The following is a 57671-nucleotide window of genomic DNA, read 5'->3' as shown; positions in this document are numbered from 1 at the left end:
CAGCTCGGCCTCGGTCGTCATGGCCCGGAAGAGGAACTCGATCGTCACCTCGTGGGCGGGCCGCGAGAGGATCTCGACCGGGTCGCCTCCGCGGATCTCTCCGGGCTCGATCACCCGCAGGTACGCGCCGGGGCGTACCGCTCGCGTGAACCGCTTCACCCAGCGCTCCTCCCCCAGCCAGCCGGCGGACGTACGGCACGGGATGCGTGGCGAGGTCACCTCCAGGACCAGCTCCTGCCCGATGCGCCAGCGCTCCCCGATCCGTGCACCGCTGACGTCGAGACCGCTGGTGGTGAGGTTCTCGCCGAAGACGCCGCCGGGCAGCTCGTGCCCCAGCTCTCCCTCCCAGTGGTCGAGGTCCTCGCGGGCGTAGGCGTAGACCGGTCGTCGCCTCCGTGCGCCCGCAGGTCGAACACCCCGTCCCCCGCGACACCGCTGCCCGCCGTCCCCATGGGCCCCGGCGCGCAGACGGCGACCGGCCCGTCCGTCGGCCGCTTGTCGATCCCGGTGAGCTCGGCGTCGGTGTAGTCGGCGGGAAACGGGTGAGCGAGGTTCACGGAGATGATGGTGGCCATGCCCGCGCCCTACGAGCGGCCCGCGGGGCGCGCGAGCCAATTGTGCCCGGCCGGATCGTCGCAGGCCTGATCGTCCGGGGACTGCTCGTCGGGGGCCGTGCCGGCGACGGGCTGGGGGCGCCGGCCGCCGAGCGAGGTGATGGCGACGCCGCTGATCAGCAGGACGGCCGCAACCCACCCCAGTGCGGTGATGCGTTCGCCGGTCAGCACCGCGGCCGACGTCATGCCGAAGACCGGGACCAGAAGCGAGAACGGGGCAACGGTCGAGGCGTGGTGACGGCGCAGCAGAAATCCCCAGGCCCCGAAGCCGAAGAGCGTGGAGAGCCAGGCGACGTAGAGCGTCGCACCGATGCCGGCGGGGTCGATGGTGCGCAGCGCGTGGAGATCGGCCGCAGGGCCTTCGAACGCGAGGGACAGCGCGAGCAGCGGCAGCGGCGGCACCAGGCTCACCCATGCCATCCAGCTCAGTGCGTCCGGCGGCGCGGCCTTACGGGTCATGACGTTCGACAGCCCCCAGAACGCGGCAGACGCCACCACCAGCGCGAATGCGCCCAGCGGCCCGGAGCGGCCCTGGTCTGCAGCGGCGACGGCGATCCCGGCGAGCGCGATGGCCATGCCGGTCAGCCGCACGGGCCCGGGGCGCTCACCGAGCAGCACCATGGCGAGTAGCGCTGTGAACACCGCCTGGACCTGGAGGACGAGGGAGGAGAGCCCGGCGGGCATCCCCGTGTGCATGCCGATGAACAGCAGTCCGAAGTAGGCCACGCCCAGCACGAAGCCGCACGAAATGATCCACCGGGCGCCGACCCCGGGCCGCCGCACGAACAAGACCGCGGGCACGGCGGCGACGGCGAACCGCAGCGCGGAGAAGAGCAGCGGTGGGAAGTGGGCGAGCCCGACGTCGATGACGACGAAGTTGACGCCCCATACGGCGGCGATGAGAACGGCGAGAAGGACATGAGCGGTGGGCAGCGGACGCATGCCTCGATCGTCGCCCGCGGCTACGATGTAGCACCAGCGAAGCTTCCTTCATGATCGCATACAGCAATGCTGAAGAGTTGCGAGAGAGGGCAGCGGGAGAGAGCCCGGCAGGAGGCGCACATGCTCGACCTGGCCCGTCTTCGGGCGCTGCACGCGGTGCACATCCACGGATCGGTCGGCGGCGCGGCCGCCGCACTCGGCTACACCCCGTCCGCCGTCTCCCAGCAGATCGCCAAACTGGAACGCGAAACGGGCACGGCGCTGTTGGAACGTCAGGGGCGCGGCGTGGCCCTCACCGACGCGGCGAAACTGCTCGCCGACACTGCTCAGCAGCTGCTGTCGATCGTCGAGGAGGCCGAAGTCGCCCTGGAGGAACGGCGCGGCCGCCCCGCCGGACGGCTCACGGTGGCCGCCTTCCCCACTGCGGCCCGCGGCCTGCTCCCCGCCGTGCTCGCCGGACTCACCGCGGCACACAAGGCGTTGGACCTGCGCCTGGTCGAGGAGGACCCGCACCGCTCAGTGGATCTGGTGGCCCGCGGGGTGGTGGATCTCGCGGTCGCGCACGACTGGGACATCGCACCGCTGCCCGCACCCGAAGGGTTGCGGCGCGCGGCGATCGGCGCCGACCGGTGCGACATCCTGCTGCCCGCGCGCCATCCCCTTGCGGCACGCGACGCACTTGTCCGCGAGGAGCTCACCACGCAGCGGTGGATCTGCCAGCCGCCTGGTTCCGTCTGCCATGACTGGCTGATGCGTACGCTGCGTGCCTGCGGGTGCGAACCCGATGTGGTCTGCCACGTGGCTGAGTACCAGACGCAGGTGGCCCTGGTTGCGGCCGGTCTCGGGATCGCGCTGGTGCCCCGGCTCGGCCGGGGACCGCTACCGCAAGAGGTGGTCGTCCGGCCGCTCGAACCCGCCCCGGTCCGTGGCCTGTTCGCAGTATGGCGCAGCGGCACCTCCCGCCGTCCCGCCATTATCGAAGCGGTCCGCGCCCTGCGCGATCATTGGCCCGCGGTCGCCGAGGGAAGGACTGAATAGGTGAACGCGAACTTTCGTACCCTTCTGGACTGCTGCGGCGCGCTAGCCGCCACGCCGCCGCGCCTCGCCCGTCCCCGCCGCCCCGACAAGCGGCTGCTCGCGCACCTCGCGGGCGCCGCATCCGATGCCCCCGCGCCCGCGCCGCGCGCGACGGTGACGCTGACCCCGCTGGTGCAGGCACGGCAGACCGCGCCGACGTTGGCGATCGCCGAGGGCGCGATGCGGCCGCCGCTGCTTACGCTGGGGATGACAACGTTCCTCGTGGAGCATCCCAGCGCCCGGTTCCTCGTCGATCCGGCGATGTGCGCCGACGTGCACCGCCGCGTGCTGCCCGAACTCCCGCCGCTCTTCCGTACGGTGGTGGCCCCGGACCGTCCGGTGATCGGGCTCGCCGAGGCCCTCCGGCAGGCCGGGATCGCTCCCTCGGACATCGACTTCGCACTGCCGACGCACATGCACTGGGACCACGTCTCGGGCCTCGCCGACCTCCCGGCCGATCTGCCTGTGCGCGTCCTGGAGGCCGAGCGCTCCTTCGCTCTCGCCGCCGACCCGGCCACCGGTCGTCCGCCGCTGGGCTGCGCCCACGGTCCGCTGACCGGCCGGACGTTCGTCCCGTACGAGCTCGACGGGCCTGCGCTGATGACGTTCACGCGCAGCCACGACCTCTTCGGGGATGGGTCGGTGGTGATCGTCGATCTGGCCGGGCACACCCCGGGCAGCGTCGGTGTCCTGCTCGCGGTGGCGGACAGCCCTCGTATTCTGCTCGCCGGTGACGCCGCCTGGCACCGGCTGCAGATCGACCTGCTGCGCGAGAAGGCGCCCTTCCCGGGCCGGCTCGTCGACGCCGACCGCGACGCGGCCTTCGCCACGCTCCACCGCCTGCACGCCCTCCCGTCCGCCGTCGAGGTGATCCCCAGCCACGACCGCGCGGCGGCGCTCGCCCTCGCCGGCAAATGCTGACACGCACGGCTCAGGCGTCCGACGAGGCCGCCGGGCTCAACCGCCTGCTCCGGCTGCTGCTCGCCGCGACGGGCAACTGAGCGTATACAACTCCGTGTGCCCTTAATTGAGTTGCCCGGCGGAGGCGCTCACGCGACGCTGGAACCACCGCTCAAAAAGTCTTCTCACCAATTCGACGGAAGGGAGGAGTTGTGCCTCGCACGCCGAAAACGCAGTACCACATAATCCAGCCTCCGCCTCCGTCGTGGTGGAAGAAGAGCCGGCACAAGGTGCTGCTCGTCGCCGGAGTGGTGGCCGGACTGTGGATCGGCACCCACCCCCTGGCCGGCCACGCCGACCCCGCACACGCCACCACGCCACCGGCCTCCTGCTCGGCAGGAGCCCGCACGGGCGGCGGGCGTCAGTAGACGCCCGCCGCCCCGTCGCGTCGGCGTCAGTGCTTGGCCACGTAGGCAATCGCCGCCATGACGACGGGACCGCCCACCGTGATGAGCCAGGCCATCGGGCGGGCGTAGTTCAGCGTCCGGCCGCCGATGCCCCGCTTGGGCACCACGAGGTCCGGATCATCAGGGTTGAAATAGAAAATCCCGCCTTTCCAGTGGCGGTCATCATCCCGATTCATGGTCCGCCTCCCGGGGCGCGGCTCCTACAACTCCGCCGATCTGCAGGGCGCGACCCCGGCCGTCAGCGTCTCCGGGTGGAATGTGCCGAAGATCGACGTGCCGGCCGGCTGACCGCACCCGCGGCAATCACGGCAATCACGGCAACGAACGTGTCTCAGCGTACGCGGCTGTTGAAAACCCGATCACGGGCGACGTCGGCGGCAGTGGCGACGGCGCCGAGCAGCACGGCGTCATCGCCGAGGGCCGACGGCACGACGCGCGGCCGCAGCGGGGTGAGGTCGCGCAGCGTGCTCCGCAGCGGGCCCAGCAGCAGATCGGTGTTGCGACCGATGCCGCCGCCGAGCACGACGAGTTCGGGGTCGACGACTGCGGCCAGCGCGGCGACGGCATGGGCGAGGCGGCCCGCCTCGTGCTCGACCACCCGGCAGGCCACCGCATCCGCTGCCCGCGCGGCGGCGAAGACGTCCTTGGCGGACCTGGCGCCCGTCATGCCCATGGCGTGGGCCAGCCGGACCACCGCATCGGCGGAGACCGCGCCCTCCAGAGTGCCGCGCCGGGCGGCGGCCTCGGCCTGTGTACCGCGGTCGGCCGAGGCCTCGTTCTCGACCGGCAGCGGTGACATCGGTAGGTAGCCGATCTCGCCTGCCGCGCCGTGCCCGCCCCGGAAGAGCTTGCCGTCGGCGACCAGGCCCGCCCCGAGGCCCGTGCCGATCCACAGATAAGCGAACAGCCGCGAGCCCTGGCCGGCGCCGACGGCGTACTCCCCCAGCGCGGCCAGATTCGCGTCGTTCACCACGTCGAGCCCTGTGCCCAGCTCGTCACGCAGCCGCTCGAAGAGCCCGCTGCGCCCCCAACCGGGCAGGTTCGCCGCGTACCGCACGCGATGGGTACCGGGATCGGTGACTCCGGGGCTGCCCACGACGGTGTGGACAACCTGGGCCCAGTCGAGCCCGGTCTCCTCGACGACCGTGCGGGCGAGTCGTGCGGCCCCGCGAACCATCGCACTGGCGGTGCGCGCGGTGTTCGGTGCGTCCCTGCGGCCCACGATGGTGCCGTCGAGATCGGCGGCGGCCGCCCGGATCCACTCCCGTCCGACATCGACCCCGACGACGAAGCCGGCGGCGGGGTTGGCCTCGTAGAGCACGGCCGCCCGGCCGCGGCCCTGGGAGCGGGAGACCTCGCCGGTCTGCCGGACCAGGCCGGCGCGTTCGAGATTGGCCAGGGCAGCGGAGACGGTCGGCTTGGACAGGCCGGTGGTGCGGGCGAGCTCGGCACGCGAGGAGGTGCCGGCGGCACGCAGCGCCTCCAGCAGCGTCCGCTCGTTGAAACTTCGCAGTACGCCATGGTTCCACGGCTGCGTGCCCGGGCCCGGCTCGTCCGCGCCCATCGCTCCGTTCACGCCGCTCGTCCGGTCGATCCGGTCGATCCGGTCACCACGATGCCACCGTTCAGGTCGTCTCCCTGCTTGTGATCTGCGGTTGATCTGCGGTTGTTCGCCATGAATGCGACCAGCGTATCCGTTGGTTGTCCGGCCCCTTGACGGATTTAGTTAAGGAATCTAACTTGACGGAGGCTTAACGCACCCAAAAGAGGAGGTGGGCGGATGGTCGCCGCCGACCACGCAGCCCCAGCAGTCGAGGGCGGATTCGTCCGCCGCATCGGCCTGTTCCAGGCGAGTGCGATCAACATGAGTCAGATGGTCGGGATCGGCCCGTTCATCACCATCCCGGCCATGGTGATCGCCTTCGGCGGACCGCAAGCGATCATCGGATGGATCGCCGGGGCCGTCCTCGCCCTCGCCGACGGGCTGGTCTGGGCCGAGCTCGGAGCCTCCCTGCCGGGCGCCGGAGGCTCGTACATCTACCTGCGCGAGGCGTTCCAGTACCGGACAGGACGGCTGATGCCGTTCCTGTTCACCTGGACGGCGATGCTGTTCATCCCGCTGATCATGTCGACCGGGGTGGCCGGCTTCGTCCAGTACCTCACCTACCTGTGGCCGTCCATGACCAAGGGGCAGGGCGATCTGGTAGGTCTGGCGATGTGCGTCGCGGTGGTGGTCCTGCTCTGGCGGCGCATCGAGTCGATCGGCAAGCTCTCCGCCGTCCTGTGGGCCATCATGATCGTCAGCGTGGCGGCGGTCATCTTCGCCGCCTTCAGCCACTTCTCCGCCCACCAGGCCTTCACCTACCCGGCCAACGCCTTCGCGCTCGGAACCACGAAGTTCTGGCTCGGATTCGCCGGCGGCCTGACGATCGGGATCTACGACTACCTCGGCTACAACACCAGCGCCTATGTGGGCGCCGAGGTCAAGAACCCGGGCCGGGTCCTGCCGCGCTCCATCATCTACGCGATCTTCGGGGTTATGGCCATCTATCTGCTGATGCAGGTCGGTGTGTTGGGCGTGGTCAACTGGAAGGACATGACCGACCCCAACAACCCCGCCTCGCAGTCGGTGGCGGCCGTGGTCCTGCAGAAGGTCTGGGGCAAGGGGGTTGCCGACGTCGTCACCGTACTGATCCTCATCACCGCCTTCGCCTCGGTCTTCGCGGGGCTGCTCGGCGGCTCCCGCGTGCCGTTCGACGCGGCACGGGACAAGGTCTTCTTCCGGCAGTTCGGCCGCCTGCACCCCCGGCACCGCTTCCCGACCCTGAGCCTGCTGACGATGGGCGCCATCACGGCGCTCGCCTTCTACCTCAGCCGTCATGTCGGCACTTCGGCCAAGACGCCACCGCTCACCGTTCTGATCACGTTCCTTACCACAGTGATGGTGATCGTGCAGGCCTTCGCACAGGTCGCGTCCGTCAGCGTGCTGCGCAGGCGGCAGCCGCACCTCGAACGCCCCTACCGAATGTGGCTCTACCCGCTGCCGAGCATCATCGCGCTCGCGGGCTGGCTGACCGTCTATGTCTTCGCCGACCGCAACAACCCCGGCCTGCACCCCATCGAGTGGTCGCTTGCCTGGGTTGCGCTGGGCTGCGTGGCGTTCGTCGTCTGGGCCCGGACGGAGCGGACATGGCCGTTCGGCCCGAAAAAGATCCGTGAGGACTTCCTCGCGGTGGCGGTGGCCACCGGGGCTGCCGACGGCCCGGACGACGCCACGGGGACGAAGGAGAACGGGTGACCCCGCAGCTGACACAGCCGCAGGACCCCGCTGCGGAGCGCGACTTCGTCCTCGGGATCGACTTCGGCGGTACGAAGATCGCGGTCGCGACGGCCACCCTCGGCGGCCGGATCCTGCGCTCCGAACGGCTGGAGACATTGGCACCGGAAGGGGCCGAGCAGGCCGTTCGGCGAGCGCTGGCGGCCGCCGAGCGATTGCGTGCGGCGACCGAGGCGGCACAGGGCGGGCGCTGCCTCGGGGCCGGAGCCGTCAGTCCCGGCATCGTGCAGGACGAGTGCATCGCCTTCGCGCCCAACGTGCCCGGCTGGGAGAAGCTCGCCCTGCCCCGGCTGCTCCGCGACGGGCTCGGCCTGGACGCCGTCGCCTGCGTCAACGACGTCAAGGCCGGCGGAATCGCAGAGGCCCGCTGGGGCGCCCTGCGCAATGCCGATCCGGGGATATTCCTCAGCCTCGGCACAGGGATCGGCGCAGCGCTGATCGTCGGCGGGCAGGTGCTGCTCGGCGCGAACGGCGCGGCCGGGGAGATCGGCTATCTGCTACGCGATGCACTGGATACGGCCGGCGTCCGGTCCGGACGGGCCCCGCTCGAGGAGTACGCCTCCGGGATCGGCCTGGCCCGCAGGGGTGCGGAAGTGCTGGGCGGTCGTCCCACCGCCGCCGCTCTCTTCGCCTCCGCCGACCCCCGCGTGCGCACACTCGTCGACGACGCACTCGACCACCTGGCCGTCCACGTGGCAAACCTCGCGGTCACCCTCGACCCCGAACGCATCGCGGTCGGCGGGGGCATGATGACCTCCGCCGACCGCGTGCTCGCGGCCCTGAAGCGGCGCCTGAACGAGTCGGTCCCGTTCCCGCCGTCGCTCGTCCCGGCGCACTTCGTCCAGGACTCCGCGCTGTACGGGTCACTCGCGCTCATCCTGGACCGGCTCTGACGCGAGCAGGCGGCGCGGCGCCCGCGGATTCCGTGGCACAGATGCGGCACGGTGGGAGCCGTGCCGCGCGGGTCACGATGGCGAGTGGGCTCCCGTCCGTGCGGAGGGCCGTGCCCGAGCGGCCCACCGCCGGGCGCCCTGCAGCGGACCATCGGCCACGGATTCCGTATCCGGATGCCGCCCGATCTAGCTGACGAACCGTCAGCTGATCCAGCACCGGCCCAGCAGCGGTACGGATAACCAGGGGGTTATGACGGATGACAAGATGTCAGGATATCCAGCGCGGATCCAGCATCGGTAACGATGCCGGGGTCGGCCCCGGCCCCCGACGGAGTCGACCCCGTTTGACGTGCGCGTTTACTAAGTCACCGCGCCAATGCTGGACGGCCGCGCGGTCTCGACGCAGACCACACCGCGCTGCCGGCCTGGCCGAGCTGTGCGCTGGGCGCTGGGCGCAGACGATGTGGCCACATCATGGCTGGATCAGTTACATCAGCGAACCAGGAGTCGCAGGATTCGCGCGTACATCGGCGGGGCATGCCATCATGCAATGTCGTGTTCATGCAAGGCCCGTAAGGTAAGCAGCCGGTCATTTCATCCCACGAGGACTGGAAGGCGAGGTCGCGCATGGGCATCACCCGTCGGTTGGCTGTTGCTGCGGTCACCATGACCTTGGCGGTCGCTGCAGCGGCCTGTACGGGCAGCAGCGGGACGATTGGCGGCAACTCCAACGCCACGGCACCCAAGGGCCCCGTGCAACGCGGCGGAACAGTGACCGTCGCCGAGGTGGCCGCGTCACCGGACTTCATCTTTCCGCTCAGTCCGGCCACAAATCAGGATGGCTTCAACGTCAACCTCACCCAGGGGTTGTGGCCGTTTCTGGTGTACTCCGGCAACGGAGCCCAGTCCGCCGTGAACCCGCAGGAGAGCCTGTTCACCTCGATCACCTACGGAGACGGCGACAAGCAGGTCACGATCGACTTGAAGCACGGGAACTGGTCGGACGGCCAGCCGATCACCAGTCGTGACTTCACCTTCGTCTACAACCTGCTCAAGGCGAACGCCTCGAACTGGTCCGGCTACATCGCCGGACTGTTCCCTGACGATGTGGCCAAGGTGTCCACGCCCGACGACCACACCGTCGTGCTCGACCTCACCCGGTCCTACAACCCGGACTTCTACACCGACGACGTGCTCAGCACCATCCCTCTGCTGCCCCAGCATGCCTGGGACAAGACCTCCACCAATGCGGCGGTCGGAACCTACGACGAAACCACCTCGGGCGCGAAGGCCGTGTACGCCTTCCTGCAGAAGCAGGGCGGTGACATGAGCACGTTCGCGACCAACCCGTTGTGGAAGGTCGTCGACGGGCCGTGGACCCTGTCGGCTTTCCAGAGCAACGGCTATTACAGCTACGTTCCCAACAAGCACTACTCCGGCCCCGACAAGCCGATCGTCTCGAAGGTCGTCGAGACGCCCTTCACCACCGACGCGGCCGAACTCAATGCCCTGCGGTCCGGCGATTCCTTGGACGTGGGCACCCTGCCGCTCAATGACATCAAGCAAGCGGGCGCCCTCGAGGCAAGCGGATACTCCATCGCCAGCGTGCCCATTCCGGGCGTAGCCATGATCATCCCGAATCTCTACAACACCCAGGTAGGGCCGGTGCTCCGCCAGCTCTACATCCGCCAGGCTCTGGAATATCTGATAAACCGTCCCCAGATCGTCTCCAAGGTCTTTTCCGGCTACGCCGACCCCGGCAACGGACCCGTACCGCTCCAGGCGGGCGGACAGTGGGTCTCGCCACTGGAGAAGTCCGGGGGACCGTATCCGTACTCGCCGTCAAAGGCGACTGTGCTGTTGCAGGCACACGGCTGGAAGGTGGTGCCGGGCGGCACGTCGACCTGCCGGCGCCCAGGCACCGGGCCGTCCGAGTGCGGGGACGGGATCACCGCCGGCGAGCCGCTGACTTTCCAGCTCGCCTACTCGTCCGGCACCACCGCCACCGACGAGCAGAACGCCGCAATCCAGTCGTCGGAGGCCCAGGCGGGCATCACGATCAACCTGAAGTCGGAGCCGTTCAACACGCTGATCGGGACGGTGGGCTCGTGCAGCGCCAGCACGCACCCGGCATCCTCATGCGGCTGGCAGCTGGTGGACTTCGGCTACGACCCGTACCCCCTCTACCCGGCCGGTGACGGATTCTTCAACACCGGCGGCTACAACAACTCCGGTGGCTATTCAGACCCCCAGACGGACAAGCTCATCAACGCCACCGAATACGGAACCGGGACCTCGGCGTTCTTCGCCTACGAGGACTACGCGGCACGGCAACTGCCATGGCTTTGGCTCCCGAACCAGGCCAGCATCCTCGTGTACAGGAAGAACCTCCAAGGCATCACCCCGCTCAACCCGTTCTCGGGCGGACTCAACCCGGAAGTCTGGTACTACACGCGGTGAGCCAATCGTGACTCATTACCTTGTTCGCCGGGTCGGTCAAGCCATCGTGGTCGTGATCGGCATCATGGTCCTGACGTTCATCATGATCCACCTCGAACCCGGCAATGCGGCTCAGGCCACCCTCGGAGTGAAGGCCACGGCCAGCAGGATCGCCATCTTCAACAGCACCAACGGTCTGAACCAGCCGCTGGCCGAGCAGTTCGTCACCTACGTGGATCAAGTGATGCGCGGCAACTTCGGCACCTCGTACTCCCTGCACCAGCCGGTGTCGACGCTGATCGCGCAGCGGCTACCGCGCGACGCCCTCCTGCTCGGCCTGTCGACGACCCTCTCGCTGGTCGTCGCCCTGCCTCTCGGGATCTACCAGGCGGTGCGACGCAACGGCGTCGGGGACAACGTGTTCACAGTGGCGGCCTTCATCCTGTACGCGATGCCGGACTTCTTCTTCGCGCTCCTGCTGATCGCCGTCTTCTGCGTGCAGTTCCACCTCCTTCCTCCCGAGGCACCCCAGGCCACAACGGTGGGCGGGATCCTGGCCGACCCGCGTGCCCTGGTCCTCCCCGTTGTGACCCTGACCCTGGTCAGCGTGGCCGGTTACAGCAGGTACATGCGGTCGTCGGCCATCGATGCCCTCGCCCAGGAGTACATCCTCGTTGCGCGGTCCAAGGGCCTGTCGGAGCGGTTGGTCCTCCTCAGGCACGTCCTGCGCAACTCCCTGCTGCCGATCATCACCATCCTGGGCCTGTCGGCTCCAGGGATCGTCGCAGGCGCAGTCATCGCCGAAGAGGTTTTCAACTATCCGGGCATGGGGCTGCTGTTCTTCCAGGCCGCCACCAGCCACGACTACCCGATACTGCTCGCGTCCACCCTCGTGGTCGGAGTCGCCACGGTGCTCGGGAGCCTGGCCACCGACATCGCCTACAGCCTCCTAGACCCACGGATACGGTATGTCAGCGCGTGAACCAGGGCTGGGTGCGGCCCAGATCCCCGCGTCGGACGGCCCGGCCGGCCCGCCGGAGCCGGTTGCCCGCGGAGCAGGACAGCGCAGTCCTGGGCGGCTGGTCCTGTCGGCGTTCGTCAAGAACCGGCGGGCCCTCGCAGGCCTGGGGTTGGTCGCCGTGATCCTGCTGTTCTGCGTCCTCGGGCCGCTGTTCTACCAGACCAACCAGGTCACGGTTCGGCTGGACCTCGCCGAGCTCCCGCCCAGTGGGCAGCATCCGCTGGGCACTGATGCCTCTGGCTACGACGTTCTGGGGCGGCTGATGGAGGGCGGCAGGTCGTCGCTGGAACTCGGCTTCGCCGTGGCCGTCGTCACGACGGTCATCGGCACGTTGTACGGCGCCGTCTCGGGCTTTGTCGGCGGGATCATCGACGCCGTCATGATGCGTGTCATCGACACCTTCCTCGCCATCCCCGGCCTGGTGCTGCTGCTGATCCTGGTGAACCTGTTCACGCCGAACCTGTGGCTGATCATCATCCTGCTGTCGCTACTGTCCTGGCTCGGGGTGGCCCGGCTGGTGAGGGGCGAGGTACTGACCCTCAGGACACGGGATTTCGTGCACGCGGCAAGGATGATGGGGGGCACCAGATGGCGCATCGTGATGCGGCACCTGGTACCGAACGCCATCGGTGTCATCATCGTGAACGCCACGTTCACCATCGCCGACGCCATCCTCACCCTGTCAACGCTGAGCTTCCTCGGCCTCGGGCTGCCACCACCGCACGCCGACTGGGGAACCATGCTCTCCGGCGGTCTCAACTACCTCTTCGATGGCTACTGGTGGCTGGTGTATCCTCCGGCGATCGTCCTGGTCGCCACGGTCGTGGCGTTCAACCTGATCGGCGATGCCATCCACGACTCCCTCAACGTCCGCCTGCAGCGCCTCTAGTACTGAATTCTGCTTTCTGTGGGCGGATTTGGATGCTCGGGGGCGAGCGCTGGTCACACTGAGCTGATGCGGCTGCGCTCCTTGGCGAGTTCTTCGACCAGCTGTGGAGTGGCGATCTCGTTCGGGCCGCCGTCCGCGTCCCGCATGCAGGGGAGCAGCCGCGCGATCTTTCTGCTGCACAGACCGGCGGCGTAGAGCGCCTGAATGCGGATGACTCGGTCGATGGCCCATTCGCCGTCGCTGCCCGCCGACGGAGTCAGGCAGGCGGGCGAACGGTTGCTGCACGCGGGAGCCGGCCTGATCGCGCTGGGCCGACCGTTCCTGGCCAACCCCGACCTCGTCGAACGGCTTCGCATCGACGCACCGCTCAACCCGATGCGCGAGAAGTACCTGATGTACGTCGGTGGCGAAACCGGCTACACCGACTACCCCACGCTCACCCACGACCAGCACCGAGCCGGTGCGCGCGAACCGGCCGGTCCCTGACCACTCAGGCCAGAATCACCAGAACCCCCGCCCGCCGGCGGGCGAGGCGGGCGGGGGCCCTGTTTAGTGCATTCGCAGTGGTCCGCGTGCTCGGCTTCAGCGCATCTCGTACTGGTCATGCGGTACGGCCCCCGGGTCCACGCCGCCTCGAAGACTTCGGTGCACAGCTTGGCGGCAACCGAGGCGTCGGTGATCTCCTCGCCGGTCCACGAGCCGTCGCCGACCTCCGACCAGCAGGCACACACACCATCGGCTCCCGCCACCCCCCGAAGGATTTCGAGCGCGGACCACCAAGCCGAGCCGCCCGACACCCTCCCCACTCCCGTCGCCCCGTGATCGCCAGCCCAGAAGCGATAGAAATGGACTATGCGGGGAGTTTCGGGTCATTCTGGGCGTCGGTTGTTCCATCCGTCCACGAGTACCCGTGTGCCCGGTCGGCTTCCTCGTCCGGGACGCGGCCATCAAGGGCACCAGGAGCACAACCAGCCCCCTCAGGGAAAGTCGTGGCGGCTGCTGCGGCGCTTGCGCTCCCTACTGAGCGTGCGCAGCCTCGCCGGCCGGGTGCTGCTGCTGCAGCTGGCGATCGTGGTGCTGCTCGTCGCCGCCGCGCTGGTGCCTCTCGTGCTGCAGGCCCGGCGCGACACCATGGTGGATGCCCAGCACCGGACGCTTGCCGTGGCTCAAGCGTTCGCGAACTCCCCGGGGATCCTGACGGCACTGGCCAGCCCCGACCCGACCGCGGTGCTGCAGCCGCGCGCCGAGGCGGCCCGCAAGGCCGCCGGCGTCGATGCCGTCATTGTGTACAGGCTGGACGGGATCGCCCTCACCCACAGCAACCCGAGTCTGATCGGGAAACACGTCATCGGCCCCTACGCGCAGGCGGCGGTCGGCAAGGCCTTCACCAGCACCTTTCAAGGGGCCCTGGGCCTTTCCGTGATCTCGGCGGTCCCCGTCAAGGACGCCCACGGCTCGGTCGTCGCCATCGTCTCGGTCCCCGTCACGGTCGAGAGAGTGCGGCACCGGGTGGACCGGCAGCTGCCGGTCCTGTACGGGGGCGCAGCCGCGGCTCTCGCCATCGCCGCGGCCGGGTCGGGCCTGGTGGGCCGTCGGTTGCGGCGCCAGACCCACGGCCTGGGCCTGGCCGAGATGACCCGGATGTACGAACACCACGACTCGGTCCTGCACACGGTGCGGGAGGGAGTGCTGGTCATCGGCGGCGACGGCCGGCTGATGCTGGCCAACGACGAGGCACGGCGGCTGCTGGACCTGCCGGCGGACGCGGAGGGGCGCCACGTCACCGGTCTGGGGCTGGAGCCGGACCTCGCCGAGCTGCTCACCTCCGATCGGCCGACCACCGACGAGGTACACCTGGCGGCCGACCGACTACTGGCGGTCAACAAGCGGCTCATCGCCCCCCACGGGCCGGCCGGCAGTGTGGTGACGCTCCGGGACACCACCGACCTGCGGGCTCTCTCCGGCAAGGCCAAGGTGGCCCGCGAACGGTTGAAGCTGCTCTACGACGCAGGGATGCGGATCGGGACCACGCTGGATGTAAGGCGCACCGCTGAGGAACTGGCGGAGGTGGCGGTCCCCCGGTTCGCGGACGTCGTCACCGTCGACCTCGTGGACCCGGTCCTGCGCGGCGAAGAGCCGCCCGGTGTGGGCGCCGAGATGCGCCGCACCGCCGCCGTCGGCCGGGAGGGGCGTCACTGTCTGTATCCCGTTGGCGAGCTGATCCGATTCGTTGCCACCCACCCCACCTCAGCGGCGGTGGCCAACGGCCGAGCGGTCCTCGAGAGGAACCTGAGCACCTCTGATGACTGGCGGGCTCAGGACCCCGAACGTGCCCAGCACGTCCTGGACGACGGTATCCACTCCCTGATCGTCGTCCCCCTGCGGGCTCGGGGGATTGTGCTGGGGGCGGCGCACTTCTGGCGGGCGAATGCCTCCGCGCCGTTTGACGAAGAGGATGTGTCCGTCGCCCAAGAGCTGGCCGCCCGGGCAGCGGTGTGTATCGACAACGCCCGCCGCTACACCCGCGAGCACGCCATGGCCGTCACCCTGCAGCACAGCCTGCTGCCCCGCGGCCTGCCCGAGCAGAGCGCCCTTGAGGCTGCCTACCGCTACCTTCCGGCCCGAGCCGGGGTCGGCGGGGACTGGTTCGACGTCATCCCCCTGTCCGGCGCCCGGGTGGCCCTGGTGGTCGGCGATGTCGTCGGGCACGGCCTGCACGCCGCAGCCACCATGGGCCGGCTGCGCACAGCCGTTCACAACTTCTCCGCCCTGGACATGCCTCCGGACGAACTGCTGGGCCGCCTGGACGACCTGGTGGCGCACATCGATGCCGAAGAGACCGCCGCCGGGGAGGACTCCGCCGGGGAGGACGCGCAGGGGATCGCCGGGGCCACCTGCCTGTACACCGTTTACGATCCCGCCTCTGGGCAGGTGGCCGTTGCTACCGCCGGCCATCCGACGCCGGCGCTGGTCCACCCCGATGGCACCGTGGTCTTCTTCTCTGTGCCGATCTCCCCTCCGCTGGGCCTGGGCGCCGGGCTGCCGTTCGAGAGCGCCGAGCTGACGGTGCCCGAAGGCTCCCGGCTGGTGCTCTACACCGACGGGCTGATCGAGGACCGCGATCGCGACCTGGACGCCGGTCTGGAGGCCCTGCGTCGTGCCCTGGCCGGACCTGACCGCACCCCGGAGGCCACCTGCGCGGCGGTGCTCGAGGCCATGCTGCCCGCCCGGCCCAGCGATGACATCGCGTTGCTGGTGGCCCGCACGCGCCGGCTCGACCCCGAGCAGGTCGCCGAGTGGGACGTGCCCCGCGACCCTGCGGCGGTGGCCCCGGTTCGCACGGCCTGCGTCCGCCGGCTGACAGAGTGGGGCCTGGGGCAGATCGCCTTCGCCGCCGAGCTCGTCCTCAGCGAGCTGATCACCAACGCCATCCGCTACGGCACCGAGCCCGTCACCGTCCGGCTGCTCCGCGACCGCACCCTGATCTGCGAGGTCTCCGACGGCAGCAGCACCGGGCCCCGCCTGCGCCGGGCCAAAGTCACCGATGAGGGCGGCCGCGGACTCTTCCTGGTCGCCCAGTTGGTCGACCGCTGGGGGACTCGTTACACCCCCGTCGGCAAAGTCATCTGGGCCGAACAATCCCTCCCCAACGGTGCCACGCCAGCGGCGGAAGGCCTCGGCGAGATGTTTCTCGGCGAGGGAGCACCTCCCAGCGGCAGCTGGGGGAGGGACGACACGGCATTGTGAGGGCGATCGTGCGGTCGCCCACGACCGGCCACAGCTGTCCGGGGCGCCTCACAGGCGCGGTTACGGCTTCTTGCCCGCGGGCGTCGTTCCCCCCGGTCGTTGCGGCCCGGCAGGGCGCGGATCTCGCGGTTCATCGGCTGGCTTCCGCGATCGAGGTGGCCGAGTACTGTGGCCTCGATGACCGCGTCATCGACCCGGTAGACCAAGGCGGTACAGCGCAGGCCCCGCCACCTCGGGCTACCCGGTACTGCTGGCGGCCGGTACCGGATGGGCGCAGGCTGGGGTACCGCGTCGGCCTCGCCCGCTTCGGGGACCGCGCGGCCCACCCGTGCGTGGCAAGGAATAGTGGCTCGCCCCGCGAGCTTGCCGCCAAAAAAACCCGCCAAAGAACACAGCGTCACCAGTCGTCCGCTCCGATGGCACCACCCGCCCTGCAACAACCAGATATCCATCGGTGATGATTGTTCCGGTATTCCTCGCCTTCTGGAGCCATCGTGACTGTGCCCCGTGCCCGAGCAGTGGCCGTGTCCGGCTGCCTCGCCCTCGTCGCGCTGGGTCTGAACGCCTGTGGCCACACACCGCCCGTCACGCCCCAGAAGCCGTCGGTGGCCACCTCTGCCGAGGACGTGGGCGGCATGAGCGCACTGATCGCCGCTGCGAAGCACGAAGGCAAGCTCAACGCGATCGCGCTTCCCCGCGACTGGGCCAACTACGGCGGCCTGATCGAGGGCTTCGAGAAGAAGTACGGCATCAAGGTGACGGTCGCCAATCCGCAGGGCCACAGCGAGGACGAGGTCGACGCCGTCAAGAAGAGCAGGGACCGGCGGAATGCCCCCGACGTGATCGACGTGGGGGATACGTTCGCGCGGGCAGCAGCTGCCCAGAACCTGCTCGCGCCGTACAAGGTCGCCGCCTACGACTCGATCCCGAGCAGCCAGAAGGACCCGCAGGCCCGCTGGTACAACAACTACGGGGGCTACATCTCCATCGGCTGCGATGCCAACCGCGTCCAGACCTGTCCCCAGACGTTCGCCGATCTGCTGAAGCCCGAGTACAAGGGCAAGGTCGCGCTCGAAGGAAACCCCACCCGGTCCGGTACCGCCTTTGCCAGCGTGTACGCGGCCGCCCTGGCGAACAACGGTTCGTTCGACAACATCCAGCCCGGTCTCGACTTCTTCGCCGAGCTCAAAAGGAAAGGCAACTTCAACCCCGTCGCGTCCACCTCGGCCACGGTCGAAAGCGGTCAGACGCCCATCAACATCGACTGGGACTACGTCAACCTCAACTACGCCGACCAGTTCCGCAACAAGGGTGTGAACTTGCAGGTCGCGATCCCTTTCGACGGCAGCTTCGCCCAGTACTACGCACTGGCGATCAACAAGAACGCCCCGCACCCGGCGGTTGCCCGCCTGTGGCAGGAGTACCTCTTCAGCACCGAGGGCCAAAACCTCCGGCTCTACGGCTACGCCCGCCCGGTGCTGGCGGACGTCATGAAGAAGAACGGCACTCTCGACGAGGCCGCCGCCGCAAAGCTGCCGACGGTTGAGGGAACGCCGGAATTCCCGACAGACGCACAGACGGGGAAGGCGAGGGACACGGTCGCCCGGGGCTGGGCGAAGGCCATCGGCGGGTGACACTGAACGCGCCGTCACGTGAATCCAACGCCGATCCAGCAACGGTACGGGTAACCAGGGATCACCGCGGTCGCCCCTCCCTCAGTCACCTCGGACTTCAAAAGCAACGTGTCATCACCGAGCGCCGGAGCGGGCTCCATGATCAACCTCACGTGGGACGTGCCACCGTCAGTGCTTGCGGTGAGCGAAGAGCAGTGCGGCAGAGTCTCCTTCACCGCGTCGAACACCTGCGCCGCATCGCCGGGCTCGTAGGCAGCGATGCGAACCGAGATCCGTTCCGACCCCTTCGTGAGCATCCCGTCTGCAACCACCCTCGGCTTGATCGACGCATCCTGGGCACCGATCTCACTGATCGGCTGGCAAGTCGAAGGCTTCGTCGGACTCGCCGAGCCGAACGCCGACTCGGCGCTGTTCGACGGCTGCGACGTCCACCCGGACGGCATGTCCGCTTGGACAAGCGCGGCCTCGCCAATCTGCGCCCGGGCTAGGGAACGCACCCTGGCCGCGGAGTTGCCCACCGAGGCCCAGGCCCGCACCGTGCTGAGCGCGATTGGCCACGGCGAGCGCACCTTCTCCCTCATCGGACGCGCCGCCGACGGCCTGAACCCCGGCTCACTGACCTGCTCCCTCGAACTGCTCACCACCCGCCGCATGGTGGCCATCGACCTCTCCCTGTCCACACGGCCCAGCCGCGAGTCGCGCTACCGCATCGACGCCCCCTATCTCCGGTTCTGGCTCTCCTTCATCGGACCCGGCATCCCCGCCGTCGAACGCGGTCGAGGAGACCGCGTCCTCGACACCATCCGCACCCACTGGACAGCCTGGCGCGGCCGCGCCATCGAACCTGTGATCCGCGAAGCCCTCTGGAGACTCACCGACGACCGCCTCCCGGCCGGCACCCACGCCCTCGGCGGCTACTGGACCCGCACCAACGACCCCGAAATCGACTTCGCCGACGCCGACCGGGCACCCATGAGGACAGGTCGTCACGCGTCATCCGAAGGCGTCCGGGCTCACATCGGGCTCACCTACGCCCTCAAGTAGGCTGGTGGGAAGGCTCCGGTGGGGCGACTGCGGGGCCCTGTACTGGTTGAAACGCCCCGATCACCCTGCCGCCGGCGCTTGGACCGCATCATGTTCACCTGGCAGTGCTGCTGATTCCCAAGTCCTACGCGCCCCCGGTTGATGCGCTTGGGCGGATCCGTCCCCTGCGCGGATCCGCCCAAGCCGTCTCGGACTGCGGGCAGTTGGTCAGACGGCGCCGCGGGTGGCCTGCGGCTCCTCCTCCGTCTGCCGCGCGGGTTCCGTTCCCGTGGCGCGGAGCCTGCGGCGCTTCGCCAACAGGACCGCGGTGCGAGCCAGGACCATGGCCAGTGACATGAAGACAAAGGCGTTCGCGTAGACGTCCGGGCCGCTGAGTTTGTAATCGATGCTGAACGTGATGATCGCGTGGCTGAACCAGTGCTCGGTCCCATAGGCAAACAGGACGCGCGAGCCGGAAACGACGAACCAGAGCAATGCGTATCCGACTCCGCCCGATGTCCAGATGTCGCCGTTGAGTCCGCGGCGGGCGGGGAGCAGCGCGCCCGCCGTCAGGCCGCAGATAGCGCCCAGGCCGATGCCGGCGAGTTGCATCGACACGTCATTCCCGCTGGTCGGCAGAGAGTGCACGAAAAGCGCGATGACGATGGCGACCGCCAGCAGTGACCGCAGCATCCGCACGTTGGTCAGGCGTCGGCGCCCGAGGTCGGTCGCCAGAACAATGCCGAGTATCGTCACGCTGGCGACAACTGCGGTCAAGAACGAACTCATGTGAGTGATGGCCTTCCCGGTATCACGCGCAGTTCCCTGCGCCGTTGTGTTCGACGCTATTGATGTGAACTGCCGTGCCGGGACGACTGATCAGTGGGTCTGGCTGTCCACTGACCGGTGGACAGCGGCAGATCGCGGGGTGGTAGGACTGGTGGGTGCGCACTCACACCCAGGTGGACGTGGCGGAACACGACGAGGGCCATGCCACCGAGGAGCGGAATCGCTGGTTCGGCCTGTGGGATGGGTACTTCGCGATCGGCTACGCGGTCACCACCGCTCTGCTCTTCACCACCGGCGGCGACCAGACGCGGCGTGCCGTCGCCATCGGTGCGTTGACGCTGGCCGTGCCGTGGTACGCGGCGCTCGGCCGCGGCCTGATGGCCCATCGAACCACCGGCCGCCGGAACATCGTCTTTGCGACCGGTCTCTTCCTGCTGTTCACCGTCGCCGCGGCCAGCGACATCGCGAGTTCCTTCGCCCTGTTCGCTGCGGTGCCGATGCTGATGATGGCGCTGCCCACCCCGGTCGCGATCGCGATGTCGTCCCTGGCCAACCTCATACCGCTGACGGTCGTATGGTTGGCCGGAGGGGACACCCGGGCCGTACTGCCGCTGTCATTGCTCGGCATCGCGCTTTCCGTGCTGCTCGGGCTATGGATCACCAAGGTCATGCGGCAGAGCAGGGAGCGCGCCGAACTGATCGGGGAGTTGCGGCGCAGCCAGGACCAACTCGCCCGGCTCTCCCACCAGGCCGGGATCTCCGCAGAACGTGAACGGCTGGCCCGGGAGATCCACGACACCTTGGCACAGAGCCTGATCAGCATCATCGGCCTTGTGCAGGCGGCCGATTCGCAACTGGCGGACGCGCCCGATGCGGTTCGCCGGCACTTGGGGCTGGCCGGACGGATGGCGAGGGAGAGCTTGTCCGAGGCCCGCGGATTTGTCGCTGCGCTCACCCCTCCGGCGCTGCGGGAGAGCTCGCTGGTCGAGGCGGTACAGCGACAGACGGACGGCCTGGCGCAGCAGACCGGGCTCAACGTGCGGTGCTCGGTCCAAGGCACTGAGCGGCCACTGCCGATGGCGGTCAGCGTGGTGCTGCTGCGGTCGGTGCAGGAGTCCGTCGCGAACGTGCGCAAGCACGCCGGGCGTGCCCGCAACGTGGACGTGGACGTGGCGTTCGAGGGGGAGGCAGTCCGCCTGACCGTGCGGGACGACGGTGACGGCTTCGACGCGAGCCAGGACCGGGAGGGGTTCGGCCTGCGTGGACTGCAAGCCCGAGCCAGGGAGGTCAACGGAAGCGCTACTGTCAGCAGCCGCCCCGGCCACGGAACGACGATCGAGGTCATGGTGCCCGTGAAGCCTGCAGTCGGGGAGCCCGCCGGTGAGCGATGAACCGAACAGGACGGACGGAGAGGTGACGTACGAGGTGACACGCCAGATCACGGAAGAGGTCACGGCGGCGGACAAGGCGATCAGCGTCTTGCTGGCCGACGATCACCCGGTGGTCCGGGAAGGCCTGTGCGCGATGCTGGAGTCCGTCGAAGCCATCACCGTCGTCGGGCAGGCCGGCTCCGGCGAGGAGGCCGTGACGCTGGCGATGCGCCTCAAGCCTGACATCGTCCTGCTCGACCTGCGGATGGGCGCCATGGACGGCGTCGACGCCACCGGGCACATCCTGAGTCATTCGCCCGGCAGCAAAGTCGTCATCGTCACGACGTACGAGAGTGACTCGGACATCCTGCGCGCCGTGGAGGCGGGCGCAGCCGGGTATCTGCTCAAGGGAAGCTCCCGTGCGGAGCTCATCAACGCGGTGCGGGCGGCGGCACGGGGCGAGACCGTACTGACTCCGTCGCTCGCCCCCAAGCTGTTCCGGGCGCGGGCGGTGGACCTGCCGCCGCTTTCCGAACGGGAGGTCGAAGTCCTGCGCTTGGTCAGCCAGGGGCTGACCAACGCGGCGATCGGCGAGAAGTTGTTCATCGGCGAGGCGACGGTAAAAACCCACCTGCTGCGCGCCTACCGAAAACTCGGTGTGTCGGACCGAACCGCCGCCGTCATGGCAGCACTGAAACGCGGTCTCCTGCCCTGAGGGCAGGGCGCTCGAGCTGGCGCAGAGGGCAATGCCCGACTCCGCCGCTCCTACCCCTACCGTAGAAGATCTGGCTCGGCGTGAAGCAATATCGCGGTCTTCATCTCCCTTGCGCGCATGCCCGAGCGCCCGTCCGAAGCGAGCCACGCATGCTGCCTAAAGCGCAAGGCCGCCAAGTTACGGGCTGATGAGCCCCGTCAACCAGGATGTCAATGCTGACGGTGGCCTTGTAGGTGCGGCGGTCGACGCGGAGGGGGGCTCGGACCCGCCGGTGCTCGGCGTTGTCTTCCTCCTCGCTCTTCAGCAGCGGCCGTCCGGGGCGTTTGCGCCGTGGGACGACCAGGCCAGAGTTGATGTAAGCGCCGTCCCGGAGCACCGTCACCCCGTGACAGTGCTCGACGCGATGGCCACGCAGGTCGGGCGGCACCGCGCCGGGCACCGACGGAGTTTTCTCAGCTTTCGGGTTCGTGCTTGATCGAGATCAGGCCGACGACGATGAACGCGCCGTCGGTGGCGAGGCAGAGCCACGGCGACTGCCCTGCCTGGCGTTGGCGGGCCGGGCAGGGCAGTCGGTGGGTCGGGCGGGGTCAGGGCACTTGGGTGTTAGTGCCGGTCGCCCAGAGGGAGCCACCGGTGGTGGGCCCGCCGCCGCTGCGGTAGATGACGAAGTTCCCGTCGTTCTGCACGATGGCGTAGGCACCCGTGTGACCGTTGGTGCGGGTGGACCAGAATTTCCATCACTGGCAATCGGATCCGCTCCGGCCGCAATTAGCCGCCCGACTTCGGGCAGGTCCCCCCGCAACACCGCAGCGTGCAGTCGCGGCTCTGGTCTTCGGCACGGCAGTCACCGTCCCCGAACCCGAGGAATACGTCGCCCTGGGCGCCGCCCGCCAAGCGGCCTGGGCTCTGACCGGCACCCCGGAGCCGCTGCGCTGGCCAGTAGCCGCCTCCCGCAGATCCCCGTTCACACCGACAGCACGACCGGAGAGCGAATCCGCCAGGGTTATCTGGATGCATGAGACATGCTGTATGGCTGAAAAAAGTCCGCGTGTGGCCCGTCAGCCTCACGCGCGGGCATGTTGCGGATGCAGCAGGAGCAGGGCGATGTCATCGCTGCGTGGATCGGTGTGCGGGGTGCGGCGGATGAGGGTGTCTGCGAGGGTTTCCATGGGCTGGTGGTGGGCTCGTGCGAGGTGATCGGCGAGGTCAGCGGTGGCGTCATCGAGTTCGATGCCGGGGGTCTCGATGAGGCCATCGGTGTACAGAGCGAGCACGGCGCCGGGCCGCAGGGGGATCTCGGTGGTCTGGTAGTCGGCGGCGGGGTCGATGCCGAGCAGGAGGCCGGGCGGCAGGTCGAGGACCTCGGTGTGTCCGTCGGGGTGGCGCAGGAGCGGGGGTGGATGGCCGGCGGTGGCCAGGTGGGCGCGGTGGTGCGCGAGGTCGAGGTGGGCGTACAGGCAACTGGTGAAAAGTCCGGGGTCGAAGTCGGTGAGCAGGCGGTTGACGCGTGCGAGGACTTCGCCAGGAGGTGGGCCGGCGGTGGCGTGGACGGCGGTGCGGACCTGTCCCATGAGGGCGGCGGCGTTCACATTGTGGCCTTGAACGTCGCCGATGGCAGCGGCGGCGGTGCTGTCGTCGCAGCGGATGAGGTCGTAGAAGTCGCCGCCGATGTCCATGCCGCGAGCCGCGGGCAGGTAGCGGGCGACTACCTCCAGCCCGGGCACCGTCGGGAGGATGGCCGGGAGCAGGCCGGTCTGCAGGTCGTGGGCGAGCTGGTGTTCGGCGTCGTACAGGCGGGCGCGGTCCAGGGCTTGGGCGATCAGTCCGGCGAGAGAGGTCAGGACGGCGCGTTCGTCGGGGGTGAAGGGGCGGGACCGGTCGAAGGAGAGCACCCAACAGCCGACCGGGCGGCCGGAGACGATCAGCGGTAGGAAGGCCCAGGAGCCCCGTTTGGTCAGGCGCGGGATGTCGGGGTGAAACTGTTCCATTTCACGGGGGGAGGCGAAAAAGAGGGGAACTCCCGTGGTCAGAGCGTGCACGGTGGGGGCTGATCGGTCCCTGAGCGCGGGGAGGTCGAGGGGGTCGAGGACCTCGGGCCGGTACCCGCGGGAGCCGACGATCCGCAGCCGGCCGCCCTCAGCGACGGACAGGACGAAGCCCTGTGCGTCGAAGGCGGGCATGATCTGGTCGGCGGCCAGTTCCACGACGTCCCGCACGGTGACGGCCTCGGTGAGCCTCGCGGCCAGGTGCATCAGCTCGTACAGGGCGCCTGCCCGCGTCGGCCTGGGGACGCTCTCCCTGGGTCCCGGCTCCGGGCGGTCCGCGGGGCTGGTGCCGTCGGTGGGGGTGATACGGACGCTGATACCGGAGGCGTCCGGGTAGAGCTGGAAGTACAGCCACCGGTCTGGTGGGCGCCGGGCGATGAAGGAGATGGGCTGGCGGCTGATCACCGCAGCCCGGAAGTGGTCCTCGAAGACCGGCTCGTCCAGCCACGGCAGCGCCTCCCACAGCAGGGCACCGAGCAACTCCGCAGCGCTGCCACCGACCAGATCGGCAACGGTGGCGCTGATGAAGGTGATCCGGCCCTCCAGGTCCAGCGCGCAACAGCCCTCGGGTAGGCGGTCGACGAAGTCCATCGAGGCCAGGGCCTCATCCGGCCCGGCCGTACGGGCATGCGGCGCGGTCGGCACGTGCGGCTCACCTCTGGGCAGTACCGGGTGCCCGCCTTCGGCGGCATGCTGCAGGACCCCGCCCATGCGGTCGCAGGCAGTACGGACCACGTGGTGTTCGCGTGCGCTCAGTCGCGGCGGGTGCGAGCCGGGCCACAGCAGCACCAGTCCGCCCCATGCAGTTGCGCCGGCCGTGAGCGGGGCGGCGGCCAGCGTCACGTGGTAGGGCAGCGCGAGCGCGGCCCTCGGGTAGCGGCGCGCCAGCTCTGCCTGACTGCCGAGCCACACCAGGCGCCGCTCGCGAACCGCCTCGGCCAACGGCTCCGGGGCCGTCAGTGCCACCCGTTCCCAGAACGCGGCGATCTTCGGAACCCCGGTCATCACGGCCAGCCGCAGTACCTCCTCGCCCGCCGGCAGCAGGTAGACCAAGCCCGCGGACGCGCCTGTCTGCCGCACCGCCTGGAGCAGGATCGGGTCCAGCAGCCCCGGCCCGACGACAGCCGGCGTGGCACGGTCCCGCACCACCCGCTCCTCTTCCCCGGGGGCACCTACGCGCTCGAAGTGCCGCCTGGCCGCCTCACCACTGATCCCCAAGCTGACACCGATCCGCGCCCAGCTGGCACCGGCCCGCCGATCGGCCAGCACCGCGTGCCGCACCAACTGCTCGGCCAGCCCGGGAACCTCCGCCGCCGCGGCACAGAGATAGCCTGCGTCAGACCACCGCCCCGGGGACAGATCATCCGCCCGCTGCGCTATCGCCTGAACCCGGGCCGATAGATCCGCACCGGCGAGCACCATCGCCTGCCGTTCCTCCGCCGCGGCCCACCATCGGCGCCGCGACCGCCAGGCCGCTTGCCGATGCGCCGAACAGCAATACCGTCGGTTGCGGCTGGCCTGGTCCGGTAGCGGCGCATCACACCAGCCGCACCGAACGTCACCCATATGCGCACCATACGCCCGCAAGACGCACGAGACCTGCCCCTTGCGACCGACACCGCCGAGGTCCACCGGCTACACCTGGGCCGCGGTGCCCGCCGCAGCGAGGAGCGGTGCGCGACCGGAGACGTACGGTTCGCGACAGCACGGAGTGCTAGAAATGATTACGTGTGCAGGTTTGGCCGGTTTTGGGCATTGGATCGCCCTCCCTGGCCCGCATCTCGCCGCCCGTTGGCCGACATACGCCGAAGCCATGGGCGAGGTCATGTGGACTCCGCCCCTGGGCGTGAAGCCGGAAGACACGCCCCCGCTCCGCGTCGCGCCGGCGACCCGTCTTGGAAGGCATGCCTGACCTCGTTTTTCAGCTTGCGGAGCGTCGCAGGCCAGGCGTTCATCTGGCAGCTGGCGGTCCTCGTCCTGCTCGCAGCCGCCGCGATGGTGGCCCTGGTGCTCAAGACCACAAACGACACCCAGACCGATGCCCGCCACCGCTCACTCGCTGTCGCGGAGGGCTTCGCGCACTCCCCGGGCGTCGTGCAGGCGCTGCGATCGCCCAATCCCACAGTGCTGCTCGAGCCGCTCGCCGTAGAAGCGCAAAAGGGTTCCGGCGTTGATTTCGTCTCCGGCCGGGCGGCGGCTGGGCAATCCTTCACCGAGATCTTCAAGGGCAAGCCGCAGAACGCAGTCCGGGCCCTGGTCCCCGTCACCGACGCGCATGGCACGGTGATCGGAATCGTCTCCGCGGGCGTTCAGACAGTCGATGTCGGCGCCACGGTGAGCCGCCAGTTGCCGGTCATCTTCGGCGCCGCGGCCTGTTCGCTGGCCCTCGCTGCGGGCGGAGCGGCGCTGGTGAGCAGGCGGCTGCGACGCCAGACGCATGGCCTGGGACCGGTCGAGATGACCCGGATGTACGAGCACCACGACGCTGTCCTGCACTCGGTCCGTGAAGGTGTGCTGATCCTGGACGCGGCCCGGCGGGTCGTGCTGGCCAACGACGAGGCCCGGCAGCTGCTCGGCATACGTGCGACCGCGGAGGAACTGCCTCTGGACGACTTGGGCCTGGACCCGGGAATGGCCAAGCTGCTGGCATCCGGGCGCACCGTCACCGACGAGGTGCATCCGGCCGGTAGCCGGCTGCTGGCTGTCAATCTCCGGCCCACGGCTGTCCACGGCGGGCCCGCCGGGTGCGTGGCGACGCTGCGGGACACTACCGAGCTGCTTGCGCTGGCCGGCCGGGCCGAGGAGGCCCGGGAACGCCTGAACCTGCTGAACGAGGGCAGCACGCGCATCGGCAGCACACTCGACATTGTGCGTACGGCGCAGGAACTGGCCGAGGTGGCGGTACCCCGGCTCGCCGACTTCGTCAGCGTCGATGTACTGGAGACGCTGCTGAGCGGGGACGAGCTGCCCCAGGGGCCGATCACCGGCGCAGTGCTGCGCCGGGTGGCGCACCAGTCCGTCCTGGAGGGCACGCCGGAGGCCCTGGTCGAAGTGGGCGAGGTCGCGTTCTACCCGGAGAAATCGCCGCAGGCCCGCTGCCTGGCGACCGGGCGGTCGGAACTGCACCAGCTGGCGGACCCGGCCGTCGGCGCCTGGCTGGCAGAAGACCCCGCGCGTCTCGCCAAGGGCCGCGAATACGGGTTCCACTCATGGATCGGGGTACCAGTGATCGCGCGGGGGACGACGCTGGGAGTGGTGGGCTTCGTCCGGTGCCGGCACCCCGAGCCGTTCGCGACCGATGATCTGGCCCTGGCCGAGGAACTGGTCACCCGGACGGCCGTCTGTCTGGACAACGCCTGGCGCTTCAACCGCGAGCACACGGCGGCTCTCACGTTGCAGCACAGCCTGCTGCCGCGCCGGCTGCCGGAGCAGTCCGCGGTGGAGGCGGCCTTCCGGTACCTGCCGGCTGATCCCCGGCTGGGGGTGGGCGGCGACTGGTTCGACGTGATTCCGCTGTCCGGCGCACGGGTGGCGCTCGTCATCGGCGACGTGGTCGGACGCGGCATTCACGCCTGCGCGACCATGGGCCGACTGCGCTCCGCTGTACGGACCCTCGCAGACGTCGACCTCGCTCCGGACGAGCTGCTCACGCAGCTCGACGACATCGTCATCGGGCTGGCCGACGAATCCGAGACGGACGCGGACTTCGCCGCACCGGGAGACGTCGGCGCCACCTGCCTGTATGCAATCTACGACCCGGTGTCGGGCCTCTGCTGGCTCGCCCGCGCCGGACACCCGGCACCCGCCGTGGCCCGTCCGGACGGCACCGCAGCCATCCTGGACCTGCCTGCCGGACCTCCACTCGGCCTCGGCGGGCTTCCCTTCGAAGCGGTTGAGATCGCACTGCCCGAGGGAAGCCTGCTCGCCCTCTACACCGACGGCCTGGTCGGGTCCCGACAACGGGGGATGGACGCCGGGCTCGAAGCGCTGCAACAGGCGCTGACGGTCCCGGGCCTCTCGCTGGACACCCTGTGCGACAAGGCTGTCGGGACCCTACTTCCAGACCAACCCGCCGATGACGCCGCCCTGCTGCTGGCCCGCGTCCAGCGTCTCGACAGCGGGCAGGTCGCGACCTGGGACGTGCCCGCCGATCCCGCAGCAGTGGCCGGCGTCCGTGCAGACGCCGTCCGCCAACTGTCAGCATGGGGCTTGGAGGAGGTCGCTTACGTCACCGAACTGGTCGTCAGCGAACTCGTCACCAACGCCCTGCGGTACGGCGCCGCTCCCATACGGCTGCGGCTGATCCACGACCGAACGCTGATCTGCGAAGTGACCGACGGCAGCAGCACAGCACCGCACCTGCGCCGGGCCCGCGTGTTCGACGAGGGCGGCCGGGGCCTGCTGCTCGTCGCGCAGCTCACGCAGCGCTGGGGTGCGCGGCAGACCTCGATCGGCAAGATCATCTGGTGTGAGCAAACGCTCCCTGCGGGCGCATGAGGACGCCGCGGCAGGGAGGATCGCCGGGTGGCGCGAGCGGGCCGAGGAAGCTGCTCGGCTCTGCGCCGCAGGAGGTGCTTGGCCTGTGCGTGCCGGAAACTGCGTCACCCACACTGACGTGGAGGTTCGGCGTCACGATGTGCCGTAAGACAGGCGAACTGGTGGCGGGCTGGGGGCATGATCTGAGGTCGTGGCAATACGTCTGATCTACCGGCTCGTAGGCCAGATCTTCCTGTGGCTTGCGCTGTTGGCGCGCTCAGGTGCGGCGGAAGGACATCGAGATCTTGATGCTTCGCCACCGGCTCTCTGTCCTGCAACGCACCCATGCGCGCACCTGGTTCGCCTGGAGCGATCGGCCGTCACGGCGGCGCTGCTGCGACTGTTGAGCAAGAAGCAGCATGCGCAACTGACGTTGCCGGTCAGCCCGCGGTCGGTGCTGAGATGGCATGCCCAGCTCGTCGCCCGAAAGTGGACGTATCCGCGTCGAGGTCCGGGCCGACCACCGAAACCGGAGGCGTTACGGTGTTGGTCGTCCGTCTGGCGCGGGAGACCCGGCTGGGGATGCCGCCGGATCCGGGCGAACTGCTGTGCCTGGGGCGCAAGGTCGCGGCTTCCACCGTGTGGGAGATCTTGAAGGAGGCTGGGATCGACCCCTCGCCGCAGCGCACCGACCTCTCCTGGGCGCCTTTCTCACGCAGCCTGTGCCTCTTCAGGACTTCTCGGCAATCTGTCCGGCGAGCTTTCTGAACGGTCTGTCATTTTCGTCCAGTTCTGCTGGATCTGTGCGCGGCCGTGGACGTTGCCGAGCAGCGGACCTGGGTCATGGCTCACCTCGACCCGTGGTAGCGCGGGGCGCCAGGATGACGGTCAGGGTGGTGACGCCCTGGGCCGGATGGACGGTGTTGCCGCCGATGTCGGCGGACCCGGATGGTCCCGACTGCAGGAGCGCGTAGGCGGCCTCCTGGAAGGCGGGATGCTGGTAGGCGAGGTGGATGTTCTCGACCAAGTCGGTCGGATCGAGGAGCACGACCAGGTGCTGGGCCAGCACGCCGGCGGTGGTGATGCCGAGCTCGGCCTCGGTGAGGAGGATCGAGCCGGTCTCGGCCACGCCCAGCGGCGTCCGGACAACCGTGACGTCCACGTCGGCCGGGGCGGCCCAGTGGGGGAAGTCGGCCGGGGTTACTGTTCCCGGCACTTCGGGGACCGCCGAGCAGATGCAACGGGCGTCTGGGAAGGTCTGCGCCAGCCACCGCTGCAGGCCTCCGGGCGGCTGGGGGACGGTCTGGCCGTCGAGCCGTTTCAGGGCGGCGGTGAACAGGCCGGTGAAGTCGCCGTGTCCCTGGCGGAAGACAGGGACGTGTGCCCCAGGCCCACGCCGGGCCGCAGGTCGGTTCCCTGGCAGCCGCCGACCGCCCTTGCGGCGGGCCGTACCGTCGCCCCGGACCGGCGTTCCGGGGCAATGACGCCACAGCCCCATCCCGGCCCGGGCGCCCACAGCGGGCCCGTCCGGCCACGGATGCCGCGGCGCGCCCACCCGGCGTGCACGGTTGCGACATCACCTGCCACGAGATCCCAGCAGGCGACATCGGCTCGTGGCGCCTGGCGAAGGGGACCCTACAGCGGGCGGGATAGGCGGCCGCCGGCGAGTGGGCAGCGTCCCGATGCGGATCACCTTCGGTGATCCACCCCGGTTCAAGGTCGGTGGGGCCGAGCTCGACGACCCGAACTCGGCCTGCAGCCGCCACCGCGGATACGTACAGTAAACGTTGTGACATTGACAGACGGCAGATATCGCATCGGATCGTCGATCGGCAGCCTGCGTGTCAAGACCAGCCGTGCCGGACTCGGCCGCAAGGCCGGACACGACCTCACGATCGAGGCCACACACTGGTCGGGCGACGCCACGGTGGTGCTCAGCGATCCGGCGAAGTGCTCGGTAACCGTGACGGTGGAGACCGCATCGCTCGAAGTGCGGGAAGGGACCGGTGGACTGAAGCCCCTCACCGACGGCGACCGTGCCGAGATCAAGCGAACGCTTCAGGGCAAGGCGCTGCTCGACACCGCCGAGCATCCCTCGATCACCTTCCGCTCCACCCGGATCACGGGCACGTTGCAGTCGTTCGACATCACCGGTGACCTCACGATCAAGGGCCGGACTCATCCGGTGACGGTGCATGGTCAGGCGGGCGATGGGCGCCTTCGCGGCGCCGCGACCATTCTGCAATCCACCTGGGGGATCAAGCCGTACACGGCGTTCCTCGGCGCACTGCGGCTGGCGGACGAAGTCCGGATCGAGTTCGACGTGGCCGAGCCGACGCCCCGCTCCGAACCCTAATCGGACGCCGGCGCCGTGGAGTCCTTCCGGGGCGCCAACGGTCGCGGGGTCGCCGCCGCGGCAATACCGTCGCACCGCGCCCACCTCCGATCACGCGCCGTTCCGCCCGCAGCGCTGCGGCGACCTGCCCGCACGGTGTCGTGGCCGCCGCGCTGCTCGTCGTCGAGTGCCGCAGCCCGGCTGTACAGGTCCGGCCTCGAAGCCCACCTGGTGCCGCCGCCACCGTATGGCGCACGCTGGCCCCCATGGATTGGTTGCCACTGCTCTCCACCCTGGCCGGGGCCGCGATCGGCATCGTCGCTACGCTCATCGCGGATTGGAATCGGTGGAAGCGCGAGGATCACGCGCGCTGGGAGGGACGCGGCAATGCAGCCGCCAAGATGCGCAAGCTCATGCGCGAAGATCTCGGCGTTGGCCCACTCACCGAACACCACAGCACCTAATACTCCAGCCGAAGACCACGTCACATGATCTTCGGCTGGAGTACGAGCCCGGATTCGCTCGCCAGCGCAGGGTTCGGGGCCACTCCGCTCGTCAAGGGCGCCTTCGGCGTCGCGGGCGACGGGCTACGCCCGCCCTGGATGGCCCCGGACTCCTACCTTTGTCCCCAGGGGCAAAGTAGCCAGCCGGTAGCAAGCCGACCTGCGAGTCGAGCGTCAGGTCTTCGCTCTTCGCGGCGTTCTTCTTCGGCTGGCGAGGCACGGTGGTATCTCTGTTGAGGTGTCCGTAGACCGTGGAGCGGGGCACCCCGAACAGGTCGGCGATTTGCTGGACGGTTTTCTCGGGGACGTCGTACAGCTGCTGCGCGAGCGCGACCTGGTCGGCGGTGAGCTTGGGGCGGCGCCCGCCGACGCGTCCGCGGGGCGCGGGCGGCGGCGAGTCCGTCGTTGGCCTACAAGGAGCAGAACACCGTCGAGCGCCTGATCAACAATCTGAAGGCCTGGCGTGGCAGCACGACTCGATATGACAAGACGCCCGAGAGCTACCTCGCCGGCCTCCACCTCCGCGCCTCGATGATGCGGTGGTCAGGTCGTGGGTGGAGCCCGGGCCTGGCCAAGGAAGACCGGGTCCGACGTGGTCACTCGATTGGGTGATCGTCAGAGGTGAGGGCTAGGAGGAGCCGGACCGCTCCGGAACACTGACACCGGCACGAGTCCGACGCGGGTTCCGGAAACATCCCCCACCTGGGCTGTCCGGCGCGTGCACCCAAACCCTCCCGGCCAGGGCTAGGACGGCCACCGAGAAGCCGGAATTGCCGTCCTAGCCACCCGCTACGACGTCGTGGGCAAGACCGTCAAACGACCCGAAAGGCTGATCGAACGCGATCAAGCGCTCGACGTTAAGGAAGAAGCTAAGCGGAAGTTGACACCATCGCAACGACAAAAAAGCTTCGCGCTCACGGGCCGCACCATTCCCCGGTCCGGTGACGATCTGAAGAGCTCAGCTCAGTGTAGCGCCTAAGAAATCTGAGAAATCTGAGAATTAGCTGAGAGAAAGTTAGATTGTTGGGGTTGTGTAACAGCTGGGCGATTCACGGGAAATGGCTCTCCGAGACGGGCAGTATGTCGAATGCACGGTGCGACGACAGCACTCGCTGTCGTGACCGGGTTCATCACCCCAGCAGCTGGAAAGGATGTTCGGAAATGGGAACTGGTCTTAAGCGGTGGATTGCGATGGGTACGGCTTCCGTAGCGCTTGCGGGAGGCGCGGCCATTACCTCAGCAGGGGTGGCGTCTGCCGCCCCTGTCCACGGGGAGCGTGTGGTGGTAAAGAGTGAGCGCTGCCACGAAGTTGGTGGCTACTGGACCCGCACCTGGCACCCGGCATACCGCGACAGGAAGGGACACAACCACGCCGGTTACTGGACCCGGACCTGGCATCCGGCTCACCGGGTGTGCAGCCGGTGACTTTCTAGTCGTCACTGCATAGTGCCGTGATCGGGTAAGCGTGAAGGGAGGCCCCAGCAAGGGTCTCCCTTCACGTCGGTGTGCCACCACAGAGAAGCATGTCCGTCTTCACGGGCTCGATCGGTTCGTATTCGATCAGAATCGATTGTCTCTCAGCTCACTGAATGACTCAATGTTGTTGAATGGGATCCGTTTTATGTTGTCCAGGGCCTTTGATGATGGTGAGTCCTCGAGTCAGTCGTTGCGGGGAGTGTCAGCTGTTTCAGGTGTCACCCCCAGCTATGTGTGCTTCGGCTGACTATCGGCGGGGGTAGACGGGGTCGTCTTCCGTGGCCACCAGGCGCCAGCGGAAGCCGCACACCACGTCGACGTCGAAGAGGTGCCCGATGCCGTAGGCAGCTGGCCACTCACCGGGCTCCGGCTCCCGCTCCAGCAGTTCCGTCGGCGTGTCCAGGCACAGCGCCTTCGCACGGACCGGGGTTTGGGCGATCACATCGAACGGATGCGACGTCGAGCAGCGCGGTGACATACGCGGCCGGTTCATCGGTGGCTGACGGGATGTCGATCCGGTGTGCTGCGGAAATGCTGGTCGACTCGATCGTCATGACTGTTTCAACTCACTTCACATTGGAGGCGGAAACGGTGGCGCCGCGGACGAACTTTCTCGTCAATGCGGCGCCGATTCCAGTGGTCTTTCGGCAGCCAGCGGTCTCGGCCGCTAGCTGCCCAGCTCGGAGACGGGCTCTGCGGCACCCGTCGATGCGGGCATTCCGGCAAGGACCGTATGCTGTCTACCGGGTTTCGCTCCGAGGATGAGCAGGGCACCCAATACGGCCGCAGCAGCACAGGTCAACCAGTGAACAGGGGCGGAGAAGGAGTACAGGAATCCGCCCACGGCGGGTCCCAGGGCTCCGGCGAGAGTGTGGGCGATGCCATCCGCTCCCCGATACCGACCCCGCAGGTGCGGGGGCGAGAATTCGCCAGGATAGGCGTTGGCGATCGAGGCGTAGGTGATCTCCGCGAAAGTCCACAGCACGACTGTCAAGCCGATCAGAACTGCGCCGTGCGCGGCTCCCGTCAGGCCCATGCCGAGACCTAGCAGCACCAGGCCCACGGCGATCACCCTGCGCGGGTCCATGCGTTCAGTGCGGCGAGGTCATCCGCCCGCCGCCTCTCTTCCACCATGGTTCTGGAAGAGGTGTTTGACCGTTTTCATCCGGTCGCACACGGTGCTGGGTGCGAGCCGCCTGGACAGTTCCGCGACGAGGGCTTCGATGTCTTTTCGCTCCACACCCGCCGCCGTCTTGCTGCCCAAGCGGGGGGAGCAGGTGGATGCGGATGAAGCTCTCGTAGTTGCGGTAGGCGGGGCCGCTGCAGCCGTCGGTCCCGAGCCCGGTCGCTCGTCGCCTGCAGATAGAGCACGTCGTCGTCAAGCTGTGCCGTGAGCCACTGCGCTGTGCGCCGGTCCTGCGCGAAGGGTCCGGCCGGATCACGGAACCACTCCTCCCCCACCGCGGCAGTCATGTTCGCGGCGGCGATCTCCGCTGTCCTGCGCAGTGCACGCAGCCGGGTGGCCGCGGTGATCAGGCCTTCCCCGCCCGCCTGCAGCCGGGCGAGACCGCGTGCGGCGGCGAGGAACTCCTCGATCCGCTCCGGCGGCCGGCTGTGCAGCCGCATCAGATCGTCGAGCACCTCCTCGGCCTCGGCACGCAGCCCCCTGAACCCAGCGCCCGCGGCGTACACCCGCGCTTCATAGCGGAGTTTGGCGGCATGCAGCAGATAGCGGCCGAGCGCGGTGAGCCCGGGCTCTCCTTCGATCCATGTCCAGCCGTCGAGACGCGCCTCGCTGCTGCGGTGACCGACGACCACCAGCCGGCGGTCACCCTGCAGTCGGGCCTCCGGACCGATGCGCTGCTCCCACAGCAGGATTCCGTCGTGCGCCGCAGCGCAGGGCCCGCTCCATCCCGCCCGGGTGCCGGCCGGGTGCGGCGGCGCCGACCCGCGCAGGTCCGCGGTCAGCCGACGCGCTCCGCCGCCGCGCAGCGATCGCGAGCCGCCCAGCGCCCGGTACAGCCGTACGCCGCCCAGCGGCACCACATCGTCCCCCGGCGCCGGGCAGTGCCGGTCCCATATCGCCTCCAACTCCCGCCAGCCGCGCCCGTCAGAGGGCGCGAGCAGCGCGGTGAGACCGACGACGTCATGAGAGCGGAAGACGAAGGCCTGCCGGACCCCCGCGCCGGGTGCCTCCCTCGCCGCCAGGACCCGTACCGTGCTCCCGCGGCCGGGCGGCAGCGCCGCGGGCAGCTCGAGCGGCTCCAACCGGCCAGGGATCGCGCGCTCCATCCCGAGCCGTCCGCAGCCCTCCCATACCGCCTCCAGGTAGGAGCGGTCCGGCGCGTCTCGGTGCTCGACACGGTCGGCACGAAGGAAGAGATGGACGAGCAGGCTCGGGCTATGCACCGCCGGCTCCCCCGGGCTCCCGCGCACCGGCGTCGTCATTTCTGGAGATCGAGGAGCCGGACGGCGCCGCGCTCGACGAGACCATCGATAGGCTCCAGGACCTGGATGGACTGATCCCGGACGGCGATCCCGACCGCCATCACCTGCTGTCGACGCTCAGCGCGGCGCTCGTGCGCCGATTCGTGCGCGCCGGCGACATCGACGATCTGCTTGCGGCGCTCGACGCCAGCCGTACCGTCGTGACGATCGTCCCGGAAGACGACCCCTTCCACGCCAAGTACCGGCTCAACGTCGCCACGGACCTCGCCCGTCTCGGCCGGGTGACCGGCGATGACGCTCTGCTGGACGAGGCCGCCGCGATGGCACGGGACTGCGTCGAGGAGATACCGGCGGAGGATCCGGACCGACCGCTCGCTCTGCACAAGCTGGCGGTGCTGCTCACCGACCGGTATCTGCGCACCGGGGACACCGCGGATCTCGATGAGTCCGTGGCACACCGGCGGGCGGCTGTCGAGGGATGGCGGACGGTCCACGACACGGATCCGGCCGCCGTCGAGGACAAGGACCGCAGACTGTACCTGTCCGGGCTAATCCATGCGCTGCGGCTGCGCGCCGAGCGGTCCGGGGACGATTCCGACCCCTATCTCACCGAGGCGATCAAGGTGGGACGAGGACTGCTCGACGGCAGGGCCGACAGCCCGCTCGCGCCCGGCGCCTGCACCCTCTACGAGCAGGCGGCCGCCCAGCCCAACGCAAAACCGGAGAGCCGGGTCACGGCGGCCTATGCATGGGGCAGGGCGCGTGCCGAACTCGGCGAGTGGGACCGCGCGTTGCAGGGCTTCACCCAGGCGGTTGAGTTACTGCCGCTGCTGGCCCTGGTACGGCTGGGCCCCGCGGATCAGGCCGCCCTGCTGAACCGCCTGTGGGCACTCGCCGCCGAGGGCGCCGGCTGCGCGCTGCAGGCGGGGCAGCCGGAGAAGGCGCTGGAGCTGCTGGAGTACGGACGAGCCGTACTGGCGGAGCAGTTGACCGGTGCCGACGACGATCTGGTCCGGCTGCGCACACTCGACCCCGCGCTGGCGGAGAGATTCGAGCACCTTCGGGACGGGTTCGACGGGCAACGTCCGGCGACCCGCCACCAGTCCACGGTGATCTCCTGGAATGAGACGCTCCGCGCCATACGCGACATCCTCCCCGGGTTCCTCGAGCCGCCTCCGATACGGGAGCTGATCGCGGGGCTCGGCGAGCGCACTGTGGTGTTCGTCAACACCAGTGCCTACCGCAGCGATTGCATCGTTCTGCGGAGCGGCACCATCACCGTCGTACCCCTCCCTGAAGTGACGCGTGAGGAGTTCACCAACCAGGCGAGCCGCATGCTCAAAGCGGTCGCGTTCGCCATCGGCGGCAGAGGCCAGGAGGCGCGCCGGACCGGTGAGGAAGATCTGCGCGAGTTCCTGGAATGGCTGTGGACTCGTGTGGCCCGGCCCGCGCTCGAAGCGGCCGGATTTCTCACCGGCGCCCCGGCCGCCGACAGGGAGGGACGAGAGCTCCCGCGGCTGTGGTGGATACCCTGCGGGTTCACCGGTCATCTGCCGCTGCACGCCGCAGGAAGCCCCGGAGCCACGGGCGAATCCGTGCTCGACCACGTCGTCCCGTCCTATGCCCCGACCCTCCGCAGTCTGCTGCGGGAACCGGCCCCCGCTTCACCCGGCGAGGCGCAGGCCCCGCTCCTGCTGGTCGCCGCACCGCAGGACGGACTCCCCGGAATCGACCGGGAGATCGATGTGCTCCGCCGGCTGGTGGCGACCAAGCCGCTGGTGGGCGAGGACGCCACCGCGCAGGCGGTGAAGGAGCACCTGGCTCACCACCCGGTGGTGCACTTCGCCTGCCACGGGGTACTGGACCTGGACAACCCCGGCGAAAGCCGGTTGCTGCTGCCGACCGACCCCGGCGGCGGACTGACGGTCCGTGACCTGACCGCGTTGAGGCTGCCGCGTTCGCGCCTCGCCTATCTGTCGGCGTGCAGCACGGCGTTCCGTCCCATCTCCGCGCTGATGGACGAGCCGCTGACCTTGTCGACGGCGATACATCTCGCCGGCTTCCATAACGTCATCGGATCGCAGTGGACGGTTAACGACCTGGTCGCGGTCCGGCTGGTACGAACGGTGTATGCGCAGATGCGGAGCGACGAGGACTCCGGCGCGATCGACCCCGAGCGCAGCGCGGCCGCACTGCGCCGCGCGGTGATGCAACTGCGGCGGATGTACCCCGAACTGCCCAGCCTATGGGCTCCGCACGTGCACGTCGGCGGATGACGGGAACCGGATCCACCCCTCCGGGACCGCAACGTGTCTACCCGGCCGACTTCCACACCGCGCTCGCCGACGAGGGCATCGAGAACGTCCGAAGACCTCTGCGGCCTGCCCTACCGGCCAGACCCGGCGGCGCCAGCAATGGAACGGCCAGCCTCCCGGTGTCCGGTCACAAAAACGCACTACGTAAACCGGGCGGCCTGCGGCTGCAGGGCGGCGAGCGAGCTCAGACAACCCACGGCAACGAAGCCGCCCCTACCTATAGGAAAAGGCAACTCACGCACGTGTGAGCGCAACGTCCCCTCCCCGGGAGCAGGTCGAGGACCCGCTCCCGGGGCAAACCGCGCAGCCGCAGCCGCTGGGCGGTTCCCAGACCTACGACGGCTGGTCATTCCAGACCGACCCCCTCCAGCGCCCTTGCCCCGGAGAGCGGCCCGAAAGTGGACCTTTTGGAGATCACGCCCATCCAGCAAGAATCCAGCGTCCGTATTCCGAACATGCCGTAGCGGCACCAACAACAACGTCCCGACCTGCGCAAATTTGACTGACGTGACGTCAGATCATCCCGCAGAATCCAGCCACAACGTTCTGCGGAACGCAGCGAATACCGTCCATGACGCCTCCACCCACCGCCCTTGACCTGCGACTTCTCCCTATCGAGGGACGCCGGACAGGCATTAAACGTTGAAGCGGAACATCAACGACTCCGCTACGACCTGCATCCATCGGCCGTATCGGGACACGATCCAGCACGGATCCAGCATGCGGACGGACCGCCCGCCAGCCCCCGTCCCATCCCTGACCAGCTACGTCGTCGTCACGTATCCCGACTCGGCGGTGTAGACACCGGAAACGGCTCGAAGAGCACGACCATGTGTCCGCGGCCGGGCCTCAGGCCTCGTCGACCCGCGCCAGTACGAGGTCGAACCCGTTGCCCCGCGCGGCGACCACGAGGTCGATCGTCGCGCGGGTGATCGGGCTCCAGCAACGCTCCGACCGGCACGGGCGGAGAGACGACAGCGGATGGTCGCCGTTGGCGTACCACACCGTCTCCGGCCCGAGTGCCGCGATCACCTCGTCTTGCAGGGCCCGCAGCCTCGGGTCGGTGGGCGGGTCACTGCTGGATGGGTAGGAGAGTCCGGTGCCGAGGATGCCGGCGACCCAACCAGTGGCCTGGTCCAACCCGAACGGGGCCGATCGGTGAGGCGCTCGGTCAGCTCGTCAGCATCCGCGAGGGCCAAGGGGCAGACCGGGTTCAGGACCTCCCAGCAGACGTCGAACAAGGATCGGTCTTCGTCCGCCGGTCGCAGTGCCGCGGCCACCACGCCTACATTTGGGGTGGTCAGGCGCCGGGCCAGGCCGGTTCTTCAGCGGAGCTTGCTTCTTCGCCATGGCGTCACTGCGTGAACGCGCGCTTGTCGTCCAGCGGGTAGGCGGGGTTCGGCCCTTCCGGACGCTGGTAGCCCGCCTCTATCAGACGCCGGGTCAGGTATCCGGCCATCGCCGACAGCCAGCCCCCTGTGACAACCCCGGAGGCAGGAGCAGCCCAGCGCCGAGTGCGGTCATGGCCTTGGCAAGTTGGGCCTCCTGCAGGCACATCTCCAGCAGTTCGCTGATCTCGGCGACCGCGGCGGCGGCCTGGTACTCCCAGTGGTGGCGAAGTAGTCCGCGACGATGGCCTCGTAGTCCGGGTACCCTCCACCGTCGGCGCCGGGATGATCAGCGTCGGCGTCCTGATGGAAGTAGCCGAGCAGGGTGGACAGGATGGGCAGCCGCTCGCGCCACTCCCACCGGGTCTCGGGCACCGCAGGCTCGGGCAGCTCCCCGCCCTCGATGAACGCGACCAGGTGCGGAACAGTCAAGCGCAGGCAGTCGGCGGTGCAGCGATCTTCCAGGTGGCTTCGCTGTCGCCACCGACTGGCATAAATCGCTGCAGTAGCTCGGGCTGAGACGTCGTTATCTGTTGAGCCCACGTCTGCAATCTGGCTGGCGAGGCGAGGAAGATCTCTACCGACCAAATCCATCGTCGTGAATTCGGGAAATAGCGGCCTCCTGATAATCCCACAGTCCGCACTTTGTGCCACGTTCCAAGAACTCCCTTAGAGGCGCATAGCCCACGCCACCGGGAACGTCGATCGAGAACAGGCCTTCGAGTGACGTCTGCTTTATTGAGCAGTTCAATGAGGCAGCACCGTCCTTCAGCTCCTTCTCGACATCGCGACCGGCGACCTTGAAGGTGATGACCTGGATTGTTGAGTGGCCGCCCCACTCAAGCACCTCTTCCACCCACAGACCCTGCGAGGAACCGTGGTGGGCCACCCGAACTACATCACCTACTGCCAACCGTCGGGCGAAGGAAGGAGGAGACTCGAGCCTGTATTTGTGGTCTCCGACTTCTACTGCCTCCACTTCCTCTGAATTAAAGGGGGGCCAATTTCCGTCTCGATGCAAGCGAATGTGAATTACAGTCGAATCGCGCCGCGTCACTACTCACTGCTCCCGTCCCCACCTACCAAAGCTGTGGGCCGTCACTCTTCTGCCTGTTGCACACTCTACACAACGCTTGCCCGTTGCTGGGATCACCTGAGCCACCAAGCGACCTGGGGTCTTGGTGATCCACTTGCGCCTCTCTGGGGTCAGGGGTCACCCCACGTTGAGATTTCACCGGAACTTGGAGCTCAACGCTGCATTCCGGATTGGCGCATCGAGCGATTCCATCGGGTTGATCGTAAGCATTGCGTTGAATCACCTCATCCTTGCCCGCCGGCGTGAAGTTCTTTCCTGCCCGAGAACCAGGGGCCCCACCACGACCTTCAGTCGGTTCGAAACCCGGCCGCAGAGTGCATGCGTCGTTGTGTACGAGTACCGGAGTGGCGCCGGCGAGGACATAGTACGTGTGCAGTTGCTGGACGCTCAGGTTGTCCATGTCCGCAGCGCCAGGATGGGCGCGGACGGCGATGACCTGGACGTGGTGGTTGCTTGCGGTCTCGAGGCTCTGACCGGGCTTGAGGTTTCCGGCCGTGACCCACGCATGGAGGGTGTCATCCCAGAAGGGATGGTTCGCGGTGGTGTGGATGACGCTCGTGTCGTGGGAGCTGGTTTGGATGGTGAGGTCGACGAGGTCGTTGTCGTGGTGGACGACTCGGGCCGTTACCGTTTGTGAACCTTGATGCTTGCCGGTCGAGGGGTTTCCGGTCGCTACTTGGTCGCCTGGCTTGATCTTGCTGATGGGCTTGGTCTTGCCATCGGCCAGCAGAACGGGAGTCGACGGCGCGAAGCTGCATGCGCTTTCCATCGCGTCGGTCACGCCTTGGTCGGCGCCGTCTTCTAGTGCTCCTTCGCCGAGGAGGGCGACTTCGTCTTCGCCGCCGGTGCCGATAGTGAGGGCGACCATGCCGGCGGCCTGAGCGCAGCTTCCCCAGGTGGGGTTGGTGGCGCAGTCGACGACGTCCGATACACCGGATGCGTGGTAAAGGAAGTCGAAGATGCCGCCGGCGCCGCCGAGTCCGCCTGAGTTTGCGTTCTGGCCAGGGGTGCCGTTGGAGGTGGGCTGATAGCTCGAGTCGAACAGGCTTCCGAGGGTGCCGATCAGCTTCGCGTCGTGCCGTAGCGCGTCCCAGGGGTTGACCAAGGAACTGGCGTGGTCAACCTGGCCGCTGGGGCGAGCCCCTGGGTACTCGCCCAGGCCCATCAGCGCGGTCGGCGGCGGAGGCGGGGGCGGGGCGACCGGCTGGTAGGAGCCACCGCCACCGTTGCCGTATCCGGAGGAGCCGTCCCCGTAGCCGTCGCCGTATCCATCTCCGTAGTAGCCGCTGCCGTCGGAGATCGGTGTTGCGTAGGAGTCACCGCCGGTGGAGTAGTCGTTGCCCCCGGTGTAGACGAGGCCAGTCACGGCCGGCGCCTGCTGCACTCCAAATGCCTGGCTGCAGTCCACTCCGTACAGGCCCGTGCAGGAGTCGTCCTCCACCGGAGTTCCGGAGACGTCCTGCCATAGCTGGTAGAGATCGCCCGGTATGAACAACGGGTCCGCATCCGCCAACAGCCCTCCCAGCGAAGACCAGAAGCCGTGTCCGGTGGGGTCCGTGCCGTCGGTGGGGTCGTCGTTGGCGTAGGTGTAGGGGTTGGCGTTGACGGAGGGGGTGGGGGGTTGGTTGGTGGGGTCTTGGCTGGTGAAGTTGCCGGTGGCCGGGTCGTACCAGCGGCTGGCGGTGGCGACGCGGTTGGTCGTGGGATCGGTCCAGCCGCCTTGGTAGCCGAGGTCGTGCTGGGTGCCGGTGGTGGCGATGCTCTGGCCGTAGGGGTTGTAGGCAACCGAGCCGACGAGGGTGGTGCCGGTGGGGGTGAAGGTGGCGGTCAGGTCGTCGTGCTGGTCGGTGAAGGCGAGGGCTGCGCCGCTTGCGTTGCTGACGCTGAGGATTGACCCGTCGGGTCCTCGGTCGTAGGTGTCGGTGCCGTCGGACACGACGGTGTTGCTGGTGTCGTTGTAGGTGAAGGTGTTGCTGCCTGCGGTGGCGAGGCGGCCGATGGCGTCGTGGGTGTAGCTGGTGGTGCCGTCGGTGGCGAGTTGGTCGAAGGCGTCGTAGGTGAGGTTTTCGGTGGTGGAGCCGCCTGTGACCGAGGAGAGGGTGCCGCGGGCGGTGTAGCTGTAGTCGGTGGTCGTGGCGCCGTTGGTGCTGGAGGTCAGCTCGTCACGGGCGTTGTAGGTGGAGTTGGTGGTGGTGGAGCCGGTGGTGACGCTGGTGCGGTTGCCGGCGTTGTCGTAGCCGTAGGTGGTGGTGGTGCCGTTGTTCCAGGAGGCGAGGCGACCGGAGTCGTCGTAGGTATAGGTGTTGGCGGCGGCTGCGGCGGTGCCGGTGGTGGTCTGGTTGGTGACGTGGCTATCGGCGTCGTAGCCGTAGGCGATCGATGCTTCGGTGGTGCCGCCCGGGGCGGTGAGAGTGTCGCTGGTCAGCCGGTGCTGCGGGTCGTAGCCGAAGGACTGGCCGGCGGCGCTGCCGCCGTAGGCGATGCCGGTGACCTGGCTGGTGTTGTTGTAGCTGTAGGTGAGGGTGGCGTTGGTCAGCGGGTCGGTGGCGGTGGCCAGGCGGCCGTCGGTGTCGTAGGTGTAGCTGGTGCTTCCGGCCTTGTCGGTGCGTGAGGCGATCTGGCCGTCGGCGGTGTAGGCGTAGCTGGCGGTGCCGGAGGGGCCGGAGGCGGAGAGCAGCTTTCCGCGGTCGTCGTAGGTGAAGGTGTCGGTGCCGTTGGGTGCGCTGACGGAGGTGGTGCGGCCGTCGGCGTCGTAGCCGAAACTGCGCGTGGCCGTGGCGGCTTCCGCTCCGCTGCCGGCCTGGCTGGTCAGGCGGCCGTCGGCGTCGTAGCTGGCTGCGACGGTGACGCCGCCGGGGCGGGTCACGGTCGTGGGGTTGCTGTCGGCGTCGTAGGCGATGGTGGTGGTGCGGTCCGAGGCGTTGGGGTATGTCGGAGTGCTCGGCTGGATGGTGGATTCGGGCAGGCCGAGGGTGTTGTAGGTGGCGATGGTGGCGTTGCCGTTGCCGTCGGTGTAGCGGGTGCGGTTGCCGGCGGCGTCGTAGCCGAAGGTGGTGGTGATCGAGGCAGTGGCCGTAACGGGTTCGGTCTGCTGGGTCAGGAGGTTGGTGGCGTCGTAGGTGTAGGTGGTGGTGTTGCCGTTGGGGTCGGTGACGGAGGTCTTGTTGCCTGCCGGGTCGTAGCCGTAACCGGTGGTGGCCAGGGTCTTGCCGGTGGCATCGAGGTTTGCCGTTGCGGTGAGGTGTCCGGCGAGGTCGTAGGTGTCGGTGGTGGCGGTGCCGTCCGGGAGGGTGGTCTTGGTCAGCCGACCGTCGAGGTCGTAGGTGTTGGTGGTGGTGTTGTTCAGCGGGTCGGTGGTGGTGAGCTGGTCACCGGCGGTGTCGTAGGTGGCGGTGGACTTCTCGCCGCCGGGCAGGGTTATCGAGGTGCGGTTGTTCGCGTCGTCGTAACCGTAGGTGGTGGTGTCGGTGGTGGTGGAGGGCTGGCGGACGACTTGGCTGACGGTGAGGGTGCGGCCGAGGTCGTCGTAGGTGGTGGTCGTCTGCGCGCCGGTGGGGTCGGTGACGGACAGCTTCTCGCCGTCGGTGTCGTAGGTGGTGTGGGTGGTCGGCGAGGTGCCGTTCACCGCGGGCTGGACCGCCTGGGCGAGGTCGCCGAGCTGGTCGTAGGTGTAGCTGGTGGTGTTGCCGTTGCCGTCGGTGACCTGGCTGACCTGACCGGCCACGTTGTACTGCTGCGTGGTGGTGGGGGTGATGGCGGTGCTGGACCCGGGCGGGGTGTAGGCCGGGTCGGAGGTGGCGACCTTCTCGCTGTCCGCGTCGTAGGTGAAGGTGGTGATGTCGCCGTCAGGATTGTCGACCGAAGTCTGGTCACCGAAGGTGTCGTAGCCGTACAGCGTGATCGGGTGGACCTGCTGCGGGGTGCCCCCGTCGGTCTCCGCGTTCACCGTCGGCGCGGTGACCTGGCTCCGGTGGCCGGCAGCGTCGTAGGCGTAAGAGGTGGTGTAGTTCGTCGGGGTGCCGCCGGAGACGTTGCCGCGCGGGTCGGTGGTGGAGGTCAGCTGCCCGAGCTCGTCGTAGGTGTTGGTGGTGACGAGGTTGGTGGAGCCGTCGTGGACGGTCTGGGAAGTGACATCGCCGAGGGAGTCGTAGGCGTAGTCGGTCTGCTCGGTGGTGCTGCCTTCGGTGACGGCCTTCGAGGTGAGGTTGCCGTCCGCGTCGTAGCTGTTGGCGGTGGTCTTGTCCAGGCCGTAGGGGTCGAAAGTGGCCTTCGTGGTGCGGCCGGCCGGGTCGACGGTGTAGTCGGTTTCGATCAGCGCGGCGGTCTTCTGCTGCTCGATCAGGTGACCGGCCGCGTCGTAGCCGTCCTGCTCGAGGACCTTGGTGGTGGAGCCGCCCGGATTGTGGAAGTTGGCCAGGAAGCTCTGAATGAGCTGGTGGTTCCAGTTGTAGTAGTAGTCGGTGGTCCGCCCCATCGAGTCGGTGTCAGAGGCCACCCAGCCAGCCGGGTCGTACGCCTTGGAGTCCACCACCAAGGAGGTGGGCGAGGAAGGGTTTTCCGGGTCGCCGGTGTAGTTGGTCAGCGTCGTGGTGAGCAGCTCACCGGTCGGCGAGTAGGCGTAGGTATAGGCGTTGCCGTTCGGGTCGGTCTCCGAGGTGCGGTTGCCGTAGGCGTCGTAGCCGTAGGTGGTCTCGCGGCCCGCGGGGTCGGTGACCGAGGCCTCCTGGTTGTAGGCGTTGTACGTCCAGCTCGTGGTGCGGGTGGCGTCCTTGCCGGTGGTGTCGGCGACGGCCTTGGAGGTGGTGTTGCCGTCGGCGTCGTAGGTGTAGGTGGTCTGCGGGGTGTGGGTGGTGCCGGTGACGGCGTCCGTGGTGGCCGGTCCCGTCTGGGTGACCATGCGGTCCTGGGCGTCGTAGGTGTAGCTCGTGGTGACGCCGTTCGGGTAGGTGTCCGAGACTTGTGTCTGGGTGAGGCGGCGGCCGAGATTGTCAAAGGTGTAGGTGGTCTTCAGCCCTGAGGGCGAGGTCACCTGGGCAAGGTCGCCTGAGCTGTCGTACGCGTAGGTGGTGGTATTGCCGTTTGCGTCCTTGGCGGAAGCCGTCAGACCTGGCGGTTCGGTGCCGCCGCCGATCGCGGACTCGGTTCCCGCCGTGTAGGTCTTGGTGGTGACATCCCCGTCCGGGTTGGTCGTGGTGAGCGGGTCTCCGGTCGAGGAGTAGGTGTAGGTGGTGGCGTAGGTGGTATCGGTGGAGCTGGCCGAGCGCGGGTCGGCGTAGGAGGTGGGCTCGTCGTTGCGCGGGTCGGTCACGCTGTAGGTGCCGGACGCCGGGTAGTTCCAGTAGCTGGTGGTGGTGTCGCCGTGCATGTCGCTCGTGGTGCGCGACAGCACGTCCCCGCGCGCGTTGTAGGTGGTGGCGGTGTAGTTGCCGTCCGGGTCGGTGACGGTGTTCTGGAAGCCGCCGGTGTCGTAGCTGTAGGAGGTGGTGTAGCCGAGCGCGTTGGTGACCGATATCAGCCGGGAGTCGTTGTCCGGGTCATACCGGTAAGTGAGCGTCTTGCCCGTCGGGTCGGTCACGGTAACGGCAGTGACCGGGGTGGCGCCGTTGGAGGTGCCGCGGGCGGCGTACTGCGCCGCCACCGTGGTGGAGTTGAGGGCCTGGTTGAAGGTGGAGACCTCGGCTATCTCGCCGTTGAAGTAGCCCTGCGGGTTGTTCGACGGCAGTGCGGGCCAGGCCCCGGACAAATAGCCGGCGCCGATGGAGACGTAGGACTGGCCGGTGAAGTCCAGCTGCTGCCCGGTGCGGGTGTCGGCCTGTTTGCCGTCCAGATTCAGCGTCTGCTCGCCGTCGGTGTTTACGGTGAGCACGACCTGGTGCCAGTTGCCGTCGTTGACCGTGCCAGGTGACTTCATGGGTGAGAGGAGGTCATCCCACCACTGCCCGTACAGGTGGCCGTCGGAGCCGACGTACAGGGCCGGGGTGTAGCTCCCCGAGGGTGTGGTGCCGATCGCGGTGGACTGGTAGCTGAATAGCGTCTCACCGGCTGTGGAGGTCTTGAACCACAGCTCGACGGAGAAGTTCGCCGAGAGCTGGCCGCTGTAGATCGTGGTGGACGGCAGCGACACGTATGAGCTGGTGCCGTTGAACGAGGCGGCGGTCTCCGGGCTGCCGGTGAACAGGCCCGGAGCACCGAGGGTGACGTTGTTGTAGGTCGCGGGACCGGAGGACCACCAGTTGGAGGCCGTGGTGCCGGCGACCTCGTTGGCGGCCTGGGTTCCGGAGGTGTCCTGGAAGCGCCAGTAGTTCGGGGCCGCCTGGGAGATGACCGCATCCCGGTAGTAGGCGCCCGACCCCGTGGTGGTCGGATCCGACAGCTTCCACGTGCCGCCGTTGTTGTCGGTGATCTGGGTGGCCCGGTCGCGCACCGCGTCGTAGGTGGCGGCCATCTGCGTCTTGCCCGAAGGCAGGGTAATGCCGGTCAGCTCGGTGGCCGGGGTGGTGCCGGCCGTGTACTGCTGCTGGACCGCCGGCAGCCCGAGGGTGTGGGTGTAGAAGGCGGCCTCGGCGATGGTGCCGTTGAAGTACGTGGGGTATCCGGTGTTGCTGGAGGTGTTGTAGTGGGGCTCGTCCGGCCAGCCACCGCCGAGGAAACCGGTGCCGATGGCGTCCACCGGCTGCCCCGTCACCTGCACCTGCCCCGACAGGGTGCCGACCAGGGCGCCGTCCAGGTAGAGCGACTGCGTGTTCCCAGCGGCCGAAAGGACGACGTAGTGCCACTTGCCGTCCGCCACCGAACCGGAGGTGGCAATCGGGGAGACGCTGTTCTCCCACAGCTCGCCGTACAGCTTGCCGGAGGTGCCGACGTACAGGGCCGGGGTGTAGTTACCGGGGGTGGAGCTGTTGGTCAGCGCGTCCTTCTGGTAGGAGAACAGCACACCGGAGCCACTGGTCTTGAACCACATCCCGACCGAGGTATAGGTCGCAGACGTCAGCAGGCTGTTCGGCAGGGACACGTAACCGCTGGAGCCGTTGAACGTGGCCGCGGTGGTCGGCGAGCCGGGCAGCGGCCCGGCCGCGCCGAGAGTCACACCGCCGGTGTAGGTGCCGTCGTCGTTGCCCTCGTTGACCGCGACCTCGCTGGCTGCCGTGGTACCGGAGGACTCGCCCAGCCTCCAGTAGGAAGAGGGGTTGGCGTCCAGTACAGCTGAGCGGTAGTGCGAGCCGGAGGACGAGCCGGAGGTGTAGGAGTAGGCGGTGCACGCCGTGGAGGAGGTGGGCGGACACACCCCGGTCAGGTTGTTGCCGCTGTAGGAGTACGTCCAGGTCTCGGCCGCGCCACCGGAGGTGGCTGGGTCGGTCGCCACCTGGGTGACGTGACCGCTGCCCCAGGTGAAGTGCAGCGACCGGTTGCTACCGGTGTTGGTGACCGTGGCCAGCGTGCCGTCGGAGTTGTAGGTGAGAGTCTCGCTCCGCCCGTCCGCGTCCGTGATCTTCGTCAGCTTCCAGACCGTACCGGACTGCTCGCCGAAGGTGTACGTGGTCCCCGACTTGTCCGTGAGGGTGTAGCCACCGCCGCTGACCGTCTGGAAGGTGGCATAGGTGCCCTGAGGAGGGGAGAACGTGCTTCCATCCGCGTTCAGTCCGTACCGCTCCTGCTGGCCGTTGGCCATGGTGACCACGACCGCGCCGGTTCCGTCGTTATCGGGCGCTGCGGACATGTCGTACGTCGTCGACCATCCGGCGCCGAACAGGTTGCTGGTGCGCGGATCGAGGGAATTGTAGGAGCGCGCCACTGACAGCGCCGGTCCGACCACGGACACGTTCGCATCGGTGGCGGAGGTGGTGTAGTTCCCGACCCTTGGGTCGAAGGTCTTGCCGTTCGGCCCTTGTGCTGCCGCACCGAGGTGTGAGGTGATCAGCGGCTGGGGAACGGTCGTCGTGAAGTACGACGGGGCACTCCACGCACTGGAAGAGAGCGTGTCGTTGTCGGAGACCTGCCAGTAGTACGACTGGTTCCAGGACAGCTTGCCTGATGGCACCACCCAGTGCGTTGCGCTGATCGAGCCGGAGTCGACCACCAGCGACGGGGAGCCGGCGGTGGGGTTGGTGTAGATACGGAAGTCGTAGGTCAGGCCCTTGCCCGGGTAGTTGTCCGGGTCATGGCCGGAGGCGAAGAGCTCCGGTGTGAGGCTGCCGAGCGCTACGTTCGAGGGTGGCGAGGTGGAGTCGATCTGTGGCGGTGCGTTTGCCGAGTTGATCTCATAGCACGCATACGTGACGTGGTAGGTGAAGTAGAACGAGGTGTTCCCGTTCAGATACATGTCCCAGCACACGTAGTACTGGCCGGGGGTGATCGGGCCGATCGACCCAGTCATCGACACACTGGAGTTCGGGTTAACCGTGGACGGGACCGAAACGCGCGGCGAGATCGCGCTGATTGACGACCAGGAGCTGCTGTACACGTCGTCGGACAGCGTCATGTTCGACGACGTCCACGCCGACGTGCCCCGATTGGTGACGTTGACGTTCATCGAGCCGTAGGTGTTGGCCGTGGGCTCGGTGTAGTTCTGGCTCGGGATGTTGTAGTCGGCCCCGTAGGTGCTGTAGGTGACCGACAGGTACGGCGGGTAGGAGGAGTTGACGGAGGCGAACTGCTTCCACGCCGCCACGACCGAGTTGTTCGCGGTCAGCGCCAAGCCCTCGTTGTAGGTGCCATGGGCCCAACCCTCCAGCAGCTTCACCCCGGAGGCCTGGTCGGTATCGCCCAGGTCGATGCTGTGCCAGGACGAGCCGCCGCAGCTGGCGCCGGCCTCGAAGCTCGCCGACCCGATCGGCGAACCGTACGACAACCCGGGATAGTTGGCGATCTGGCTGACGTTCCAGCCGCTGGTGATCGGCGAAACGTAGACCGGCTCGGCCGTGCAGCCCCCGGACCACACATCGTCCAGGTACAACGATGCCTGCTCGATGTAGTCGTTCTGGAACGTCGACCCGAACGACCAGTTCAGCACATAACTGTTGGCCTTGTGCGCGCCTCCGTCGTAGGAGCCGACCTTCAGCGTCGAGTCAGTGGAGAAGTTGATGTCGTAGGGCGTCTCCACATAGGTGCTGGAGGAGGCGTTGAGGTTAGTCGGGTCCACCTTGACCGGGAAGACGCGCGCCTTGTCGTGCAGCCACGACGTATCCAGCGACACCCGCAGCGCCGGGGCACCGTTCACTGTGGTCAGGCTGTAGGCCACCCCGGTCGACATCGCGCCCTCGCCAGAGACCTGACCGATGTTGGAGTCCTCCATGTAACCGTGCGGAATCGTCGCACGCACGGCGCCGGAGGCGTCCTTGAACACCACGCTGCCGTCTGAAGTGAGTGAGGGGGTCAAGCCGGTTAGGTGGAGAGGGAACACCCAGGTCGTCGGGGCCGAGGCGTCGTGCAGGAGCAGGGTTTCCTTCACCCCGCTCGAGGTGACCGCGTACTGCAGATCCGAAGCGGTCGCGATCGCGGGGTAGGTGATCGTGCTCCCCGACGCCTGCCCCGTCACGGCAGCGGCGCCCTGCAGCGAGTAGCCGACCTGCTCATTCGCCGACGGACCGTAGGAGACCAGGAGAGGATCGTTTCCGCTACCAGCGAAGCTCGCCGACGGCGAATCCGCCCGCTCGGCCCACCTGCCATCCGAACCCTTCACCAGGGTGTTGTCGATGTCCGCCCAGGTGCCGTTCGCGGTGCGGTAGTGCACCGGACGGGGGTAGACCCGGGCGGTGTACGTGCCGTCCGGGTTCTGGAACACCGAGGTGTTCGCGGTGCGGTCCTTGACCACCTCCACGCCGCTGGCCTTCGGCCCCGGAAGGTGCGGATCCCCCTGCGGCGCCGTCGAATTCGCCCTCGCGGCGTGCTGCTGAGCCTGCTTCAGCAAAGCGGCACGCACCTGCGCCGGAGGCGTGACCTGCTTGGCGACAGTCGTGCCCTTGGGGGTGAAGGAGCCTTGTTCCTTCGATGGCGGCAGGTGCGTCGACGAGGATGGCAAAGCTCCCGGGACCGGCTTGGCCTTCGGGCTCGACGCGCTCCGGCTCGCCCGCAGAGCTGCCGACCTCACCTGGTGCGCCAACCCCGCCGCCGACCCGGTCCGCTGCTGCGGAAGCACCGCAGAGCCTGACGCCACGGCGTGCTCGACGATGACCGCCTGCGCAGGCTGCGTTGCCAGCGTCACGAGCAGCACGCCGCTCACGACGGTCGCCATCCACCGCAGCCAACGCCGCTGCACACCGCAGCCGAGGGAAGCGATGAACGCCAACCCCCTGACCACACAAGACGACACACCAACAGCCCGGCGACTCATCGCAGAACCCCCACACAAGGCACAAGCGCCCCTCCTGTGGAGGCGCAGCGGCCAAGTTGTACCCGTGCTTTGACGGTTCGGCAACGATTCATCGACAAACAGTCATAATGACCCGGCATGATCACACACGTTTGCACCCGATTTGCCCTCGGCGATCTTTGCCAAACCTTGGCGGCCGCCCGCCCCCCGCGCCAGAGTCACATTGAGACTCACAGAAGATCGAGGAGAGTGGCCGGCCTCCCGCACCGCCGTCCCATCAGTCGATGTGGTAAAACCTGGCTGGCTCCGTGCTCCCGACCTGCGCGTCGTACGCGAGGCCCGCACCGATTGGAGCCCGATGCTGTTCCCGCAAAGACGCCTGCGTGGGTGGCCACCTAGTGCCACAAACACCGCTCCATCAAGCAGGCAGGCTCGGCATCCGCACCTCTCCAGGGACATCGCACCTCTGCAGCAAGTGGGCGGAAAAACAGAAATGCCGAACCCAGAAGCAAACCACGGTCACACCGACCAGAAAGTATCAAGCTACTTTCGAATCCACATCGGGAGCGCCACGTGAACCTTCCTTTCAGTCTTCAAAATCGCCCTCGACAGGCCCGACTGACGGCTGCCCTAGGCGCACTGATCACCGTGGGTCTGCTGACATGGCTTGCTTTTTCCGTGTTGACAGGTCCGCAGACCCCACGGATCGTCGCCAACAATGTCTCAAGAAATTTCCGCACCTGCCTGATCAACGATCAGCACGATGCCGCTATGACCCCGTCCGTCTGGTCGGCCGTGCAGGAAGCCGCTCAGGGCGCCGCAATCAACGCGCAGCACATCGTGGTCCCGGACACCGGAAATGCAGCGCCGCTCCCCTATGTCAACAGCCTTATGCAGCGTCACTGCGGACTGATAATCTCCGTAGGACCCGATCTGCACGATGCCATAGTCACAGCGGCTCAGCACAACCCGCGCCAGCAATTCGTCAGCATCGGTCAACCCATCAAGCTGCCCAACATGCACAGCTTTTCATCGGCCAGCCAGTCGACCATCAGCAGTATGGTTCGAGGAGCCGCCCACCCCCAGTCACCCCACCGGGCCTGAGTATCAGGCGGGCGGAACCCGGACGGCAGCGCCCCAAGAATGGCCTGTCCATCAGGGCTATGGCAGCCTGGCCGTGTACGGCTCTCGTAGGTTGGCGCTCTTCGCGGGGCCCACAGAGCAGTGGGGCCGAGCCCCGGTCACCGGGCCGGCCTGGAGCAGCACGCCAACGCCGAACGCCCTCCTCCACCACTCGACTTATGATCTGCCTGCTATCGTTCCCGTGCCCGCCCCCCACCGGGTGATTATGAACATCATCGGCCGAGGGATAGGGGGCGTTTTGTCCCGAAGAGAGCGTAAGCACCGAAGATCTCATCTCCGGATCACGGTCGGGATCGCGGGCGTGGTGGCGGTGGCAGCGGCTTCCGGGATCGTGGCGATGGCGCAAGCTGGCCAGTCCGGGGGTCCGCAGCCGTATGCGCTGCAGGACGAGTTCGGCGCGGCGGCGCAGGAGTACCACGTGCCGGAGAGTGTGCTACTCGGTGTGGCGTACATGGAGTCCCGCTGGGACACCCACAACGGGCAGCCGAGCGCGACCGGCAACTACAACGTGATGGGTCTGACCCAAGTCGACCCGACGCAGGTGGAGCATCCGTCGGTTTCGGACCGGATGACCGAGCTGAACATGCGCGGGGACGACCGGCGGGGCCACTTCCACCCGGACGCCCGGGTGCTCGCGGATGTAGGCGCGGTGCAGACCAACACCCCGGCGCTGCACACCCTTGATGCTGCGGCGAAGCTGACCGGCCAGTCCGCGAGCGCGCTGCGCGGCGACATGAAGCAGAGCTTGCGCGGTGGCGCGGCGCTGCTGGCGCAGTACGAGCAGCAGGCGACCGGCGGGCTTCCGACGGATCCGGCCCAGTGGTATCCGGCCGTCGAGCGGTTCAGCCAGTCCCCGGACGCTGCAGGTGCGGCGCAGTTCGCACAGCGCGTCTACGCACACATCCAGCAGGGCATCAGCCGGCTCACCGCCGACGGCCAGGCGGTGACGCTGCCCGCGCAGCCAAGCCTGCGGCCGCAGACCACGACGGCGAGCTACTCGCCGATGAGCTACACCACCACGGCCACCGCAACCGCGACGGCGACCGCGAGCCCGACGCCCACACCCACCGCGACTCCAACCGCCACGGCCAGCCCCACGCCCACGCCCCCGCCGACCCCAACCGCCACGGCCAGCCCGACGCCCACGGCGAGCCCGAGCCCTACGCCCACGCCAACACCGACGCCAGAGTGCCCGTCAGGTCTGGCGTGCAACTTCGTTCCCGCCGCGTACGCGCAGGACAGCTCGTCCCTGAGCGACTACGGCAACTACGACATCGCCAACCGTCCGGCCGACGGGGACGCGATCAAGTACATCGTCATCCACGACACCGAGGCCAGCTACAGCACGACGATCAACCAGTTCCAGGACCCGACCGCGTATGCAAGCGCGAACTACGTGATCCGGTCCTCCGACGGACTGGTCACTCAGATGGTGCCGAACAAGGACATCGCCTGGCACGCGGGCAACAAGTACATCAACATGCACGCGATCGGGGTCGAGCACGAGGGCTACGCGCTCCAGGGCGCGACATGGTACACCGAGTCCGAGTACGAGTCCTCCGCCACATTGGTGAAGTGGTTGGCGGCGAAGTACAACATCCCGCTCGACCGTGAACACATCATCGGCCACGACAACGTCCCCGGACCGCTCGACGCCTACGTGGCCGGCATGCACTGGGACCCAGGGCCCTTCTGGGACTGGAACCACTACATGCAGCTGCTCGGCGCACCGAGCAACAGCAACCCGGTCGGCGACCCGCTGCAGGCCGGAGAACTGATCCAGATTGCACCACCGTTCACCACCGCCAACGAGCCCCCGGTGGACAGCACCTCGGCTCAGCCGGCCAACTTCGTCTATCTGCGCACCGGCCCGTCCAGCAGCGATCCGCTGATCTCGGATCCGTACCTGCACTCCAGCGGGTCGGGCACCACGGCTGGACCGGACTGGGGAGACAAGGCCGAAGCCGGGCAGCAGTTCGTGGTCGCAGCGCAGCAAGGTGACTGGACAGCGATCTGGTATGGCGGCCAGGAAGTCTGGTTCGACAATCCCGGCGGGACGTTCACCACGCCGGTCAGCGACACCACGCAGACGCTGATCACCCCCAAGGACGGCGCCACCTCGATTGCGGTCTACGGCCGCGCCTACCCGGAGGCGAGCGCCTACCCGAGCACCATCACTGCGCAGCCGGTCAGCCCGCTGTCGAAGTACACCGTCCCGGCCGGGCAGCTTTACCTCGCCCAGCCAGCGGAGACGTCCGACTTCTACAACTCGGTGAACATCGACGGAAGCGCGCCCGGTGACCGCACCCTGGTCACGGGCACGACCACCTACTATCCGATCCAGTATGACGACCGCCTCGCCTACGTGAACACCGCCGACGTCAAGGTCGTGAACCCCGTTGCGCCGTCGGCCAGCGGAAACACCATCCAGCCCGGTCAGTTCCTCATCCCGGGCCACAGCCTGTCCAGCGCCAGCATGACGCTGACCATGCAGACGGACGGCAACCTGGTCGGCTACCTCAAGACCGGCGGCAGCGGAAACGGCCTGGCGGTGTGGGCCTCCAACACCAACGGACACAGCGGCGCCTACGCCTACATGCAATCCGACGGCAACCTCGTCGTCTACAAGCCCGGTGGCGGCCCCAGCACCGGCGGCGCACTGTGGTCCACCAACACCTGGGGACACTCCGGCGCCTACGCCACCCTCCAGGACGACGGCAACCTCGTCGTCTACGGCAGCGGTGGCGGGCCGAGCACCGGCGGCGCGTTGTGGGCCACCAACGTCTACGACCACCCCCAGACCATCGGCTCGGGCCAGAAGCTGACGCCCGGCTGGTGGACGCAAGCCAAGTACACCCGGCTGGTCATGCAGTTGGACGGCAACTTCGTGATGTACCGCAACAGCGACGGCAAGCCGATCTGGTCGAGCAGCACCTACGGCCACGGCGGCGCGTACGCCTACATGCAGACCGACGGCAACCTCGTCGTCTACAAGCCCGGTGGCGGCCCCAGCACCGGCGGCGCACTGTGGTCCACCAACACCTGGGGACACTCCGGCGCCTACGCCACCCTCCAGGACGACGGCAACCTCGTCGTCTACGGCAGCGGTGGCGGCCCCACCGTCACCGGCTCCACCCTGTGGACCAGCAACACCTCAAGCCAGGTGCCCTGACCACCACCGGTTGAGCCACCAACACAGACTGCCCTGCCGGCCACCTGGCCCGGCAGGGCAGTCAACGTTCAGCTCGCTGACCAGAACCCACCGCACAGACGGCGGCCGGCGGCAGCGCGCCTTGCAGGAGGTGGGCGGCCACCCGCGAGCTCAATCCGGCACTAGATCCGGAGAGAGCGCCGCGTAGGTCCGCGGGCTGCGTCGGCAAGCCCGAAGGCGCTGGGATACGCGGTCCGCGGGGCCGGCCGACAACGAGTAGATCGAGATGCATTGCTGCACCCAAATTCAGGCGCCCCCGCCGGCCGGTGGCTCGCAGAGCCGCAGGTCATGGTGTCGGCGGCTTCTCGTGCGCAAGCGCTTTCGGTTTCTGTTCCTTCACATCTTCCGCGACGCATGAAGCTGCGCTAGCCTTCCGATCACTCGCATGGGGTGGGGGCCGGGGGCTTCACACACTGAACTGAATCACCGGATGGCAAGAACCATCGTGGTGTTCGTGGCGTCCCATGCATTCATCAGCCTTCATGGGAGGAACGGGTGGCTCAACGCGCCCTCGTACACGGCTCCATCGCAGTTGCCGCGGCTTTCACCCTCGTCTCTGGTCTGGCCTCGCTCGCCGCACCCGCGGCCCACGCGGACAGCCCGAGCGAGTCGGTCATTCCAGCGGCACTGCGGGACACGCCGCCCGCCGATAACGTTGTTTTCGCCGGGCCTGGCGGATTCCTGCACAAGCAGGAGGGCCAGACCGGCTACGAGTGGACCACGTACGCCGGCAGCGTCAACACCCCGGTGAACGAAAACCTCGGCGTCGGCGTCGGCAAGTCCGGGGCCGGCGCGGACGTCGTCGCGACCGCGGTCAGCGACGGCATCCAGCTGCAGGACATGGACACCGGCACGACGACCCTCTTCACGATCCCGGCGGGCCAGACCTACCTCGGCACCTTCGGCTCGCGAGTCGTCACCACCGCCCCGGACACCGGCGACACCGGGGTGAGCGTCCACGTGCTCAGCCAGTCGAACGGCCAGGAGACCGACACCACGGTCACCGGCATGTCCGGCGACACCAACGTCACAGTGACCGCGCTGGCCGGGGACGCCAACTCCGTCGTGCTCAGGCAGGACGGCAGCAGCGGCAGCGAATTGGGCCTGCTCGACCTGGCCACCGCCCGCGCGGACATCGCCTTCATCATCCCATCCGGCCACAAGGTGCAGGCGCTGCTGAGCGACACATACGTCGCCATGTGGGACGAAAGCAGCACTCAACCCGTCCTGAATGTGCTGAAGCGCACCGAGATCTACGCGCCGATAACCCAGGTCCCGGTACCGGCGCCGCCGCTGCCCAGCGGCTACACCGCCACGCCCCGCTCCTTCGCCATCGTCGGGGACTCGCTGCTGGCCACTTTCGAGGTGTCACACACCGGCGCCATAGTCACCGACGACACCGTCGGCTATCCGCTGTACTCGATGCCGCTGTCCGGCAGCAGCCTCACGCCGGTCCTCGACCACGCGAACATGGACGAGGTCGACTCCGGCCCGGGCGGTGCCGTGGTGCTCGGCGGCACCTCCGTCACGGACTGGGCTGTACGCCGGGTGACGGCTGACACCGACAGCACGCTTGCGTTCAACTCAGTGGAGCCCGAGCCTGTCATCCCGTCACCGATCGACGGACTCTCGCTCGCCGGCGGCACCCTGTTCACCGACGAGCGCAACAGCTCGCCCACGGTCGACGGGTTCACGCGCTCGATCACCCTCGGCGGGACCGCGCCCTCGTACGGCGATCACACCGCGTTCGGCAATGTGGCGGTGAGCAGTGACTGCGATGCCGCGGCCACTTGCGTTCCGCCCATCGGCACGGGTGACGGTCGCATCTCGCAGCTGTGGAAGAACGGCAACGGGACCGGCGACCTGGTGACCGTCCAGAACGGCTCGGCGGACGACGTCATCGAGCCCGGCGCCACCGGCGGCACCCTCATCGACTCCAACGGCCGCTACGTCGTCTACGACGGCGGTTCGACGAACAAGCAGTACATAGGTGACACCGAGTCGGCCAACGCCGGCCATGTGCTCTTCACCCGCCCGATCACCGCCGCCGCCCTCTCCGGATCGACCCTGTGGGTGGCGGACCCGACCGAGGGCTCGATCAGCCAGATCGGCCTGGCGACGCAGAAGACCGTGCAGACCGTGGCAACGGGCGCGCCGTGCACGCCGAGCGAGCTGCAGGCGTCGGCGAGCCGGTGGGTCTACTGGTCGTGCGGTAACGGCGGGCCGTCCGGGGTGTGGGACCTGACGAACGGCAAGGACATCCCGGTGCCGTCCGCGGGGCTCGCGCAACTCGGTGACGGATTCCTCGTGGAGCACGACCGGGCCGCCGGAAAGCTGGAGTTGACCGACTTCCACACCGGCACCGCGGTCACCAGCGACCTCACCGCCTTGCCGGCCGGCCCGCTGACCGACGACCGGCGCGTGACCTGGGCGGTCGACAAGTACGACGGCGGGATCGCGTATCTCGACGCGCAGGAGAACATCGACGTCGTCGATCCGCACGTACCCGCATCCGCGCCCGCCCCCGCCGGGGGCGACTCCATCCTCACCGGCCAGCTCCTGACCCCCGGCCGGAGTGTGAGCAGCGGCAGCGTGACGCTGACGATGCAGTCGGACGGGAACCTGGTGGCGTACCTGAAGACGGGCGGCAGCGGTGCCGGCGCACCATTGTGGGCGAGCGGTACGTCCGGCCATCCGGGCGCGTACGCGGTGATGCAGACCGACGGAAACCTGGTCGTGTACGCCCAGGGTGGTGGCGCCGGCAAGGGCGGCGCGCTGTGGGCCTCCGGCACGTCCGGCCATCCGGGCGCGTACGCGACGGTGCAGGACGACGGGAACGTCGTGGTGTACCAGGGCAGTCAGGCCTTGTGGGCGACCGGCACATGGGCCAGGCAGCAGACGATCGGTTCGGGCACGGTGATCAAGGCCGGGTGGTGGACGCAGGGAACGCTGACGCGGCTGGTGATGCAGCCGGACGGCAACCTGGTGATGTACCGCAAGCGGGATGGCGCGGCGATCTGGGCGAGCGGCACCTCCCACCACCCGGGGGCGTACGCGGAGATGCAGACG

The 57671-nt window shown here is 68.2% G+C and carries 35 protein-coding genes and 6 pseudogenes (2 of these 41 only partly in view); 23 read left to right on the top strand and 18 right to left on the bottom strand.

Going from position 1 to position 57671, the window contains the following annotated elements:
• Positions 1 to 575, bottom strand: a pseudogene (locus NGB36_RS17515) (MOSC domain-containing protein); it reaches 102 nt to the left of the window's first position.
• A gap of 9 nt (positions 576 to 584) precedes the next feature.
• Positions 585 to 1556, bottom strand: a complete 972-nt coding sequence (locus tag NGB36_RS17510; protein WP_255921229.1) for an EamA family transporter — start codon at positions 1554 to 1556, stop codon at positions 585 to 587.
• 120 nt (positions 1557 to 1676) lie between these two features.
• On the opposite strand from NGB36_RS17510, the gene NGB36_RS17505 reads away from it, so the two are divergent.
• From NGB36_RS17505 to NGB36_RS17495, 3 genes are all read left to right on the top strand, one after another.
• Positions 1677 to 2594: a LysR family transcriptional regulator gene (locus NGB36_RS17505; protein WP_255921228.1), complete on the top strand. Its 918-nt coding sequence runs from the start codon at positions 1677 to 1679 to the stop codon at positions 2592 to 2594.
• Entirely contained in the window at positions 2595 to 3554 is a 960-nt protein-coding gene (locus NGB36_RS17500; protein WP_255921227.1) for an MBL fold metallo-hydrolase, read from the top strand.
• 191 nt (positions 3555 to 3745) lie between these two features.
• Positions 3746 to 3961 (top strand): hypothetical protein, encoded by a 216-nt coding sequence (locus tag NGB36_RS17495; RefSeq protein ID WP_255921226.1) that lies wholly within the window; start codon positions 3746 to 3748, stop codon positions 3959 to 3961.
• Positions 3962 to 3987: 26 nt separating this feature from the next.
• On the opposite strand, the gene NGB36_RS17490 is transcribed toward NGB36_RS17495, so the two are convergent.
• Both NGB36_RS17490 and NGB36_RS17485 read right to left on the bottom strand, forming a co-directional pair.
• Entirely contained in the window at positions 3988 to 4176 is a 189-nt protein-coding gene (locus NGB36_RS17490; RefSeq protein ID WP_255921225.1) for a hypothetical protein, read from the bottom strand.
• Between the two features lie 155 nt (positions 4177 to 4331).
• Positions 4332 to 5564 (bottom strand): ROK family transcriptional regulator, encoded by a 1233-nt coding sequence (locus NGB36_RS17485; RefSeq protein WP_255921262.1) that lies wholly within the window; start codon positions 5562 to 5564, stop codon positions 4332 to 4334.
• Positions 5565 to 5780: 216 nt separating this feature from the next.
• Between NGB36_RS17485 and NGB36_RS17480 the strand changes: the two genes are divergently transcribed.
• The 5 genes from NGB36_RS17480 to NGB36_RS17460 all read left to right on the top strand — a co-directional run bounded on the left by NGB36_RS17480 (position 5781) and on the right by NGB36_RS17460 (position 12579).
• Positions 5781 to 7298: an APC family permease gene (locus tag NGB36_RS17480; RefSeq protein WP_255921224.1), complete on the top strand. Its 1518-nt coding sequence runs from the start codon at positions 5781 to 5783 to the stop codon at positions 7296 to 7298.
• Positions 7295 to 8230: an ROK family protein gene (locus tag NGB36_RS17475; RefSeq protein WP_255921223.1), complete on the top strand. Its 936-nt coding sequence runs from the start codon at positions 7295 to 7297 to the stop codon at positions 8228 to 8230. The genes NGB36_RS17480 and NGB36_RS17475 overlap by 4 nt, the downstream gene beginning before the upstream one ends.
• A 627-nt stretch (positions 8231 to 8857) precedes the next feature.
• Positions 8858 to 10690 carry a peptide ABC transporter substrate-binding protein gene (locus NGB36_RS17470; RefSeq protein WP_255921222.1) on the top strand — a complete coding sequence of 611 codons (1833 nt, stop codon included), beginning with the start codon at positions 8858 to 8860 and terminating at the stop codon, positions 10688 to 10690.
• Positions 10691 to 10697: 7 nt separating this feature from the next.
• A complete protein-coding gene (locus NGB36_RS17465) occupies positions 10698 to 11651 on the top strand; it encodes an ABC transporter permease (protein ID WP_255921221.1) in 954 nt (317 codons plus the stop codon).
• Positions 11638 to 12579 carry an ABC transporter permease gene (locus NGB36_RS17460; RefSeq protein WP_255921220.1) on the top strand — a complete coding sequence of 314 codons (942 nt, stop codon included), beginning with the start codon at positions 11638 to 11640 and terminating at the stop codon, positions 12577 to 12579. Before NGB36_RS17465 ends, NGB36_RS17460 begins: the two co-directional genes overlap by 14 nt.
• A gap of 65 nt (positions 12580 to 12644) precedes the next feature.
• Here NGB36_RS17460 and NGB36_RS17455 read toward each other — a convergent pair.
• A pseudogene (locus NGB36_RS17455) lies at positions 12645 to 12815 on the bottom strand (MerR family transcriptional regulator); the annotation flags it as partial.
• Positions 12816 to 12819: 4 nt separating this feature from the next.
• On the opposite strand from NGB36_RS17455, the pseudogene NGB36_RS17450 reads away from it, so the two are divergent.
• The 3 genes and pseudogenes from NGB36_RS17450 to NGB36_RS17440 form a co-directional block, all read left to right on the top strand.
• A pseudogene (locus tag NGB36_RS17450) lies at positions 12820 to 13065 on the top strand (alkene reductase); the annotation flags it as partial.
• Between the two features lie 366 nt (positions 13066 to 13431).
• Positions 13432 to 16326: a SpoIIE family protein phosphatase gene (locus tag NGB36_RS17445; RefSeq protein ID WP_443741610.1), complete on the top strand. Its 2895-nt coding sequence runs from the start codon at positions 13432 to 13434 to the stop codon at positions 16324 to 16326.
• A gap of 494 nt (positions 16327 to 16820) precedes the next feature.
• On the top strand, positions 16821 to 17960 hold the full coding sequence (locus NGB36_RS17440; protein ID WP_255921218.1) for an ABC transporter substrate-binding protein: 1140 nt from the start codon (positions 16821 to 16823) through the stop codon (positions 17958 to 17960).
• A gap of 14 nt (positions 17961 to 17974) precedes the next feature.
• Here NGB36_RS17440 and NGB36_RS17435 read toward each other — a convergent pair whose 3' ends face one another.
• Positions 17975 to 18256: a hypothetical protein gene (locus tag NGB36_RS17435; RefSeq protein ID WP_255921217.1), complete on the bottom strand. Its 282-nt coding sequence runs from the start codon at positions 18254 to 18256 to the stop codon at positions 17975 to 17977.
• Between NGB36_RS17435 and NGB36_RS33815 the strand changes: the two genes are divergently transcribed.
• Positions 18249 to 19004, top strand: a complete 756-nt coding sequence (locus tag NGB36_RS33815; RefSeq protein ID WP_372509467.1) for a DUF234 domain-containing protein — start codon at positions 18249 to 18251, stop codon at positions 19002 to 19004. The two genes, NGB36_RS17435 and NGB36_RS33815, sit on opposite strands and share 8 nt — an antisense overlap.
• Positions 19005 to 19211: 207 nt before the next feature.
• Here NGB36_RS33815 and NGB36_RS17425 read toward each other — a convergent pair whose 3' ends face one another.
• A complete protein-coding gene (locus NGB36_RS17425; protein ID WP_255921216.1) occupies positions 19212 to 19772 on the bottom strand; it encodes a hypothetical protein in 561 nt (186 codons plus the stop codon).
• 155 nt (positions 19773 to 19927) lie between these two features.
• Here NGB36_RS17425 and NGB36_RS17420 point away from each other — a divergent pair, with 155 nt between their 5' ends.
• Together NGB36_RS17420 and NGB36_RS17415 are read left to right on the top strand one after the other, a co-directional pair.
• Complete coding sequence (locus NGB36_RS17420; protein WP_255921215.1) at positions 19928 to 21163, top strand: sensor histidine kinase; 1236 nt, start codon at positions 19928 to 19930, stop codon at positions 21161 to 21163.
• A 46-nt stretch (positions 21164 to 21209) separates the two neighbouring features.
• Entirely contained in the window at positions 21210 to 21857 is a 648-nt protein-coding gene (locus tag NGB36_RS17415) for a response regulator (RefSeq protein WP_255921261.1), read from the top strand.
• Positions 21858 to 21957: 100 nt separating this feature from the next.
• Here NGB36_RS17415 and NGB36_RS33810 read toward each other — a convergent pair.
• Positions 21958 to 22236, bottom strand: a pseudogene (locus tag NGB36_RS33810) (hypothetical protein); the annotation flags it as partial.
• Between the two features lie 685 nt (positions 22237 to 22921).
• Complete coding sequence (locus NGB36_RS17400; protein ID WP_255921214.1) at positions 22922 to 25324, bottom strand: SpoIIE family protein phosphatase; 2403 nt, start codon at positions 25322 to 25324, stop codon at positions 22922 to 22924.
• 573 nt (positions 25325 to 25897) lie between these two features.
• On the opposite strand from NGB36_RS17400, the gene NGB36_RS17395 reads away from it, so the two are divergent.
• Positions 25898 to 28399: a SpoIIE family protein phosphatase gene (locus tag NGB36_RS17395; protein WP_443741611.1), complete on the top strand. Its 2502-nt coding sequence runs from the start codon at positions 25898 to 25900 to the stop codon at positions 28397 to 28399.
• A gap of 820 nt (positions 28400 to 29219) precedes the next feature.
• Here NGB36_RS17395 and NGB36_RS17390 read toward each other — a convergent pair.
• On the bottom strand, positions 29220 to 29876 hold the full coding sequence (locus NGB36_RS17390) for a hypothetical protein (protein ID WP_255921212.1): 657 nt from the start codon (positions 29874 to 29876) through the stop codon (positions 29220 to 29222).
• A 291-nt stretch (positions 29877 to 30167) separates the two neighbouring features.
• On the opposite strand from NGB36_RS17390, the gene NGB36_RS17385 reads away from it, so the two are divergent.
• Positions 30168 to 30734 (top strand): YceI family protein, encoded by a 567-nt coding sequence (locus NGB36_RS17385; RefSeq protein WP_255921211.1) that lies wholly within the window; start codon positions 30168 to 30170, stop codon positions 30732 to 30734.
• A gap of 245 nt (positions 30735 to 30979) precedes the next feature.
• On the top strand, positions 30980 to 31177 hold the full coding sequence (locus tag NGB36_RS17380) for a hypothetical protein (protein WP_255921210.1): 198 nt from the start codon (positions 30980 to 30982) through the stop codon (positions 31175 to 31177).
• Between the two features lie 91 nt (positions 31178 to 31268).
• Here NGB36_RS17380 and NGB36_RS17375 read toward each other — a convergent pair whose 3' ends face one another.
• Positions 31269 to 31532 carry a hypothetical protein gene (locus NGB36_RS17375; protein WP_255921260.1) on the bottom strand — a complete coding sequence of 88 codons (264 nt, stop codon included), beginning with the start codon at positions 31530 to 31532 and terminating at the stop codon, positions 31269 to 31271.
• A gap of 92 nt (positions 31533 to 31624) precedes the next feature.
• Between NGB36_RS17375 and NGB36_RS17370 the strand changes: the two are divergent.
• Together NGB36_RS17370 and NGB36_RS33460 are read left to right on the top strand one after the other, a co-directional pair.
• Positions 31625 to 31828 (top strand): annotated as a pseudogene (locus NGB36_RS17370) (hypothetical protein); the annotation flags it as partial.
• 35 nt (positions 31829 to 31863) lie between these two features.
• A pseudogene (locus tag NGB36_RS33460) lies at positions 31864 to 32063 on the top strand (NF041680 family putative transposase); the annotation flags it as partial.
• A gap of 876 nt (positions 32064 to 32939) precedes the next feature.
• Here the strand turns inward: NGB36_RS33460 and NGB36_RS17365 are convergent.
• From NGB36_RS17365 to NGB36_RS17355, 3 genes are all read right to left on the bottom strand, one after another.
• Entirely contained in the window at positions 32940 to 33134 is a 195-nt protein-coding gene (locus tag NGB36_RS17365; protein ID WP_255921209.1) for a hypothetical protein, read from the bottom strand.
• A gap of 225 nt (positions 33135 to 33359) precedes the next feature.
• Positions 33360 to 33779: an MFS transporter gene (locus NGB36_RS17360; protein ID WP_255921208.1), complete on the bottom strand. Its 420-nt coding sequence runs from the start codon at positions 33777 to 33779 to the stop codon at positions 33360 to 33362.
• A gap of 74 nt (positions 33780 to 33853) precedes the next feature.
• Complete coding sequence (locus NGB36_RS17355; protein ID WP_255921207.1) at positions 33854 to 35101, bottom strand: CATRA conflict system CASPASE/TPR repeat-associated protein; 1248 nt, start codon at positions 35099 to 35101, stop codon at positions 33854 to 33856.
• 170 nt (positions 35102 to 35271) lie between these two features.
• On the opposite strand from NGB36_RS17355, the gene NGB36_RS33455 reads away from it, so the two are divergent.
• Complete coding sequence (locus tag NGB36_RS33455; RefSeq protein ID WP_255921206.1) at positions 35272 to 37416, top strand: CHAT domain-containing protein; 2145 nt, start codon at positions 35272 to 35274, stop codon at positions 37414 to 37416.
• 888 nt (positions 37417 to 38304) lie between these two features.
• Here NGB36_RS33455 and NGB36_RS17345 read toward each other — a convergent pair.
• From NGB36_RS17345 to NGB36_RS17330, 4 genes are all read right to left on the bottom strand, one after another.
• Entirely contained in the window at positions 38305 to 38595 is a 291-nt protein-coding gene (locus tag NGB36_RS17345) for a hypothetical protein (protein WP_255921205.1), read from the bottom strand.
• Between the two features lie 380 nt (positions 38596 to 38975).
• Positions 38976 to 39275, bottom strand: a complete 300-nt coding sequence (locus NGB36_RS17340) for a hypothetical protein (protein WP_255921204.1) — start codon at positions 39273 to 39275, stop codon at positions 38976 to 38978.
• 145 nt (positions 39276 to 39420) lie between these two features.
• The gene (locus NGB36_RS17335; protein WP_255921203.1) at positions 39421 to 39822 is read right to left on the bottom strand and encodes a DUF4265 domain-containing protein; all 402 of its coding nucleotides are present in this window, start codon (positions 39820 to 39822) and stop codon (positions 39421 to 39423) included.
• 100 nt (positions 39823 to 39922) lie between these two features.
• Positions 39923 to 50170, bottom strand: coding sequence for a LamG-like jellyroll fold domain-containing protein (locus NGB36_RS17330; protein WP_255921202.1), 10248 nt, complete (start codon positions 50168 to 50170; stop codon positions 39923 to 39925).
• Between the two features lie 651 nt (positions 50171 to 50821).
• Between NGB36_RS17330 and NGB36_RS17325 the strand changes: the two genes are divergently transcribed.
• The 3 genes from NGB36_RS17325 to NGB36_RS17315 all read left to right on the top strand — a co-directional run.
• The gene (locus tag NGB36_RS17325) at positions 50822 to 51352 is read left to right on the top strand and encodes a type 1 periplasmic-binding domain-containing protein (protein ID WP_255921201.1); all 531 of its coding nucleotides are present in this window, start codon (positions 50822 to 50824) and stop codon (positions 51350 to 51352) included.
• Positions 51353 to 51728: 376 nt separating this feature from the next.
• Entirely contained in the window at positions 51729 to 54563 is a 2835-nt protein-coding gene (locus NGB36_RS17320; RefSeq protein ID WP_255921200.1) for an N-acetylmuramoyl-L-alanine amidase, read from the top strand.
• Positions 54564 to 55097: 534 nt separating this feature from the next.
• On the top strand, positions 55098 to 57671 hold the 5' portion of the coding sequence (locus NGB36_RS17315) for a hypothetical protein (RefSeq protein WP_255921199.1). The gene runs 198 nt beyond the window's last position; 2574 of the gene's 2772 nt are visible here — the first part of the coding sequence; it begins with the start codon at positions 55098 to 55100; its stop codon lies beyond the right edge, outside the window.

Source organism: Streptomyces humicola (genome assembly GCF_024436035.1).
GTDB classification, from domain to species: domain Bacteria; phylum Actinomycetota; class Actinomycetes; order Streptomycetales; family Streptomycetaceae; genus Streptantibioticus_B; species Streptantibioticus_B humicola.
The sequence above is the reverse complement of the archived record's forward strand: the minus strand, read 5'-3'. Positions and strand labels throughout refer to the sequence as shown.

Bases quoted from the DNA above. Each gene is read 5' to 3' on its own strand.
- NGB36_RS17510 (WP_255921229.1), bottom strand. From the start codon at position 1,556: ATGCGTCCGCTGCCCACCGCTCATGTCCTTCTCGCCGTTCTCATCGCC.
- NGB36_RS17505 (WP_255921228.1), top strand. From the start codon at position 1,677: ATGCTCGACCTGGCCCGTCTTCGGGCGCTGCACGCGGTGCACATCCAC.
- NGB36_RS17490 (WP_255921225.1), bottom strand. From the start codon at position 4,176: ATGAATCGGGATGATGACCGCCACTGGAAAGGCGGGATTTTCTATTTC.
- NGB36_RS17485 (WP_255921262.1), bottom strand. From the start codon at position 5,564: ATGGGCGCGGACGAGCCGGGCCCGGGCACGCAGCCGTGGAACCATGGC.
- NGB36_RS17480 (WP_255921224.1), top strand. From the start codon at position 5,781: ATGGTCGCCGCCGACCACGCAGCCCCAGCAGTCGAGGGCGGATTCGTC.
- NGB36_RS17470 (WP_255921222.1), top strand. From the start codon at position 8,858: ATGGGCATCACCCGTCGGTTGGCTGTTGCTGCGGTCACCATGACCTTG.
- NGB36_RS17460 (WP_255921220.1), top strand. From the start codon at position 11,638: ATGTCAGCGCGTGAACCAGGGCTGGGTGCGGCCCAGATCCCCGCGTCG.
- NGB36_RS17445 (WP_443741610.1), top strand. From the start codon at position 13,432: ATGCGGGGAGTTTCGGGTCATTCTGGGCGTCGGTTGTTCCATCCGTCC.
- NGB36_RS17435 (WP_255921217.1), bottom strand. From the start codon at position 18,256: ATGCTCACGAAGGGGTCGGAACGGATCTCGGTTCGCATCGCTGCCTAC.
- NGB36_RS17425 (WP_255921216.1), bottom strand. From the start codon at position 19,772: ATGAGTTCGTTCTTGACCGCAGTTGTCGCCAGCGTGACGATACTCGGC.
- NGB36_RS17400 (WP_255921214.1), bottom strand. From the start codon at position 25,324: ATGGTGCTCGCCGGTGCGGATCTATCGGCCCGGGTTCAGGCGATAGCG.
- NGB36_RS17395 (WP_443741611.1), top strand. From the start codon at position 25,898: ATGGTGGCCCTGGTGCTCAAGACCACAAACGACACCCAGACCGATGCC.
- NGB36_RS17390 (WP_255921212.1), bottom strand. From the start codon at position 29,876: ATGGGGCTGTGGCGTCATTGCCCCGGAACGCCGGTCCGGGGCGACGGT.
- NGB36_RS17380 (WP_255921210.1), top strand. From the start codon at position 30,980: ATGGATTGGTTGCCACTGCTCTCCACCCTGGCCGGGGCCGCGATCGGC.
- NGB36_RS17360 (WP_255921208.1), bottom strand. From the start codon at position 33,779: ATGGACCCGCGCAGGGTGATCGCCGTGGGCCTGGTGCTGCTAGGTCTC.
- NGB36_RS17330 (WP_255921202.1), bottom strand. From the start codon at position 50,170: ATGGCGACCGTCGTGAGCGGCGTGCTGCTCGTGACGCTGGCAACGCAG.
- NGB36_RS17320 (WP_255921200.1), top strand. From the start codon at position 51,729: ATGGCGCAAGCTGGCCAGTCCGGGGGTCCGCAGCCGTATGCGCTGCAG.